This window comes from Klebsiella sp. 141198, assembly GCF_050600785.1.
Lineage (GTDB): Bacteria > Pseudomonadota > Gammaproteobacteria > Enterobacterales > Enterobacteriaceae > Klebsiella > Klebsiella aerogenes.
In genome coordinates this window covers 57,672-113,086 of record NZ_JAQIRM010000003.1, presented here as the reverse complement: position 1 = coordinate 113,086, position 55,415 = coordinate 57,672, and the positions used below count along the sequence as shown (strand labels likewise).

Annotated in this window: 60 protein-coding genes and 2 tRNA genes (1 of these 62 only partly in view); 24 read left to right on the top strand and 38 right to left on the bottom strand. The window is 54.7% G+C overall.

Features of this window, described 5'->3' with window-relative positions; all coding sequences use genetic code 11:
- Window positions 1-125: 125 nt before the first annotated feature.
- Entirely contained in the window at window positions 126-644 is a 519-nt protein-coding gene (locus PGR10_RS10460; protein ID WP_430923440.1) for a type 1 glutamine amidotransferase domain-containing protein, read from the top strand.
- Here the strand turns inward: PGR10_RS10460 and PGR10_RS10455 are convergent.
- Window positions 624-1,067, bottom strand: coding sequence for a YhbP family protein (locus PGR10_RS10455; protein ID WP_087859919.1), 444 nt, complete (start codon window positions 1,065-1,067; stop codon window positions 624-626). The genes PGR10_RS10460 and PGR10_RS10455 overlap by 21 nt on opposite strands.
- 49 nt (window positions 1,068-1,116) lie before the next feature.
- Between PGR10_RS10455 and PGR10_RS10450 the strand changes: the two genes are divergently transcribed.
- Complete coding sequence (locus tag PGR10_RS10450) at window positions 1,117-1,407, top strand: GIY-YIG nuclease family protein (RefSeq protein WP_026612209.1); 291 nt, start codon at window positions 1,117-1,119, stop codon at window positions 1,405-1,407.
- On the opposite strand, the gene PGR10_RS10445 is transcribed toward PGR10_RS10450, so the two are convergent.
- Together PGR10_RS10445 and ubiT are read right to left on the bottom strand one after the other, a co-directional pair.
- Window positions 1,394-1,897, bottom strand: a complete 504-nt coding sequence (locus PGR10_RS10445; protein WP_430923439.1) for a GNAT family N-acetyltransferase — start codon at window positions 1,895-1,897, stop codon at window positions 1,394-1,396. The genes PGR10_RS10450 and PGR10_RS10445 overlap by 14 nt on opposite strands.
- Window positions 1,891-2,415, bottom strand: a complete 525-nt coding sequence (gene ubiT / locus PGR10_RS10440; protein WP_015369536.1) for a ubiquinone anaerobic biosynthesis accessory factor UbiT — start codon at window positions 2,413-2,415, stop codon at window positions 1,891-1,893. The genes PGR10_RS10445 and ubiT overlap by 7 nt, the downstream gene beginning before the upstream one ends.
- Window positions 2,416-2,636: 221 nt before the next feature.
- Between ubiT and ubiU the strand changes: the two genes are divergently transcribed.
- The 3 genes from ubiU to PGR10_RS10425 all read left to right on the top strand — a co-directional run bounded on the left by ubiU (window position 2,637) and on the right by PGR10_RS10425 (window position 5,612).
- Complete coding sequence (gene ubiU / locus PGR10_RS10435) at window positions 2,637-3,632, top strand: ubiquinone anaerobic biosynthesis protein UbiU (protein WP_045377933.1); 996 nt, start codon at window positions 2,637-2,639, stop codon at window positions 3,630-3,632.
- 5 nt (window positions 3,633-3,637) lie between these two features.
- A complete protein-coding gene (locus tag PGR10_RS10430; RefSeq protein WP_087859949.1) occupies window positions 3,638-4,516 on the top strand; it encodes a U32 family peptidase in 879 nt (292 codons plus the stop codon).
- 88 nt (window positions 4,517-4,604) lie between these two features.
- On the top strand, window positions 4,605-5,612 hold the full coding sequence (locus PGR10_RS10425) for a luciferase-like monooxygenase (RefSeq protein WP_113373135.1): 1,008 nt from the start codon (window positions 4,605-4,607) through the stop codon (window positions 5,610-5,612).
- Between the two features lie 44 nt (window positions 5,613-5,656).
- Here the strand turns inward: PGR10_RS10425 and mtr are convergent, their stop codons facing one another.
- The 12 genes from mtr to PGR10_RS10365 all read right to left on the bottom strand — a co-directional run bounded on the left by mtr (window position 5,657) and on the right by PGR10_RS10365 (window position 19,360).
- Window positions 5,657-6,901, bottom strand: a complete 1,245-nt coding sequence (gene mtr, locus PGR10_RS10420) for a tryptophan permease (RefSeq protein WP_430923438.1) — start codon at window positions 6,899-6,901, stop codon at window positions 5,657-5,659.
- Window positions 6,902-7,045: 144 nt separating this feature from the next.
- On the bottom strand, window positions 7,046-8,980 hold the full coding sequence (locus PGR10_RS10415) for a DEAD/DEAH family ATP-dependent RNA helicase (RefSeq protein WP_087859921.1): 1,935 nt from the start codon (window positions 8,978-8,980) through the stop codon (window positions 7,046-7,048).
- Window positions 8,973-9,053 carry a protein YrbN gene (gene yrbN, locus PGR10_RS10410; protein WP_086538083.1) on the bottom strand — a complete coding sequence of 27 codons (81 nt, stop codon included), beginning with the start codon at window positions 9,051-9,053 and terminating at the stop codon, window positions 8,973-8,975. The genes PGR10_RS10415 and yrbN overlap by 8 nt, the downstream gene beginning before the upstream one ends.
- 103 nt (window positions 9,054-9,156) lie before the next feature.
- Window positions 9,157-10,041 (bottom strand): lipoprotein NlpI, encoded by an 885-nt coding sequence (gene nlpI, locus PGR10_RS10405; protein ID WP_020077841.1) that lies wholly within the window; start codon window positions 10,039-10,041, stop codon window positions 9,157-9,159.
- A 107-nt stretch (window positions 10,042-10,148) separates the two neighbouring features.
- Complete coding sequence (gene pnp, locus PGR10_RS10400) at window positions 10,149-12,284, bottom strand: polyribonucleotide nucleotidyltransferase (protein WP_430923437.1); 2,136 nt, start codon at window positions 12,282-12,284, stop codon at window positions 10,149-10,151.
- Between the two features lie 241 nt (window positions 12,285-12,525).
- On the bottom strand, window positions 12,526-12,795 hold the full coding sequence (gene rpsO / locus PGR10_RS10395) for a 30S ribosomal protein S15 (protein WP_015369527.1): 270 nt from the start codon (window positions 12,793-12,795) through the stop codon (window positions 12,526-12,528).
- A 148-nt stretch (window positions 12,796-12,943) separates the two neighbouring features.
- The gene (gene truB / locus PGR10_RS10390) at window positions 12,944-13,888 is read right to left on the bottom strand and encodes a tRNA pseudouridine(55) synthase TruB (protein ID WP_213793680.1); all 945 of its coding nucleotides are present in this window, start codon (window positions 13,886-13,888) and stop codon (window positions 12,944-12,946) included.
- Window positions 13,888-14,289 (bottom strand): 30S ribosome-binding factor RbfA, encoded by a 402-nt coding sequence (rbfA, locus tag PGR10_RS10385; protein ID WP_002918248.1) that lies wholly within the window; start codon window positions 14,287-14,289, stop codon window positions 13,888-13,890. The genes truB and rbfA overlap by 1 nt, the downstream gene beginning before the upstream one ends.
- Window positions 14,290-14,394: 105 nt before the next feature.
- Window positions 14,395-17,085 (bottom strand): translation initiation factor IF-2, encoded by a 2,691-nt coding sequence (infB, locus tag PGR10_RS10380; protein WP_087859923.1) that lies wholly within the window; start codon window positions 17,083-17,085, stop codon window positions 14,395-14,397.
- Between the two features lie 24 nt (window positions 17,086-17,109).
- Window positions 17,110-18,597 (bottom strand): transcription termination factor NusA, encoded by a 1,488-nt coding sequence (gene nusA, locus PGR10_RS10375; RefSeq protein ID WP_015369524.1) that lies wholly within the window; start codon window positions 18,595-18,597, stop codon window positions 17,110-17,112.
- A gap of 27 nt (window positions 18,598-18,624) precedes the next feature.
- Window positions 18,625-19,077, bottom strand: a complete 453-nt coding sequence (gene rimP, locus PGR10_RS10370) for a ribosome maturation factor RimP (protein ID WP_015703598.1) — start codon at window positions 19,075-19,077, stop codon at window positions 18,625-18,627.
- A gap of 206 nt (window positions 19,078-19,283) precedes the next feature.
- Window positions 19,284-19,360 (bottom strand) — tRNA-Met (locus tag PGR10_RS10365).
- A 306-nt stretch (window positions 19,361-19,666) separates the two neighbouring features.
- Here PGR10_RS10365 and argG point away from each other — a divergent pair.
- The 3 genes from argG to PGR10_RS10350 all read left to right on the top strand — a co-directional run bounded on the left by argG (window position 19,667) and on the right by PGR10_RS10350 (window position 22,535).
- Complete coding sequence (argG, locus tag PGR10_RS10360) at window positions 19,667-21,010, top strand: argininosuccinate synthase (protein ID WP_015369521.1); 1,344 nt, start codon at window positions 19,667-19,669, stop codon at window positions 21,008-21,010.
- A 170-nt stretch (window positions 21,011-21,180) separates the two neighbouring features.
- Window positions 21,181-21,810 (top strand): winged helix-turn-helix transcriptional regulator, encoded by a 630-nt coding sequence (locus PGR10_RS10355; RefSeq protein ID WP_087859924.1) that lies wholly within the window; start codon window positions 21,181-21,183, stop codon window positions 21,808-21,810.
- A 173-nt stretch (window positions 21,811-21,983) separates the two neighbouring features.
- Complete coding sequence (locus PGR10_RS10350; protein WP_087859925.1) at window positions 21,984-22,535, top strand: YfaZ family outer membrane protein; 552 nt, start codon at window positions 21,984-21,986, stop codon at window positions 22,533-22,535.
- Window positions 22,536-22,574: 39 nt separating this feature from the next.
- On the opposite strand, the gene PGR10_RS10345 is transcribed toward PGR10_RS10350, so the two are convergent.
- From PGR10_RS10345 to rlmE, 7 genes are all read right to left on the bottom strand, one after another.
- Window positions 22,575-22,970 carry a hypothetical protein gene (locus PGR10_RS10345; RefSeq protein WP_113373136.1) on the bottom strand — a complete coding sequence of 132 codons (396 nt, stop codon included), beginning with the start codon at window positions 22,968-22,970 and terminating at the stop codon, window positions 22,575-22,577.
- A gap of 149 nt (window positions 22,971-23,119) precedes the next feature.
- A tRNA-Leu gene (locus PGR10_RS10340) sits at window positions 23,120-23,206 on the bottom strand.
- Between the two features lie 9 nt (window positions 23,207-23,215).
- Window positions 23,216-23,545: a preprotein translocase subunit SecG gene (gene secG / locus PGR10_RS10335; protein WP_015369517.1), complete on the bottom strand. Its 330-nt coding sequence runs from the start codon at window positions 23,543-23,545 to the stop codon at window positions 23,216-23,218.
- A gap of 227 nt (window positions 23,546-23,772) precedes the next feature.
- On the bottom strand, window positions 23,773-25,110 hold the full coding sequence (gene glmM / locus PGR10_RS10330; RefSeq protein WP_032712585.1) for a phosphoglucosamine mutase: 1,338 nt from the start codon (window positions 25,108-25,110) through the stop codon (window positions 23,773-23,775).
- On the bottom strand, window positions 25,103-25,951 hold the full coding sequence (folP, locus tag PGR10_RS10325) for a dihydropteroate synthase (RefSeq protein WP_063414636.1): 849 nt from the start codon (window positions 25,949-25,951) through the stop codon (window positions 25,103-25,105). The genes glmM and folP overlap by 8 nt, the downstream gene beginning before the upstream one ends.
- A 351-nt stretch (window positions 25,952-26,302) precedes the next feature.
- Entirely contained in the window at window positions 26,303-28,237 is a 1,935-nt protein-coding gene (gene ftsH, locus PGR10_RS10320; protein ID WP_015369514.1) for an ATP-dependent zinc metalloprotease FtsH, read from the bottom strand.
- A gap of 99 nt (window positions 28,238-28,336) precedes the next feature.
- On the bottom strand, window positions 28,337-28,966 hold the full coding sequence (gene rlmE / locus PGR10_RS10315) for a 23S rRNA (uridine(2552)-2'-O)-methyltransferase RlmE (RefSeq protein WP_008806638.1): 630 nt from the start codon (window positions 28,964-28,966) through the stop codon (window positions 28,337-28,339).
- A gap of 123 nt (window positions 28,967-29,089) precedes the next feature.
- Here rlmE and yhbY point away from each other — a divergent pair, with 123 nt between their 5' ends.
- A complete protein-coding gene (gene yhbY, locus PGR10_RS10310) occupies window positions 29,090-29,383 on the top strand; it encodes a ribosome assembly RNA-binding protein YhbY (protein ID WP_002918374.1) in 294 nt (97 codons plus the stop codon).
- Between the two features lie 152 nt (window positions 29,384-29,535).
- Here yhbY and greA read toward each other — a convergent pair whose 3' ends face one another.
- Window positions 29,536-30,012, bottom strand: coding sequence for a transcription elongation factor GreA (greA, locus tag PGR10_RS10305; protein ID WP_045394952.1), 477 nt, complete (start codon window positions 30,010-30,012; stop codon window positions 29,536-29,538).
- A 235-nt stretch (window positions 30,013-30,247) separates the two neighbouring features.
- Here greA and dacB point away from each other — a divergent pair, with 235 nt between their 5' ends.
- A complete protein-coding gene (dacB, locus tag PGR10_RS10300) occupies window positions 30,248-31,681 on the top strand; it encodes a serine-type D-Ala-D-Ala carboxypeptidase (protein WP_430923436.1) in 1,434 nt (477 codons plus the stop codon).
- A 45-nt stretch (window positions 31,682-31,726) separates the two neighbouring features.
- Here the strand turns inward: dacB and cgtA are convergent, their stop codons facing one another.
- The 4 genes from cgtA to rplU all read right to left on the bottom strand — a co-directional run bounded on the left by cgtA (window position 31,727) and on the right by rplU (window position 34,573).
- Window positions 31,727-32,902 (bottom strand): Obg family GTPase CgtA, encoded by a 1,176-nt coding sequence (gene cgtA, locus PGR10_RS10295; protein ID WP_045377966.1) that lies wholly within the window; start codon window positions 32,900-32,902, stop codon window positions 31,727-31,729.
- A gap of 15 nt (window positions 32,903-32,917) precedes the next feature.
- Window positions 32,918-33,883 carry a DMT family transporter gene (locus PGR10_RS10290; protein WP_015369509.1) on the bottom strand — a complete coding sequence of 322 codons (966 nt, stop codon included), beginning with the start codon at window positions 33,881-33,883 and terminating at the stop codon, window positions 32,918-32,920.
- 99 nt (window positions 33,884-33,982) lie between these two features.
- Window positions 33,983-34,240 (bottom strand): 50S ribosomal protein L27, encoded by a 258-nt coding sequence (gene rpmA / locus PGR10_RS10285; RefSeq protein WP_002434222.1) that lies wholly within the window; start codon window positions 34,238-34,240, stop codon window positions 33,983-33,985.
- A 21-nt stretch (window positions 34,241-34,261) separates the two neighbouring features.
- A complete protein-coding gene (rplU, locus tag PGR10_RS10280; RefSeq protein ID WP_015703604.1) occupies window positions 34,262-34,573 on the bottom strand; it encodes a 50S ribosomal protein L21 in 312 nt (103 codons plus the stop codon).
- A gap of 260 nt (window positions 34,574-34,833) precedes the next feature.
- On the opposite strand from rplU, the gene ispB reads away from it, so the two are divergent.
- Window positions 34,834-35,805 carry an octaprenyl diphosphate synthase gene (gene ispB, locus PGR10_RS10275; RefSeq protein ID WP_045394958.1) on the top strand — a complete coding sequence of 324 codons (972 nt, stop codon included), beginning with the start codon at window positions 34,834-34,836 and terminating at the stop codon, window positions 35,803-35,805.
- Between the two features lie 197 nt (window positions 35,806-36,002).
- Complete coding sequence (gene sfsB / locus PGR10_RS10270; RefSeq protein ID WP_087859930.1) at window positions 36,003-36,275, top strand: DNA-binding transcriptional regulator SfsB; 273 nt, start codon at window positions 36,003-36,005, stop codon at window positions 36,273-36,275.
- A 62-nt stretch (window positions 36,276-36,337) separates the two neighbouring features.
- Here sfsB and murA read toward each other — a convergent pair whose 3' ends face one another.
- From murA to mlaF, 7 genes are all read right to left on the bottom strand, one after another.
- Window positions 36,338-37,597 (bottom strand): UDP-N-acetylglucosamine 1-carboxyvinyltransferase, encoded by a 1,260-nt coding sequence (murA, locus tag PGR10_RS10265; protein WP_045394960.1) that lies wholly within the window; start codon window positions 37,595-37,597, stop codon window positions 36,338-36,340.
- Between the two features lie 54 nt (window positions 37,598-37,651).
- Window positions 37,652-37,906: a BolA family iron metabolism protein IbaG gene (ibaG, locus tag PGR10_RS10260; RefSeq protein ID WP_015369504.1), complete on the bottom strand. Its 255-nt coding sequence runs from the start codon at window positions 37,904-37,906 to the stop codon at window positions 37,652-37,654.
- Window positions 37,907-38,042: 136 nt separating this feature from the next.
- Window positions 38,043-38,333, bottom strand: a complete 291-nt coding sequence (gene mlaB / locus PGR10_RS10255; RefSeq protein ID WP_015369503.1) for a lipid asymmetry maintenance protein MlaB — start codon at window positions 38,331-38,333, stop codon at window positions 38,043-38,045.
- Entirely contained in the window at window positions 38,333-38,968 is a 636-nt protein-coding gene (gene mlaC, locus PGR10_RS10250) for a phospholipid-binding protein MlaC (protein WP_015369502.1), read from the bottom strand. The genes mlaB and mlaC overlap by 1 nt, the downstream gene beginning before the upstream one ends.
- 18 nt (window positions 38,969-38,986) lie before the next feature.
- Window positions 38,987-39,538 (bottom strand): outer membrane lipid asymmetry maintenance protein MlaD, encoded by a 552-nt coding sequence (gene mlaD / locus PGR10_RS10245; protein ID WP_045378020.1) that lies wholly within the window; start codon window positions 39,536-39,538, stop codon window positions 38,987-38,989.
- 4 nt (window positions 39,539-39,542) lie between these two features.
- Window positions 39,543-40,325, bottom strand: a complete 783-nt coding sequence (gene mlaE, locus PGR10_RS10240) for a lipid asymmetry maintenance ABC transporter permease subunit MlaE (RefSeq protein ID WP_015369500.1) — start codon at window positions 40,323-40,325, stop codon at window positions 39,543-39,545.
- 7 nt (window positions 40,326-40,332) lie between these two features.
- A complete protein-coding gene (mlaF, locus tag PGR10_RS10235) occupies window positions 40,333-41,145 on the bottom strand; it encodes a phospholipid ABC transporter ATP-binding protein MlaF (protein ID WP_015369499.1) in 813 nt (270 codons plus the stop codon).
- A gap of 206 nt (window positions 41,146-41,351) precedes the next feature.
- Here mlaF and PGR10_RS10230 point away from each other — a divergent pair, with 206 nt between their 5' ends.
- Genes PGR10_RS10230 through npr form a run of 11 tightly spaced genes read left to right on the top strand, consistent with a single transcriptional unit; the run spans window position 41,352 to window position 49,236 of the window.
- A complete protein-coding gene (locus tag PGR10_RS10230) occupies window positions 41,352-42,329 on the top strand; it encodes a calcium/sodium antiporter (RefSeq protein WP_113373138.1) in 978 nt (325 codons plus the stop codon).
- Window positions 42,330-42,343: 14 nt separating this feature from the next.
- Window positions 42,344-43,330, top strand: coding sequence for an arabinose-5-phosphate isomerase KdsD (gene kdsD, locus PGR10_RS10225; RefSeq protein ID WP_015369497.1), 987 nt, complete (start codon window positions 42,344-42,346; stop codon window positions 43,328-43,330).
- A 14-nt stretch (window positions 43,331-43,344) separates the two neighbouring features.
- Window positions 43,345-43,911: a 3-deoxy-manno-octulosonate-8-phosphatase KdsC gene (kdsC, locus tag PGR10_RS10220; RefSeq protein ID WP_015369496.1), complete on the top strand. Its 567-nt coding sequence runs from the start codon at window positions 43,345-43,347 to the stop codon at window positions 43,909-43,911.
- Window positions 43,908-44,483 carry an LPS export ABC transporter periplasmic protein LptC gene (gene lptC, locus PGR10_RS10215; protein ID WP_015369495.1) on the top strand — a complete coding sequence of 192 codons (576 nt, stop codon included), beginning with the start codon at window positions 43,908-43,910 and terminating at the stop codon, window positions 44,481-44,483. Before kdsC ends, lptC begins: the two co-directional genes overlap by 4 nt.
- Window positions 44,452-44,997, top strand: a complete 546-nt coding sequence (gene lptA / locus PGR10_RS10210) for a lipopolysaccharide ABC transporter substrate-binding protein LptA (protein WP_015369494.1) — start codon at window positions 44,452-44,454, stop codon at window positions 44,995-44,997. The genes lptC and lptA overlap by 32 nt, the downstream gene beginning before the upstream one ends.
- Window positions 44,998-45,003: 6 nt before the next feature.
- Entirely contained in the window at window positions 45,004-45,729 is a 726-nt protein-coding gene (gene lptB / locus PGR10_RS10205) for an LPS export ABC transporter ATP-binding protein (RefSeq protein ID WP_004206203.1), read from the top strand.
- Between the two features lie 47 nt (window positions 45,730-45,776).
- On the top strand, window positions 45,777-47,210 hold the full coding sequence (gene rpoN / locus PGR10_RS10200) for an RNA polymerase factor sigma-54 (RefSeq protein WP_045377984.1): 1,434 nt from the start codon (window positions 45,777-45,779) through the stop codon (window positions 47,208-47,210).
- 22 nt (window positions 47,211-47,232) lie between these two features.
- On the top strand, window positions 47,233-47,520 hold the full coding sequence (gene hpf, locus PGR10_RS10195) for a ribosome hibernation promoting factor (RefSeq protein WP_004125711.1): 288 nt from the start codon (window positions 47,233-47,235) through the stop codon (window positions 47,518-47,520).
- Window positions 47,521-47,578: 58 nt separating this feature from the next.
- Window positions 47,579-48,067: a PTS IIA-like nitrogen regulatory protein PtsN gene (gene ptsN / locus PGR10_RS10190; RefSeq protein WP_015369492.1), complete on the top strand. Its 489-nt coding sequence runs from the start codon at window positions 47,579-47,581 to the stop codon at window positions 48,065-48,067.
- Window positions 48,068-48,112: 45 nt separating this feature from the next.
- Window positions 48,113-48,967: an RNase adapter RapZ gene (rapZ, locus tag PGR10_RS10185; protein WP_015369491.1), complete on the top strand. Its 855-nt coding sequence runs from the start codon at window positions 48,113-48,115 to the stop codon at window positions 48,965-48,967.
- Entirely contained in the window at window positions 48,964-49,236 is a 273-nt protein-coding gene (npr, locus tag PGR10_RS10180) for a PTS phosphocarrier protein NPr (RefSeq protein WP_002918431.1), read from the top strand. Before rapZ ends, npr begins: the two co-directional genes overlap by 4 nt.
- Window positions 49,237-49,258: 22 nt before the next feature.
- Here the strand turns inward: npr and mtgA are convergent, their stop codons facing one another.
- From mtgA to PGR10_RS10160, 4 genes are all read right to left on the bottom strand, one after another.
- On the bottom strand, window positions 49,259-49,984 hold the full coding sequence (mtgA, locus tag PGR10_RS10175) for a monofunctional biosynthetic peptidoglycan transglycosylase (protein ID WP_430923435.1): 726 nt from the start codon (window positions 49,982-49,984) through the stop codon (window positions 49,259-49,261).
- A complete protein-coding gene (gene elbB / locus PGR10_RS10170) occupies window positions 49,981-50,634 on the bottom strand; it encodes an isoprenoid biosynthesis glyoxalase ElbB (protein WP_213316676.1) in 654 nt (217 codons plus the stop codon). Before elbB ends, mtgA begins: the two co-directional genes overlap by 4 nt.
- Window positions 50,635-50,868: 234 nt before the next feature.
- On the bottom strand, window positions 50,869-53,205 hold the full coding sequence (gene arcB, locus PGR10_RS10165) for an aerobic respiration two-component sensor histidine kinase ArcB (RefSeq protein WP_087859934.1): 2,337 nt from the start codon (window positions 53,203-53,205) through the stop codon (window positions 50,869-50,871).
- A 107-nt stretch (window positions 53,206-53,312) separates the two neighbouring features.
- Window positions 53,313-54,239, bottom strand: coding sequence for a TIGR01212 family radical SAM protein (locus tag PGR10_RS10160; RefSeq protein WP_430923434.1), 927 nt, complete (start codon window positions 54,237-54,239; stop codon window positions 53,313-53,315).
- Between the two features lie 685 nt (window positions 54,240-54,924).
- On the opposite strand from PGR10_RS10160, the gene gltB reads away from it, so the two are divergent.
- A protein-coding gene (gene gltB, locus PGR10_RS10155) for a glutamate synthase large subunit (RefSeq protein ID WP_271032057.1) crosses the window boundary here: on the top strand, window positions 54,925-55,415 show its beginning. The gene runs 3,970 nt beyond the window's last position; 491 of the gene's 4,461 nt are visible here — the first part of the coding sequence; the start codon lies at window positions 54,925-54,927; the stop codon falls past the right edge of the window.

Here is a 55,415-nt window from a genome sequence, read left to right as displayed (position 1 = left end):
ATCTCCTTTGCAGAATTGTCTGCCTTGCACTTTGCCCCACATGTTCCAGGCTTAATAGCTTACGAGGTAAGTATCCACCATCATCATGGAAATGCCTCATTCACTGCCAAAAGATCGGAGGAAGAATGAGTAAAAAGATTGCCGTACTAATCACCGACGACTTCGAAGATTCTGAATTCACCTCACCTGCCGAGGCCTTTAAACTTGCCGGGCATCAGGTCGTGACGATTGAGAAACAGGCAGGAAAAACGGTAAAAGGGAAACAAGGCGAGGCTGAAGTGGCGATCGACAAAGCAATAGATGACGTGACGCCGGCACAGTTTGACGCGTTGTTGCTGCCAGGCGGCTATTCACCGGACCAGTTGCGGGGGGATGAGCGCTTCGTCACTTTTACTCGCGACTTCGTGAATAGCGGTAAGCCGGTCTTTGCCATCTGCCACGGCCCTCAGTTACTCATCAGCGCAGACGTCATTCGCGGGCGTAAACTCGCAGCGGTTAAACCTATCGTGGTCGACGTAAAAAACGCCGGCGGTGAGTTTTACGATCAGGAAGTGGTGCTTGATAACGATCAGTTAGTCACCAGCCGAACGCCAGACGACCTGCCGGCGTTCAATCGCGAGGCGCTACGCCTGCTCGGCGCTTGAGTCGCGCAGCCAGTATAGCTTTTTGCCAAAACCCAGCGTGTTGTCGGTAAATTTAAGCTCGTCGGGACGAATCTCCCACACCGGCGCCGACAACATGCGGGCAACAGGGAAGCGCTTGACGTAGCGCTTGCGCATCTCAGCCTCTTCATCACCGTGAAGGCGGCGGATCTCCCCCTTAAACTGCACGCCGCGGATCAAGGCAACGGTCTTTGGCTGGCCGTTGACCGTCCCGGCGACTTTCGCGCCTTCGCCGGTCATCTGACCGTGACGGGTTTTTTCGTCGCTTAGTAGATAAAAAGCGACGTTATCCGGGTCGTAAACATAAAACGCATTGGCGCACCAGAGCTCGTCATCACGTGCCACGCACCAGGTGATGACGTGCTGTTTGCCCAGCCAGCGGCTAATCGCGGCAAGCGTATCCATCTTTATTCTCCATTATGTTATGGTGCACACACCCTAACAGACTGACATTATTACCGTGTGCTGGTTTCTCTATCTTATTCGAACCGCTGATAACCGCCTGTATACCGGCATCACCACCGATGTCCCACGCCGCTTTCTTCAGCATCAGGAAGGCAAAGGGGCGAAAGCGCTGCGCGGCAAAGGAGAACTGGCGCTGGCGTTTAGTCAGAAAGTTGGTGACCACTCACTTGCGCTGCGACTGGAGTATCGCATCAAGCAGCTAACGAAGCGCCAGAAAGAGCGCCTCGTTGCCGGGGATGGTTCGTTCGAGACCCTACTGGAGGGGCTCAGAAGCGATTGAAATGATCGCTGTACTCAACCAGACCGTGTACGCCCTGCAGCGCGTCATCCGCCAGACGATGCACCTGGAAGGCTTCCGCGGTGTCCGGCCAACGGCAGCGTAAATCGAACGCGGCCGCGGGTTCAAAGCCCAAACGGCCATACAGCGCCGGTTCGCCCAGCGCGACCACCGCGGCGTACCCAAATTCATTTAATGAATCCAGCCCTTCGTAGACCAGCTGTCGGCCAATACCCTGGCCGCGATAGCTTTCATCTACCGCCAATGGCGCCAGCCCTACCCACTGCAGCTCTTCGCCTTCGACGGTGACTGGGCTAAAGGCTACATAGCCAACCACCTGGCCTTCATCTTCAGTGGCGACTAAGCCCAGCGTGATCAGACCATCTTCACGCAGATCGTGCACCAGCTTCGCTTCCGCGTCGCTGCCGAACGTACGGCGCAGCAGCGCGTCGATACCCGGCGCATCAATCCCAATTTCCACTCGAATCAGCATGCCTCACCTACCGATGTCTGTTCAGGTTTCTGCGGGCTCTTCAGGCCTGCTTCGACAAAATCCGCCATCTGCAGCAGCATAACGCGCAGTGCTTTCGGCATCTGCTCCAGCTCGATGGCATCCATCAGGTTCTTCACGTATAGACCCAGCTCAGTATCACCTTCAATCACCAGACGACGCTGGAAGAATAGCGTATCCGGATCCTGTTTACGCGCGGCAATCATCAGCAGATCGCTGGCATCGGCGCTAAAGCTGACATCGGCGTCAGCCTGCTGGCTGACCACCAGGCGACCGTCGACTACCGAGGTATACCACAGCAGGCCAATATCGCGCACATTAATACTTAACCAGCGACCTTCGAGAAACTCCAGTTCTCCATCCGCCAGCGCCTGGCGAAATTGCCAGCTCAATACTTGTTCCAGCACCTGGCGCTTGAGGGCAAAAGGCGCCAGCTTAACCGGCACGCTCATTAAAGACGGGCCAAAACGGACCAGCCGGGAACGCAGTTCATCCAACACAAGCTTCACTCCATGCATGCAATAGTTTCGCTATTGTGCCATATCAAATAAACGACATAGCGGCGTAAATCAACAAAATCGCGATGATGGCCGCCAGCTATTGAGCCCACCAATACGCTTTTAACTGCCTCAAATCAAAAATTGTCACCAGAAGGTTAACTAAAATCCCAGCTCGTTAACCATTTTGCGTCCCTGACCGGCCGCGTTTTTCAGGAAAAATTATGGAGCTGCTCTGCCCCGCCGGTAACCTCCCGGCTCTTAAGGCGGCCATCGAAAACGGCGCCGATGCCGTGTATATCGGGCTGAAAGATGACACCAATGCCCGCCACTTTGCCGGCCTTAATTTCACCGAAAAGAAATTGCAGGAAGCCGTCAGCTTTGTGCACCAGCATCGCCGTAAGCTACATATCGCGATTAACACCTTCGCCCATCCCGACGGTTATGCCCGTTGGCAGCGAGCGGTGGATATGGCCGCGCAATTGGGCGCCGACGCGCTCATCCTCGCCGATATCGCGATGCTGGAGTACGCCGCGGAACGCTACCCGCACATCGAACGTCACGTTTCAGTGCAGGCGTCCGCCACTAACGAAGAGGCGGTGCGTTTTTATCACCGCAACTTTGACGTTGCCCGCGTCGTACTGCCGCGGGTGTTATCCATTCACCAGGTGAAACAGTTAGCCCGCGCCACGCCGGTGCCACTGGAAGTCTTCGCCTTCGGTAGCTTATGCATCATGGCGGAAGGCCGCTGCTATCTCTCGTCGTATCTCACCGGCGAATCGCCAAATACCGTCGGCGCCTGTTCGCCCGCGCGCTTCGTCCGCTGGCAGCAAACGCCGCAGGGGCTGGAGTCACGCCTTAACGAAGTGCTGATCGATCGCTATCAGGATGGCGAAAATGCCGGTTATCCGACGCTGTGCAAAGGCCGCTACCTGGTCGACGGCGAGCGCTACCACGCGCTGGAAGAACCCACCAGCCTCAATACCCTGGAGCTGTTGCCAGAACTGATGGCCGCCAATATCGCCTCGGTAAAAATCGAAGGCCGTCAGCGCAGCCCGGCATACGTCACCCAGGTAGCGAAGGTCTGGCGTCAGGCGATCGATCGCTGTAAAGCCGATCCGCAGAACTTCGTACCGCAATCCGCATGGATGGAAACCCTTGGTTCGATGTCCGAAGGAACGCAAACCACCCTTGGCGCCTATCACCGTAAATGGCAGTGAGAAACATGAAATATTCATTAGGGCCGGTGCTGTACTACTGGCCAAAAGAGACGCTGGAAGATTTTTACCAGCAGGCGGCAAACAGTAGTGCTGACACCATTTATCTGGGCGAAGCGGTGTGCAGCAAACGCCGCGCCACTAAAGTCGGCGATTGGCTTGAGATGGCGAAAACGCTGGCCGGTAGCGGCAAGCAGGTGGTGCTTTCTACCCTCGCGCTGGTGCAGGCCTCCTCCGAACTGGGCGAGCTGAAGCGCTATGTCGAGAACGGCGAATTCCTGATTGAAGCCAGCGACCTCGGCGTGGTCAATCTCTGTGCCGAACGCAAGTTGCCCTTCGTCGCGGGTCATGCGCTGAACTGCTACAACGCCGTCACCCTGCGCCTGCTGCTGAAACAGGGCATGGTGCGCTGGTGTATGCCGGTTGAACTCTCCCGCGACTGGCTGGCTAATTTACTGACCCAGTGTGAAGAGCTGGGTATTCGCAACCAGTTTGAAGTCGAAGTGCTGAGCTACGGCCATCTGCCGCTGGCCTATTCCGCGCGCTGCTTTACCGCTCGCTCGGAAGACCGGCCAAAAGACGAATGCGAAACCTGCTGCATCAAGTACCCAACCGGGCGCAGCATGCTGTCGCAGGAGAACCAGCAGGTGTTTGTGCTTAACGGCATTCAGACGATGAGCGGCTACGTCTATAACCTTGGCAACGAGTTAACCTCGATGCACGGTCTGGTGGATATGGTGCGCCTGTCGCCGATGGGCAGCGAGACCTTCGCCATGCTCGACGCCTTCCGCGCCAATGAAAATGGCGCTGCGCCGCTGGATCTCACCGCTAACAGCGATTGCAACGGCTACTGGAAACGGCTGGCCGGGCTGGAGCTGCAGGCGTAAGGTGAAGTGTAAAAGCTCACTTTGTTAACAACGGTTATTAATTTTTAATGCACTATTAAAAGATTCACCGTCGACAAAGTGAGCTGTTATGACTGATAAAAACATTCCGTTCTCGGTGCTCGATCTGGCGCCGATCCCACAGGGTTCTTCTGCTAAAGAAGCCTTTTCCCATTCTCTCGCTCTCGCCCAACTGGCGGAATCCCGCGGCTACCACCGTTATTGGCTGGCTGAGCACCATAATATGGTGGGCATTGCCAGCGCGGCGACCTCGGTGTTGATTGGCTATCTTGCCGCCAATACCACCACCCTGCATCTGGGATCCGGTGGCGTGATGTTGCCAAACCACTCGCCGCTGGTGATCGCCGAACAGTTCGGCACCCTGAATACGCTGTATCCCGGACGTATCGATCTCGGCCTTGGCCGCGCGCCGGGCAGCGATCAGCCGACCATGCGCGCGCTGCGTCGCCACATGAGCGGCGATGTCGATAATTTCCCGCGCGATGTGGCGGAGTTGGTGGACTGGTTTGACGCTCGCGAGGCTAATCCGCAGGTGCGCCCGGTTCCCGGCTATGGCGAACGAATTCCGGTGTGGCTGCTGGGCTCAAGCCTGTACAGCGCGCAGCTGGCGGCGCAGCTTGGTCTGCCGTTTGCCTTCGCCTCTCACTTCGCGCCGGACATGCTATTCCAGGCTCTGCATCTGTACCGCAGCAACTTCAAACCTTCGGCGCGGCTCGAAAAACCGTACGCGATGGTATGCATCAATATTATCGCCGCCGATAGTAATCGCGACGCGGAGTTCCTCTTTACCTCGATGCAGCAGGCGTTCGTTAAGCTGCGCCGCGGTGAAACCGGGCAGTTGCCGCCGCCGGTGGAAAATATGCATCAGCTGTGGTCAGCGTCCGAGCAGTATGGTGTACAGCAGGCATTAAGCATGTCGCTGGTTGGCGATAAGACCAAAGTTCGCCATGGGTTAGCGTCGATTCTTCGCGAAACGGAAGCAGACGAAATCATGGTCAACGGCCAGATCTTCGACCACCAGGCACGCCTGCATTCGTTTGATTTAGCGATGCAGGTGAAAGAGGAATTGTTAGGTTAGTGACGCGGTAAGCCCGGTGCGCGTCACGCCACCGGGCAATACGGTTATTGATAAACCGGCAGCAGATTAAAGCTCGACAGGAAATGCACCACCGCGTTGCCGAGCCCGAACAGCAGGATCAGCGCAATCATCGGTTTTCCACCCCAAACGCGGAACTGTGGGCTGCCGAAGCGTTTACGCGAAGCGCGAGCCAGCAGCGCCGGCACAATCGCCGCCCATACCGTCGCCGCCAGGCCGGCATAGCCGATGGCATAAAGGAACCCATCTGGTTTCACCAGCCCGCCAATCATCGGCGGGATAAAGGTCAAGAGCGCGGTTTTAAAGCGTCCCGTCGCGCTATCGTCAAAGCCAAACAGATCCGCGAGATAATCGAACAGCCCCAGCGTCACGCCAAGGAAGGAACTGGCGACGGCAAAGTTGGAGAACACCACCAGCAGCAGATCCAGACCGCGGCTATTCAGCACGCCGCTCAGCGCCTGCACCAGCACATCAATGTTGCCGCCCTTCTGGGCGATACCGATAAACTGCGGACGAGGGATATTACCCATCGTCACCAGCAGCCAGACGACATACAGACCCAGCGCCAGCAGCGTACCGTAAATCAGACAGCGGGTAATGGTGCGTGGATCCTTACCATAATATTTCATCAGGCTCGGCACGTTACCGTGATAGCCAAACGAGGCCAGGCAGAACGGCAGCGTCATCAGCAGGTATGGCGCATAGGAGGCATTCTTCTCCACGACGTTAAACAGCGTCGTCGGCTCGACGTGCCCCAGCAGGCTGCCGAAGGTCAGGAAGAAGGTAATCACCTTAGCGCCCAGTACGATAGCCGTCATGCGGCTCACCGCTTTCGTGCTCATCCAGACGATAAAGGCCACCAGCAGCGCAAAGCCGAAGCCCGCAGCGCGCGCCGGTACGTTCAGCGACATCTCACTGAAGGTGTGGTGCAGGATCGAACCGCTCGCCGAAATATAGGCGTAGGTCAGGATATACAGCACAAAGGCGATCGACACGCCGTTCACCAGGTTCCAGCCTTTGCCGAGCAGGTCTTTGGTAATGGTGTCGAAGCTGGAGCCAATCCGGTAGTTAAGGTTGGCTTCCAGAATCATCAAACCGGAGTGCAGCATGCAGAACCAGGTAAAAACCAGCGCCGCCAACGACCAGAAGAACCACGCGCCGGACATGACCACCGGCAGCGAGAACATGCCTGCGCCAATAATCGTGCCGCCGATAATCACCACGCCGCCAAATAAAGACGGTCGGGTGGCCGTAGTCGTTAGTGTCGCCATTTGCCGAAATCTCCAGTGGAAAATACTTCGCTCACGTTGAGCATGACGCACTGTACCAGTACACGAGTACAAAAGAAATAAAAAAAGCCCCAATCATGACGATCGGGGCTGTATTATTTACTTTACGCTAGCGGATTGCGCTTATTACGCATCGCCACCGAAACGACGACGACCAGCGGAGTCATCACGGCGCGGCGCAGAAGCATCGTCACGACGCGGCGCGCGGCCGCCTTCACGACGTTCGCCGCTGAAACGACGACCTTCACCACGTCCGCCTTCGCGACGTTCGCCACCGAAGCTACGGCCACCTTCACGACGCTCGCCGCCGAAGCCACGACCGCCTTCACGACGCTCGCCGCCGCCACGACGTTCGGTGCGCGGCTGCGCATCGCCCAGCAGCTGCATGTTCATCGGCTTGTTCAGGATGCGGGTACGAGTAAAGTGCTGCAGCACTTCGCCCGGCATACCTTTCGGCAGTTCGATGGTGGAGTGAGAACCGAACAGCTTGATGTTGCCGATGTAGCGGCTGCTGATGTCGCCTTCGTTAGCGATCGCGCCAACGATATGACGAACTTCAACGCCGTCATCACGGCCCACTTCAATGCGGTACAGTTCCATTTCACCCACGTCACGACGCTCACGCTTCGGACGATCTTCACGATCGCCACGCGGACCGCGGTCATTACGGTCGCCACGGCGTTCGAAACGGTCATCACGATCGCGGAACTCACGCTTAGGACGCATCGGCGCATCCGGCGGAACGATCAGAGAACGTTCGCCCTGGGCCATTTTCAGCAGCGCAGCGGCCAGCGTTTCTACGTCCAGCTCTTCGCCTTCCGCAGTCGGCTGGATTTTAGCCAGCAGCGCACGATACTGGTCCAGATCGCTGCTTTCCAGCTGCTGCTGAACTTTAGCGGCGAATTTCTCCAGACGACGTTTGCCCAGCAGTTCCGCGTTCGGCAGTTCTACTTCAGGGATCGTCAGCTTCATCGTACGTTCGATGTTACGCAGCAGGCGACGTTCACGGTTCTCAACGAACAGCAGCGCGCGACCCGCACGACCCGCACGACCGGTACGGCCGATACGGTGAACGTAAGATTCGGAATCCATCGGGATGTCATAGTTAACAACCAGGCTGATACGCTCAACGTCAAGGCCGCGGGCCGCAACGTCGGTGGCGATCAGGATGTCCAGACGACCGTCTTTCAGGCGCTCCAGAGTCTGCTCACGCAGCGCCTGGTTCATATCGCCGTTCAGCGCGGCGCTGTTATAGCCGCTACGCTCCAGCGCTTCTGCCACTTCCAGAGTCGCGTTTTTGGTACGCACGAAGATAATCGCCGCATCAAAGTCTTCCGCTTCCAGGAAACGCACCAGCGCTTCGTTTTTACGCATGCCGTAAGCAGTCCAGTAGCTCTGGCTAATGTCCGGGCGCGTGGTGACGCTGGACTGAATGCGCACTTCCTGCGGCTCTTTCATAAAGCGGCGGGTAATGCGACGAATCGCTTCCGGCATAGTGGCGGAGAACAGAGCGGTCTGATGACCTTCCGGGATCTGCGCCATAATAGTTTCTACGTCTTCGATAAAGCCCATGCGCAGCATTTCATCTGCTTCGTCCAGTACCAGACCGCTCAGTTTAGAGAGATCCAGCGTACCGCGCTTCAGGTGGTCCAGCAGACGACCCGGGGTACCGACGACGATCTGCGGCCCCTGACGCAGGGCGCGCAGCTGCACGTCATAACGCTGGCCGCCGTACAGGGCAACCACGTTTACGCCGCGCATATGTTTAGAGAATTCCGTCATTGCTTCAGCAACCTGTACCGCCAGTTCGCGGGTCGGCGCCAGCACCAGAATCTGTGGTGCTCTAAGCTCAGGATCGATGTTGTTCAGCAGCGGTAAAGAGAACGCTGCGGTCTTACCGCTACCGGTCTGGGCCATACCCAGAACGTCGCGGCCGTCCAGCAGATGCGGAATGCACTCAGCCTGGATCGGAGATGGTTTTTCGTAACCCAGATCGTTAAGCGCTTCAAGGATAGGAGCCTTCAGGCCCAGATCTGCAAAAGTGGTTTCGAATTCAGCCATGTAGTACGTGTGCCTCAAAATTAATGGCGGCCAGTCTACATAACTCATCGTGAAAATTTAGAGTAATTTTCATTGAAAAGTGTGAACCGGCTCAAAGTAGGTGTATTAACGAACAACAACGCCCTCACCCGCGAAGGTGATGGCAATCAAAAAATGGGCTGATGTGTGTTCGTCAGCTATTGCTGGTCCGATTCTGCCAGGTCATCTTGCTCCTGGCCCAAGAGCGATAATTCCAACAATGCGTATCGGTGCTCAACGTAGTTATGAACGTTGTTAGCGACCGCCAGTTTGAACAGTGCCGTAGCGCTGTCCTTGTCCCCCAGACTTAGGTAGTACTTACCTAAATAGAAGTTGGTTTCACTGAGATGCTCAGCGAGCGAGGTGTTATCCGTTGCGTCTGCCTTCAGACGGGTCATCAGCTCTTTTTCGCTAATGTCGCCAAGGTAGAACTCGACAATGTTCCATCCCCATTGCTCTTTATCCGACTTGTTGAAGCGCTGTTTCAGTGCTTCAAGCGCCTGCTTCTCATCAAGCTTACGCTCGGCGAGGTATAACCACAGACTGCGGAAAGGATCATTGGGATCGTCTTGATAAAACGCCAGCAGATCATCTTGCGCTAACTTAGCACGGCCGCCGTAATACAGAGCGATGCCGCGGTTTAAGTGCGCGTAGTTGTAAGTTGGATCAAGCTCAAGTACAGAATCAAACGCTTCATAGGCAGCATCAAAATTGCCTGCCTGCGTTAAATAAATGCCTAAGTAATTGAATACTTCAGGCATATCGGGTCGGATTGCCAGCGCTTGTGAAAAATCATTTCGCGCTAGTGCCCTCAGACCGAGACTATCATACAACACTCCGCGCTCATATAAAAGCTGTGCGCGTTCGTCATCGGTTAAAGCCCGACTGGCAAGAATTTGTTCCATGCGCGCCAGAATCACTTCTTGCTGCAAAGTCGGTTGCAATGGTACCGCGAGGACGGCGTCCTTACGCCAGGCAGAGTTGCTGCATCCTGCCAGCGTGAGAGCTGTCGCCACGAAACACCAGCGCAGAAAAGGCTTCATTTCCCACTCCCGAAGACAACGATTGGATGAACGTCCAGTTCCCCGGCTGCAAAAAGGCATCCTGCCCGGAATAGACCCTCCGCCGAAGCGGAGGGCAATCGGCAACCTTACTCGCCCTGCTCTGCAGCCGGAGCTTCCGGCGAGTTAGCTGGCTGAGTCTGCTCAGTTGCTTCTTTAATGCTCAGACGTACGCGGCCCTGACGGTCAACTTCCAGAACCTTAACCGGTACTTCCTGACCCATCTGCAGGTAATCAGTCACTTTCTCAACACGCTTGTCAGCGATCTGAGAGATGTGGACCAGACCTTCTTTACCGCCGCCGATGGCAACGAATGCGCCAAAGTCAACGATACGGGTCACTTTACCATTGTAGATACGGCCAACTTCGATCTCAGCGGTGATCTCTTCGATACGACGGATAGCGTGCTGCGCTTTGTCGCCGTCGGTCGCTGCGATCTTCACGGTACCGTCATCTTCGATTTCGATGGTGGTGCCGGTTTCTTCGGTCAGGGCACGGATAACAGAACCGCCTTTACCGATAACGTCTTTGATCTTGTCCGGGTTGATCTTGATGGTGTGGATACGCGGTGCGAATTCGGAGATGTCGCCGCGCGGCGCGTTAATCGCCTGTTCCATCACGCCCAGGATGTGCAGACGCGCACCTTTAGCCTGGTTCAGAGCAACCTGCATGATTTCTTTGGTGATACCTTCAATTTTGATATCCATCTGCAGCGCAGAGATACCGTCGCGAGAACCCGCAACTTTGAAGTCCATATCGCCAAGGTGGTCTTCGTCACCCAGAATGTCGGACAGTACGACGAAGTTATCGCCTTCTTTCACCAGACCCATTGCGATACCCGCAACGGCGGCTTTTACCGGCACGCCAGCGTCCATCAGCGCCAGAGATGCGCCACAGACGGAAGCCATGGAAGAAGAACCGTTGGATTCGGTGATCTCAGATACCACGCGAACGGTGTACGGGAATTCGTCGATTGTCGGCATCACGGCCAGAACGCCGCGCTTAGCCAGACGACCGTGACCGATTTCACGACGCTTCGGAGAACCAACCATACCAGTTTCGCCTACGGAGTACGGAGGGAAGTTATAGTGGAACAGGAAGGAGTCCGTGCGCTCGCCCATCAGTTCGTCGATGTTCTGCGCGTCGCGTGCGGTACCCAGAGTCGCGGTAACCAGCGCCTGAGTTTCGCCACGGGTAAACAGTGCGGAACCGTGGGTACGCGGCAGTACGCCGGTACGAACGTCCAGACCACGGATCATGTCTTTTTCGCGGCCATCGATACGCGGCTCGCCTGCCAGTACGCGGCTACGAACGACGTTTTTCTCGATAGCGTGCAGGATTTCACCCAGTTCGTTGGCGTCCAGGGTTTCGTCTTCGGCAACCAGCGTCGCGATGGTTTCAGATTTGATCACGTCAACCTGAGCGTAACGCTCTTGTTTGTCGGTGATACGGTAAGCATCGCTCAGGCGGGATTCAGCCAGCGCAGCAACGCGCGCGTTCAGGGCGGCGTCAACCACTTCCGGCTGCCAGTCCCAACGCGGTTTACCGGCTTCTTTCACCAGGTCGTTGATGTTCTGAATAACAACCTGCTGCTGCTCGTGGCCAAAGACCACCGCGCCCAGCATCTGGTCTTCGCTCAGCAGTTCAGCTTCGGATTCAACCATCAGTACAGCCGCTTCGGTACCGGCAACCACCAGATCCAGTTTGCTGGACTTCAGCTCTTCCTGGGTTGGGTTCAGTACGTACTGGTCGTTGATGTAACCCACGCGAGCGGCGCCGATTGGGCCATTGAACGGAATACCGGACAGCGACAGCGCTGCGGAAGCGCCGATCATCGCGACGATATCCGGGTTAACCTGCGGGTTAACGGAAACGACGGTGGCAATAACCTGAACTTCGTTAACGAAGCCTTCCGGGAACAGCGGACGAACCGGGCGGTCAATCAGACGCGCGATCAGGGTTTCGCCTTCGCTTGGACGGCCTTCACGACGGAAGAAGCCACCCGGGATTTTACCGGCAGCGTAGGTACGCTCCTGGTAGTTAACAGTCAGCGGGAAGAAGTCCTGGCCCGGTTTCGCTTTTTTCTGACCCACAACGGTAACGAATACCGCGGTGTCATCCATGCTAACCATCACAGCGGCCGTTGCCTGGCGCGCCATCATGCCGGTCTCCAGGGTTACGGTGTGTTGGCCGTACTGGAATTTACGAACGATCGGATTAAGCAAAATTCTATCCTTTTATCTAAAAATGACGCCATATCCACGATATCGCGTCTGATGACCCGATCCTCTGCATCCTCGCGACTAATGACAACCTTTACCCGCCCCTGCGGATGAAGCCTCTCATTAGCCGCGCGAACCTCTGCATGAAGATCATTAATAGCAACAATACATGAGTTTTTAATGAATTGCTGCCGCCTGGTCGAAAAAAGGGGCCGTGAGGCCCCTTTTTCTGAAACTCGCAGAATTAGCGACGCAGACCCAGACGCTCGATCAGCGAAGAGTAACGTGCAACATCTTTACGTTTCAGGTAGTCGAGCAGTTTACGACGCTGAGAAACCATGCGCAGCAGACCACGACGGCTGTGGTGATCTTTTTTGTGCTCTGCAAAGTGACCCTGCAGGTGGTTGATCTGTGCAGTCAGCAGTGCAACCTGAACTTCAGTAGAACCGCTGTCGTTTGCGCCACGACCGAACTCAGAAACGATTTGTGCTTTAGCTTCAACGCTTAGAGACATTTTCAAACTCCAAAATTATAAGTAAAGAAAGGGTGCCGATCTCTAATTCAGCAACCCCTGATGCAACGCCCGAAAATGTTAAAACACTTTAGCGGACGTTAAGCGGCGATATTCTACTCGTAGCAGGCTTTTATCGCAACAAAAGCGCTTACTGTGGGTATTCCACCACCAGACGACGAGGCGCGACGCGGCCTTCATCGTCGATTTCGCCCATACCTAGGAACTTGCCGGACTCGCTTTCCATCACTCGCACCAGCCCGTTCAGCGGCGCGCCTGACTGACGAACCGGGTTGCCGTTCTTAAAGTAGACCGCGGAAGTTTCCGGAATATGAACCAGCGGGTAATCCGACGCCGGGCTATCCATCGGCATCAGCAGCGGGTCAAGCAGTTGAGCGGCGGGAATATCCTCTGCCGCCGCCTGTTCGACCAGCGCCTGCAGTTGCTCCAGGGTCACCATCCGCTCGACCGGGTATTTGCTCACCGCCAGGCGACGCAGGAAAATCACGTGCGCGCCGCAGCCAAGCTTCTCGCCCAAATCATCGATAATCGTACGGATGTAGGTACCTTTCGAACAGTGGATCTCAAGCTCCAGTTCATCGCCTTCATGGCGAATAAACAGCAGCTCATAGACCGTAATCGGCCGGGCTTCACGCGGAACCTCAATGCCCTGACGAGCGTATTCGTACAGCTTTTTACCCTGATATTTCAGCGCCGAGTACATCGACGGCACCTGCTGCGTTTCGCCGCGGAAGCTATCCAGCGCCGCCGCCAGCTGTTCTTCGCTAAAGGTGAGCGGGCGTTCTTCTACCACCTGGCCATCGGCGTCGGAGGTATCCGTACGCTGACCAAGTTTGGCGATCACGCGATAACGCTTATCAGAGTCCAGCAGATACTGGGAAAACTTAGTCGCTTCGCCTAGACACACCGGCAGCATACCGGTTGCCAGCGGATCCAGCGCGCCGGTATGCCCAGCGCGGTTGGCGTTATAAATGCGTTTTACTTTCTGCAGCACATCGTTGCTGGAGGCGCCCTGAGGCTTATCCAGCAGCAATACGCCGTGCACGTCGCGGCCGCGACGACGAGGACGACTCATTAGTCCTCCTTGCTGTCGTCCGGGTTCACACGACGCTCATCGTCGTGTTTCACCACGCTGGTAACCAGATTGGACATGCGCATCCCTTCTACCAGCGAGTTGTCGTAGAAGAAAGTCAGTTCCGGCACGATGCGCAGGCGCATCGCTTTGCCCAGCAGAGAGCGGATAAAACCAGACGCTTCCTGCAGCGCTTTGATGCCCGCTTTCACCGCGGCTTCATCTTTGTCGTTGAGGAAGGTGACATACACTTTGGCATAGGCCAGGTCACGGGACATTTCTACGCCGGAAACGGTAGTCATCATGCCCAGACGCGGGTCTTTGATTTCACGCTGCAGGATGATGGCAATTTCTTTTTGCATCTCCTGGGCCACGCGCTGCGGGCGACCAAATTCTTTCGCCATAATAAATTCTCCAGAATAAAGACAAAAAAGGGGCCAAAAGCCCCTTTTTAAAATTATTGCCGGGTGGCGCTTCGCTTACCCGGCTTACGCTTAGCTATCTGACGATTAATCGATGCTACGCTGGATTTCGATGATTTCGAACACTTCGATCATATCGCCAACGCGAACGTCGTTGTAGTTCTTCACGCCGATACCACATTCCATGCCGTTACGGACTTCGTTAACGTCATCTTTGAAGCGGCGCAGGGATTCCAGCTCGCCTTCATAGATAACCACGTTGTCGCGCAGGACGCGGATTGGGTTGTGACGCTTAATCGTACCTTCGGTAACCATACAGCCCGCGATGGCGCCGAATTTCGGCGATTTGAAGACATCACGCACTTCAGCCAGACCAATGATCTGCTGTTTCAGTTCCGGAGACAGCATGCCGCTCATCGCCGCTTTCACTTCGTCGATCAGGTTATAGATGACGGAGTAGTAACGCAGATCCAGGCTTTCTGACTCGATAACTTTACGTGCGGAAGCATCGGCACGAACGTTGAAGCCAACCAGAATCGCGTTGGAAGCTGCAGCCAGGGTCGCGTCGGTTTCGGTGATACCACCTACGCCGGAACCGATGATCTTCACTTTCACTTCGTCGGTAGACAGTTTCAGTAAGGAATCGGAAATCGCTTCGACAGAACCCTGCACGTCCGCTTTCAGTACGATGTTCACTTCGTGAACTTCGCCTTCGGTCATGTTAGCGAACATGTTTTCCAGTTTAGATTTCTGCTGGCGAGCCAGTTTAACTTCACGGAATTTGCCCTGACGATACAGCGCAACTTCACGCGCTTTTTTCTCGTCACGAACGACGGTAACTTCATCACCCGCCGCCGGAACGCCGGACAGACCGAGGATTTCCACCGGAATGGACGGACCCGCTTCCAGCACTTCGCGACCCAGCTCGTCACGCATCGCACGTACGCGGCCATATTCAAAGCCACACAGTACGATATCGCCCTTGTGCAGAGTACCTTCGCGAACCAGAACAGTAGCTACCGGACCACGACCTTTATCCAGGAAGGATTCGATGACCGCACCGCTCGCCATACCGTTACGTACCGCTTTCAGTTCGAGAACTTCAGCCTGCAGCAGGATAGCGTTCAGCAGGTCGTCGATACCGGTACCAACTTTCGCCGATACTGGGATGAACTGCGCTTCGCCGCCCCACTCTTCCGGCATCACGCCGTACTGGGAGAGTTCGTTCTTCACGCGATCCATATCCGCTTCCGGCTTATCGATCTTGTTCACTGCAACTACTACCGGCACCTGCGCCGCTTTGGCGTGCTGGATAGCTTCCACAGTCTGCGGCATCACGCCGTCGTCTGCCGCCACGACCAGAACCACGATATCCGTCGCCTGCGCGCCACGAGCACGCATGGAGGTAAACGCGGCGTGGCCCGGGGTGTCCAGGAAGGTGATCATGCCGTTGTCGGTTTCTACGTGGTACGCACCGATGTGCTGGGTAATACCACCCGCTTCGCCGGAGGCAACCTTAGTAGAACGAATGTAGTCCAGCAGAGAGGTTTTACCGTGGTCAACGTGACCCATGATGGTCACTACCGGTGCGCGCGGTTCAGCCGCAGCGCCGGTGTCACGGTCGCTCATTACTGCTTCTTCCAGCTCGTTTTCACGACGCAGGATAACTTTGTGGCCCATCTCTTCGGCAACCAGCTGAGCGGTTTCCTGGTCGATGACCTGGTTGATGGTCGCCATCGCGCCCAGTTTCATCATCGCTTTGATGACCTGAGAGCCTTTGACCGCCATCTTGTTGGCCAGCTCGCCAACGGTAATGGTTTCGCCGATCACAACATCACGGTTAACGGCCTGAGCCGGCTTCTGGAAGCCCTGCTGCAGAGAAGAACCTTTACGATGTTTGCCGCCTTTACCACCGCGAACGGCCGCACGGGCTTCTTCACGGTCAGCTTTAGATTCAGCGTGTTTGTTGCCTTTCTTCGCCGGACGCGCAGCTTTGCTGTTACGGCCACGGCCGCGACCGCCTTCAACTTCACGATCGTTATCATCTTCAGCCTGACGCGCATGCTGAGACGTGGTTACGTGATAGTCGGTCGTTTCTTCTGGGGTTTCCGGAGTTTCACTCCAGTTTTTTTCATTTTCTTCAGCCATACGGCGTGCTTCTTCCGCTACACGGCGCGCTTCTTCTTCAAGTTTGCGGCGTGCTTCTTCTTCCGATTTGCGCTTCAGCTCCGCTGCTTCGTTCTCACGGCGGGTCTTTTCAGCCTGGGCGGTCTTGGTCATTTCGTCGGTATGTTGATTGCTCACTTTGTCTTTTTCCGCGGCTTCACGTTTCGCTTTATCAGCGACTTCACGTTTAGCTTGTTCTGCGGCCTCACGTTCAGCTTTTAATTGCGCCTCGCGTTTAGCTGCTTCTTCAGCTTCACGACGGGCCTGCTCTTCCGCTTCACGCTGCGCCTGCTCTTCCGCGGCCAGGCGTTCAGCCTCTTGCGGATCGCGTTTCACAAAGGTGCGTTTCTTGCGGACTTCGATTTGTACCGATTTACTCTTTCCACCGGTACCTGGAATATTCAACGTGCTACGCGTTTTACGCTGCAACGTCAGCTTGTCAGGCGCCGAGCCGTGTTCACGGTTCAGGTGCGTTAACAAGGTTTGCTTCTCTTGCGCGGTCACAGAATCATCAGCCGATTTGCGAATACCTGCATCAGCAAATTGCTGTATCAGGCGATCCACAGAGGTCTGAATTTCTGAGGCCAGCGCTTTAATAGTCACATCTGTCATGCTGTTCCTTCCTGCTACAGTTTATTACGCTTCGTCGCCGAACCAACAAATGTTGCGAGCAGCCATGATGAGTTCACCAGCTTTCTCGTCGGTCATACCTTCGATATCAGCCAGGTCATCAACGCCCTGTTCGGCGAGATCTTCCAGCGTACAAACACCACGGGCAGCCAGCTTAAACGCCAGAGCACGGTCCAAACCTTCCAGATTCAGTAAATCGTCGGCAGGTTTGTTGTCTCCCAGGCTTTCTTCCTGAGCCAGCGCCAGTGTAGTCAGTGCGTTTTTCGCACGCTCACGAAGTGCTTCAACGGTCGCTTCATCAAGGCCGTCGATTTCCAGCAGTTCTTTCATCGGCACATAGGCCAGTTCTTCCAGCGAGGAGAAGCCCTCTTCAACCAGTACGGTTGCGAAATCTTCATCAATATCGAGATATTTGGTGAAGGTATCGATAGCGGCATGGGCTTCAGCCTGGTGCTTAGCCTGCAGGTCATCAACGGTCATGACGTTGAGTTCCCAGCCGCTGAGCTGCGATGCCAGGCGGACGTTCTGACCGTTACGGCCGATCGCCTGCGCCAGGTTGCCTGCTTCTACCGCGATGTCCATGGTGTGTTTATCTTCATCCACCACGATGGACGCAACGTCAGCCGGCGCCATAGCGTTAATCACGAACTGCGCCGGGTTATCATCCCACAGGACGATATCGATGCGCTCGCCGCCAAGCTCGGTAGAAACCGCCTGAACGCGCGCGCCGCGCATACCTACGCAAGCGCCAACCGGGTCGATACGCTTGTCATTGGTTTTCACGGCGATTTTCGCACGAGAACCCGGATCGCGGGCTGCGGCTTTGATTTCCAGCACTTCTTCGCCGATTTCCGGCACTTCAATGCGGAACAGTTCGACCAGCATCTCCGGTTTGGAGCGAGTCACGAACAGCTGCGCGCCGCGCGCTTCCGGACGAACGGCGTACAGTACGCCGCGAATACGGTCGCCCGGACGGAAGTTTTCACGCGGCAGCATATCTTCACGCAGGATTACGGCTTCAGCGTTGCTGCCCAGATCCAGAGTGATATTGTCGCGGTTTACTTTTTTCACCACGCCGGTGATTATCTCACCTTCGTGCTCGCGGAACTGATCGACAACCATCGCGCGCTCAGCTTCACGTACTTTCTGTACGATAACCTGTTTAGCGGTCTGCGTGGTGATACGGTCGAAGGTGACAGATTCAATCTGATCTTCAACGTAATCGCCGACATTCATGCTTTCATCTTCGTAACGCGCGGCTTCCAGCGTGATCTCGCGAGTCGGTTGAGTCACCTCTTCAACCACCAGCCAGCGACGGAAGGTATCGAAATCGCCGCTTTTACGGTCGATTTCTACGCGAACGTCGATCTCTTGTTCGTATTTTTTCTTGGTCGCCGTTGCCAGAGCGCTTTCCAACGCTTCGAAAATCTTCTCGCGCGGCAGCGCTTTTTCGTTGGAAACGGCTTCAACAACAGCCAAAATTTCTTTGTTCATCGGGGCCTTTCACCTCAATCCAGACTGTTAAAAGTGGGGAACCAGGTTCGCCTTCTGGATGTTACTCAGCGCGAACACTTCATCTTTGCCTTCGACGGTTACCGTGATCATCTCACCGTCTACCGCTTTGATAATGCCCTGCCATTTACGACGGTTCTGTACCGCCATACGCAGCACCAGCGAAACTTCTTCACCGGTGAAACGTTGATAGTGTTCAGCAGTAAACATCGGACGGTCGAGACCAGGCGAAGAGACTTCCAGGTTGTAAGCGACGGTGATTGGATCTTCGACATCCATGACAGCACTGACCTGGTGGCTCACATCAGCACAATCATCAACATTGATGCCATCTTCACTATCAATATAGATGCGCAGTGTGGATGTGCGACCGCGAATAAATTCGATGCCGACCAGCTCAAAGCCAAGCGCTTCAACTGGCGCAGTGAGCATCTCTGTTAATTTTTGCTCTAATGTGGACAAACCCACCCCCAAGACATAAAAAAAGGGCGTATAGCCCAGTTATTCTGAAGTCAGATAACAAAAAACCCCGATAAATCGGGGCTTTAGATAACTGAACCCTGAGACCGCAATTGCGATCTGGAACACCTTCCAGAAGAATTCTTTCAAATCCGGCTACGAAGGACCTAGTCCTCACAGTATATTTGAAAAAGTACTTAATGGGAAAGTGGTTGCGGGGGCCGGATTTGAACCGACGACCTTCGGGTTATGAGCCCGACGAGCTACCAGGCTGCTCCACCCCGCGCCTGAAACGTGGCATATTTTACTCTTTCTGAGTAAAAGACGCAAATACTGCTGGGATTTGGTACCGAGGACGGGACATAAAATCGTGGTGAATTGTATCGATAAATCATATATTTTGTCAACATCCATTTTACACCACCCGCTTGCCGTTTATGCTGGCATTTCAGGCTTTTTTAGCAAAATCACCATCAGGCTCTTCCTGTCGCCAGCAAAAGATGATTAAATGAAAACTCACAATTAGTGCATAAAAATGCAAATTTGTTGTTGAGTCGAACTCACCACAGTCTATCTAGCAGGGTTTTATTTTATGACGACGATTCTTAAGCATCTCCCGGTTGGTCAACGTATTGGTATTGCTTTCTCTGGTGGACTGGATACCAGCGCCGCCCTGCTGTGGATGCGTAAAAAAGGCGCGGTTCCTTATGCATATACCGCGAACCTGGGCCAGCCTGACGAAGACGACTACGAGGCCATTCCGCGTCGTGCAAAAGAGTATGGCGCTGAAGGCGCTCGTCTGATTGATTGCCGCAAACAACTGGTGGCGGAAGGCATCGCGGCGATTCAGTGCGGCGCATTCCATAACACCACCGGCGGCTTAACCTATTTCAACACCACGCCGCTGGGCCGCGCCGTAACCGGCACCATGCTGGTTGCCGCGATGAAAGAAGACGGCGTCAACATCTGGGGCGACGGTAGCACTTATAAAGGCAACGATATCGAGCGTTTTTATCGCTACGGCCTGCTGACCAATGCGGAACTGCAGATTTACAAACCGTGGCTGGATAGCGACTTCATTGATGAACTGGGCGGCCGTCATGAAATGTCCGAGTTTATGATAGCCTGCGGCTTCGACTACAAAATGTCTGTCGAAAAAGCCTACTCCACCGACTCCAACATGCTGGGCGCGACGCACGAAGCGAAAGATCTCGAATTCCTTAATTCCAGCGTGAAAATCGTCAACCCGATTATGGGCGTGAAGTTCTGGGATGAAAGCGTAAAAATCGCCGCTGAAGAAGTGACCGTGCGTTTTGAACAGGGCCACCCGGTTGCGCTGAATGGCAAAACGTTCAGCGATGACGTCGAACTGATGCTGGAAGCTAACCGCATCGGCGGTCGCCACGGTCTGGGCATGAGCGATCAGATTGAAAACCGCATCATTGAAGCGAAAAGCCGCGGCATCTATGAAGCTCCGGGGATGGCACTGCTGCATATCGCCTACGAGCGCCTGCTGACCGGTATCCATAACGAAGATACCATTGAGCAATATCATGCTCATGGCCGCCAGTTGGGTCGCCTGCTCTATCAGGGTCGCTGGTTCGATTCCCAGGCGCTGATGCTGCGCGATTCGCTGCAGCGTTGGGTTGCCAGCCAGATCACCGGCGAAGTGACGCTGGAACTGCGTCGCGGCAACGACTACTCAATCCTGAATACCGTTTCAGACAATCTGACCTATAAAGCAGAGCGTCTGACCATGGAAAAAGGCGATTCCATGTTTACCGCTGAAGATCGTATCGGCCAGTTGACCATGCGCAACCTGGACATTACCGATACCCGTGAGAAGCTCTTCGGCTATGCCCAATCCGGGCTGCTCAGCGCATCTTCCGCCACCGGTCTGCCACAAGTTGAAAACCTGGAAAATCGCGATAAATAAACCGCGAAGCCAAACTCACCAGCCGGCGCTAACCCGCCGGCTTTTTTATTTCCGCAATAAATCCTAAATGACAACCCTACTTTATCGTTATAGTTTATGGCATCACTATTTTTAATAATCACCATCTATAATTTATCGAATACCTGTACTCTTATACCGAGAGGATCGCAATGAATATTAAACCTCCCGTTCGGCCGCAAGAGGCGATCAATCGTCTGATGGCGCTGCTGGAACCGTATGCCACGCCAATAAATATGGTCGCAAGGAAAAGGCTTAGCTGGGAATATAAAGGCAAAATCCAGCTCTATCTGTTTAAGAAAGGTGAGTTATCTATTTTTCGCTCATCGGACAGATTACTCATGGTCACCGTCTATGAACCGCACCTGTTTGGCGTAGCCGAGATGCTGCAGCCCAGCCGTAGCCACGGCCTTCGTGCGGAAGTCGACACGGAGATCCTGCGGATTGACAGCGATAAAGCCATGCAACTCATCAGTGAGCATAACATGTGGGAAGAGGTCACCCGGCTGCTGGCTTACCACACCTCTTATTTGGTGTATCGCGACGATTTAGTATTACAACAGCGGACTTATTCGGTCATTCGTAATCATTTAATGGAAATGTTACTCCTTCCGGAAGAAACCCGATTGCGGGTATCCATGCTGGAATATATTCAGGACCGCACACACCTGTCGCGCAGCAGCATTCTGAATGTGTTATCAGCGTTGAAAAAGGGTGGCTATATCGAGTTTGCCCGCGGTGGTTATTTACAGAGTATCACCTCCCTGCCTGAGAAGTTTTAATCCCCTATCGACCCTGCCACTTATCGCCCCACCATTGTTTAAAATTAAACATATAAACGGTAACGGTGGGCGATAAATGCTTTTATTCTGCACATAACTATTAAACCAGAAACCCGTTAATTTTTGCCCGAACGCTCGTATCGGGCATTTTTTTACCCGAAGGAATACGAATAATGAGCATGTTCAGACTTAAATCCATCCTGCTTATCGCCGCCCTGAGCGCCAGCAGCGCCGCCTTCGCTTCCGTTAGTCTTCACGGTGAAGCCGGTTCAGAATTCACCAACTTATCAGCCAGCTTTAATCCGCAGTCTCCCGGAATGACCTTTAACGGTAACTGGGCGCATAGCGATAACGATGGCGATACGGTGGGATTAGGTATGGGTTATAACTTCGATCTGGGTCCGTTCCTGCTGACGGCCGGCGGTAAAGCGGTATACCTGAATCCGAACGATGGCGATGAAGGCTATGCGATTGCCCTCGGCGGCGGCGCTCAGCTACCGCTTGGCGATTTCTTTACCTTGTTCGGTGAGGCTTATTATTCCCCGGATTCCATGTCCAGCGGCGTTGATGAATATCTCGAAGCCAATGCCGGCTTACGCGTGAATATCATCAAATCCATGAGCATCGAAGCGGGCTATCGCTACATTGATATGGCGGGGAAACATGACCACCGCGATAACGTCCTGGCGGATGGCGCCTATGCAGGTTTCAATTTCCGTTTCTAAGTTCGACAAAAGGGATTGCCTACCGGCAATCCCTCCTTATTATGCGACTGATGGGATGGTTTTCAGCAGCTTATTAATTTCCTGCAAGCCTGCCATATTGTTCTCTTTACGGTAGACATCGTTCATCGACGCCATTTGCTCAAGTTTGGTTAACGCACCGTAGACTTGAAACGCCTCGCTATCCTTATCAAAGACATCCCGTTTATCCACATCCTGTAAATAGTTGCTTTTAAGCGACTGGCTTAACTTGCTGATGAGTAGACTGTTATCCTTAAAACAGTTAACGACCGTTGATGATTCCGGCGCGGGCGCGGAATTATTAATAACCGGCACCTGTAGGGTATTCAACGTGTCTACTGTTTCTGGCGACGAATGGCTGCTGCATCCGGCCAGGCCCAACATACCGGCAATGATAACTACTTTTAAAGTACGCATGGCGTCACTGAACCTCGTCAAAATTGATGAGGGCGACTTTAGCGATTTCACGGGGTTCAAAACCAGCGGAGTGTTGTTTATAAATAAACAGCCAACAGGAAGGACAAAAACAAAAAAAGACGCTTTTCAGCGTCTTTTTTCTGGAATATTGGTACCGAGGATGGGACTCGAACCCACAAGCCCGTTAGGGCACTACCACCTCAAGGTAGCGTGTCTACCAATTCCACCACCTCGGTACAGAATACTTAGTGCGGGATATCGCTGGCCGGCTGAGCCGGTGCAGTTGGCTGAGTCTGCTCAGATTTCGGCGCACTCAGGTTATCCCACTCGCTTCCTTTATTGGTCTTGTTGCTGTTGATATTACCCAGCGCTAGACTGATGATGAAGAACAGCGCGGCCAGAATGCCGGTCATACGGGTCATGAAGTTACCAGAACCGCTAGAACCAAACAACGTGCCAGAAGCGCCTGCTCCGAAGGAGGCTCCCATGTCAGCGCCTTTACCTTGCTGCAGCATGATCAGGCCAACAAGGGCAATCGCTACAATAAGGAAAATTACTAAAAGAGCTTCGTACATAATCAACCTGTTCCTTGCGGATTCGCCGCATACCAAGTGCTTCACCAATAAAGCGGGACGTTTTAATATTTCCCACTGAAGCGGGTGTGAATACTAACCAAAGCGAATAACCTTCGCAAGGGCAATTTTGGCGTATTGTATCAACTGCGGAAAAAAACAGCAAAAAGCGTTTTTATATGCTTAAAAAGGCAGCAAGAGCCGCCTTTTTAATCACTTAGCTGCGATAGTTATACGCTTTTGACCGCATCGGCGATACGGTGGGCAAATTCCTTCACCTGCGCTTCATGCTCGCCTTCAACCATCACGCGGATCAGCGGTTCAGTACCGGATTTACGCAGCAGCACGCGTCCACGGTTCCCCAGCGCAGCCTCTACTTCGGCAGTGACCGCTTTTACGCTTTCATGCTCCAGCGGATTGCCGCTGCCTTCGGTAAAGCGTACGTTGACCAGAATCTGCGGGAACATTTTCATTCCGCTGCACAGATCGTGCAAGCTCATATGATTGCGCACCATCGCCGCCACCACCTGCAGGCTGGCGACAATGCCATCGCCGGTGGTGGTTTTGTCCAGCAGGATCACGTGGCCGGAGTTTTCCGCACCGATACGCCAGCCTTTTTCCTGCAGTTTTTCCAGCACGTAACGGTCACCCACTTTCGCGCGGGTAAACGGAATGCCAAGCTGCTTAAGCGCCAGCTCAAGACCCATGTTGCTCATCAGCGTGCCGACTGCGCCACCGCGCAGCTGGCCCTGACGTAGGCCTTCACGGGCGATAATATAGAGGATCTGATCGCCATCGACTTTATTACCTTCATGGTCAACCATGATGACGCGATCGCCATCGCCGTCATAGGCAATACCCAGATCGGCTTTTTCCGCCAGTACGCGAGCCTGCAGCGCGCGTACATCGGTTGCGCCAACCTCTTCGTTAATGTTCAGCCCATCAGGTTCACAGCCCATCGCGATAACCTGCGCGCCCAATTCGCGGAATACATTCGGCGCAATGTGGTAAGTCGCGCCGTGGGCGCAATCCACCACCACCTTCAGCGAGCCGAGGCTCAGCTCATTCGGGAAGGTGCCTTTGCAAAACTCAATATAGCGGCCGGCGGCATCGACGATACGGCTGGCTTTCCCAAGCTCAGCGGAATCAACGCAGGTCAGCTCTTTTTCCATTTCTGCTTCAATCGCTTCTTCGACGTCATCCGGAAGCTTAGTGCCTTCGATGGAAAAGAATTTAATACCGTTGTCGTAGAAAGGGTTATGAGAGGCAGAGATGACGATTCCCGCTTCAGCGCGGAAGGCGCGGGTCAGATAGGCGATAGCCGGCGTCGGCATAGGGCCGGTAAACGAGGCGGACAAACCCGCAGCCGCCAGGCCAGCTTCCAGCGCGGATTCCAGCATATAGCCAGAAATTCGCGTGTCTTTGCCGATAATGATTTTACGTGAACCATGGCGTGCCAGCACTTTGCCTGCCGCCCAACCCAGCTTCAGCACGAACTCAGGTGTAATAGGTGCGTCGCCAACGCGGCCACGAATACCATCGGTGCCAAAATATTTGCGGTTACTCATAACGTTTATTTTCCTTAGCGGCCAGGGTGGCTTCCACCACGCGCAGCGCTTCTACCGTTTCTTTGACATCATGGACGCGAATTATCTGCGCGCCCTGCATTGCAGCAATGACTGCGCAGGACAAGCTGCCGCTCAGCCGTTCCGACGGCCCTACGTTCAACAGCTGACCCACCATCGACTTACGCGACATCCCCACCAGCAGCGGGAGCCCAAAATGATGGAACTCCCCTAGTCGGGCAAGCAGTTCATAGTTATGGGAAAGATTTTTACCGAATCCGAATCCCGGGTCGAGCAACAATTTTTCTTTTGCGATCCCCGCCTGTTCGCAGCGCACAATGTGTTCAGCAAAAAAACGGTCAACATCGGCAAAAACATCTTCGTACTTCGGCGCTTCCTGCATCGTTTTCGGCTGCCCCTGCATATGCATCAGGCACACCGGTAGCCCGGTTTGCGCGGCGGCCTGCAGGGCGCCAGGCTCGGTTAATGAACGGATATCGTTAATGATATGTGCGCCAGCGCGCGCGGATTCGCGGATGACCTCGGCTTTCGAGGTATCAACCGAGATCCAGACTTCAAAACGCTGTGCAATTGCCTCAACCACCGGGATCACCCGCGCCAGCTCTTCCTCGACGCTGACATCCGCCGCGCCAGGCCGGGTTGATTCACCGCCGATATCAATAATAGTCGCCCCGGCGTTAATCATCAGGTTGGCATGCTTAACCGCTTCAATCAGTGAATTGTGGCTGCCGCCATCGGAGAAGGAATCCGGCGTAACGTTAAGGATCCCCATCACATGCGGATGGGAGAGATCGAGCGTTGACCCCTGGGCGTGTAATTGCATGTTTTCTTTCCGCTATGGTTTATACAGTTGTAGTACGGACAGGGCTCGGCCCGCACCATCTTAGAGATTCTGGCGGTGACATCATTCAATTCCTCAAGAGGATAATGAAGCACCGGCGTTTAAATATTCAAAAAATGAATATTATCAGACAGACGGCTCATCCGCGCGTGTTGCAGCCGCCGCCATCCCGAAAACATTTTACGCGATGGACGATAGCACGCCATCGCCATAGTTATGTTCTGAAAGAGGATCCCGCGCAGCCGGTAAAGACGGGCGTATAAAAACAAAAGGGCCGCAGCGGATTAGGCTGCGGCCCTTATTAGTCAGAGTGCTTTAGCAAAGCGTGGAGACTTATTTGTCGCCCAGCTGCTCCGACATGGTATTGCCCGGGTTCGGCGTACGCGGTTCATCAACCGGACGCGGCGCCGTCGGGGTGCCATTGTTGCCAGAGTTGTTAGAAGAACCAGGTTCTTCCCAACCCGCCGGCGGACGAACATCGCGACGAGCCATCAGGTCGTCAATCTGCGGCGCATCGATGGTCTCATATTTCATGAGCGCATCTTTCATCGCGTGCAGAATATCCATGTTGTCGTTCAGCAGCTGGCGAGCACGACCGTAGTTACGCTCAATCAGCGATTTCACTTCCTGGTCGATGATGCGCGCGGTTTCATCAGACATATGCTTCGCTTTCGCGACGCTACGGCCGAGGAACACTTCGCCCTCTTCTTCGGCATACAGCAGCGGGCCGAGTTTGTCAGAGAAGCCCCACTGGGTGACCATGTTACGCGCCAGGTTAGTCGCAACTTTAATATCGTTGGACGCGCCGGTAGAAACATGTTCCGCACCGTAGATAATCTCTTCAGCCAGACGCCCGCCGTACAGAGTGGAGATCTGACTTTCCAGTTTCTGACGGCTGGCGCTGATAGCATCGCCTTCCGGCAGGAAGAAGGTCACACCCAGCGCACGGCCGCGCGGGATAATCGTCACTTTGTGTACCGGATCGTGCTCTGGTACCAGACGGCCGATAATCGCGTGGCCCGCTTCGTGGTATGCGGTCGATTCTTTCTGCGCTTCCGTCATCACCATGGAGCGACGTTCCGCACCCATCATGATTTTGTCTTTCGCTTTTTCGAACTCAACCATCGAGACGACGCGTTTGTTGCCACGGGCAGCAAACAGGGCTGCTTCGTTCACCAGGTTCGCGAGGTCAGCACCGGAGAAACCAGGAGTACCACGGGCAATAATTGCCGCGTCGATATCCGGCGCCAGCGGTACGCGACGCATGTGAACTTTAAGGATCTGCTCACGACCACGAACATCCGGCAGACCAACGACAACCTGACGGTCGAAACGGCCAGGACGCAGCAGTGCCGGGTCCAGAACGTCCGGACGGTTAGTCGCGGCGATAACGATGATACCTTCGTTACCTTCGAAGCCGTCCATCTCAACCAGCATCTGGTTCAGGGTCTGTTCACGCTCATCGTGACCACCGCCAAGACCGGCGCCACGCTGGCGACCGACGGCGTCGATTTCATCGATGAAGATGATGCAAGGCGCTGCTTTCTTAGCTTGTTCGAACATGTCGCGTACGCGAGACGCGCCGACACCCACAAACATTTCTACGAAGTCAGAACCGGAAATAGTAAAGAACGGCACTTTGGCTTCGCCGGCGATAGCTTTCGCCAGCAGCGTTTTACCGGTACCCGGAGGGCCGACCATCAGGACGCCTTTCGGGATTTTACCGCCCAGCTTCTGGAAACGGCTCGGTTCGCGCAGATATTCAACCAGCTCGCCCACTTCCTCTTTCGCTTCGTCGCAACCGGCAACGTCAGCAAAGGTGGTTTTGATCTGGTCTTCGGTCAGCATTCGGGCCTTGCTCTTGCCGAAGGACATCGCGCCCTTTCCGCCGCCGCCCTGCATCTGACGCATAAAGAATATCCAGACGCCGATCAGTAGCAGCATCGGGAACCAGGAAATGAAGATGGAAGCCAGCAGGCTCGGTTCTTCCGGCGGTTCGCCAACAACTTTGACGTTTTTAGTCAACAGGTTGTCGAGCAGCTTCGGATCGTTAACCGGAATGTAAGTCGTGTAACGGTTACTATCTTTCTTGGTAACGTTGATCTCACGTCCGTTGATACGCGCTTCGCGAACCTGGTCCTGATTGACCTCTTGCAGGAAGGTAGAATAATCCACCTTGCGGCCATTCGACTCGCTGGGCCCAAAGCTCTGGAATACTGACATCAGCACAACGGCAATGACCAGCCAGAGTATTAGGTTTTTCGCCATGTCACTCAAGGGATTAACCTCTTATTACAACTGTGTTAAAAACAGCGTCAGGATACTCTATATCCAGCGTCTTTCAAACTTTCGTTTGAAATCTACCGGTTATGGTTTACGCCCGGTCGCTACAATATACACTTCACGCGAACGAGCGCGGGAAGAGTCCGGCTTACGAACTTTGACCTTCGTAAACAGGGAGCGAATTTCTCTAAGATACTCATCGAAGCCTTCGCCCTGGAACACCTTCACAACAAAACTACCACCTGGCGCTAATACATCACGAGACATTTCAAGCGCCAGTTCTACCAGATACATAGCCCGGGGAATATCCACCGCCGGTGTTCCGCACATATTCGGCGCCATATCGGACATGACAACTTGTACTTTACTGTCGCCTACTCGCTCAAGTAACGCTTTCAGGACTAATTCATCACGAAAATCGCCCTGAAGGAAGTCCACACCGACGATTGGATCCATTGGTAAAAGATCGCAAGCGATGATGCGGCCGCTGTTTCCGATCTGCGTAACCGCGTATTGCGACCAGCCACCGGGAGCAGCGCCGAGATCGACTATCGTCATCCCCGGCTTAAAAATCTTGTCACTTTGCTGTATTTCATCAAGTTTAAACCAGGCACGGGAACGTAACCCCTTTTTCTGTGCCTGTTGAACATATTTATCGCTAAAGTGTTCCTGAAGCCAGCGGCTTGAGCTGGCAGAACGCTTTTTACCTGTCATTTAACATTCCCATTCGGGTTCATCGTACTTTACTGCGTAAAAATCGACGCGGTAGTTTGGCGATATATGGGAGATGGCGGTAGAATGACCCGTTTTCAATCCCAACGTAAGCAAAAAAATACGATGAATCTGAGTACTAAACAAAAACAGCACCTGAAAGGTCTGGCACATCCGCTCAAGCCGGTAGTTATGCTTGGCAATAATGGTTTGACCGAAGGGGTACTGGCCGAGATCGAACAAGCGTTAGGGCACCATGAGCTCATCAAGGTGAAGATCGCCTCAGAAGATCGCGAAACTAAAGCCTTGATCGTGGAAGCCATCGTGCGTGAAACCGGCGCCTGTAACGTACAGGTCATCGGTAAAACGCTGGTTCTGTACCGCCCAACGCCAGAGCGTAAAATCTCGCTGCCACGCTAAGAATATCCTGAATCCCGACACAACATTGTGTAAAACGAGGGATTTCTGTGGCCAGGCGAGCAAAATGCCATGCTCCTGACGTTGATAAAAGGCCGCTATGCGGCCTTTTTCCTTTCTTTACAATCTATAAACATCGTAGCGGGAAATACGCCTTACAGGTATTCAACCTTGGTAATTTCGTATTCCACTTCACCACCCGGGGTACGGATAGTGACGACGTCATCCTGCTCTTTGCCGATCAGGCCGCGGGCGATCGGTGAATTCACAGAGATCAGATTCTGTTTAAAATCCGCTTCGTCATCGCCCACGATGCGGTAAGTCTGCTCTTCGTCGTTATCCAGGTTCAGCACGCTGACCGTAGAGCCGAAAATCACGCGGCCATTATTCGGCATCTTAGTGATATCGATAACCTGCGCATTCGACAGTTTTGCTTCGATATCCTTGATACGACCTTCGCAGAAGCCCTGCTGTTCGCGGGCGGCGTGGTATTCCGCGTTCTCTTTCAGATCGCCGTGCTCACGCGCCTCGGCGATAGCAGCAATAATCTCTGGACGACGTACGGACTTCAGGAAATCCAGTTCTTCGCGCAGTTTTTCTGCGCCACGTAAGGTCATCGGAATAGCTTGCATTTGTTATACCTCTTTATCATTCCTTCATGGAACGGACGGAGTCGTTCCGCCATCGGTCACGTCTTAGCCATGGCCGAAGCAAAAAGAAAACCGACCCGGGAAACACTCCCCAGGTCAGCAGCAATTTTCAATTTGATACGCATTTTACCCTGAAGTTCACTATGGGTCATCGTTTACTTTACAGGGCGATGCACCGTAGTATGACGGCTTGGTTTCAGGTTGTTAGCGCGAGATTATGCGATTTCCCAGATTTATCATCGGATTGACTGCCGGTATAGCGCTTAGCGCTCAGGCCGCGAATATTGACGAGTACATCAGCCAGCTTCCTGCCGGCGCGAACCTTGCCTTCATGGCGCAAAAGGTTGGCTCCCCGACGCCGGAGATAGACTTTCACAGCCAGCAGATGGCGCTGCCTGCCAGTACCCAGAAGGTGATCACCGCGCTGGCCGCGTTGTTGCAGCTGGGGCCGGACTTCCGCTTCACTACGACGCTGGAAACCAAAGGTTCCCTTGACGGCGGCGTGCTGAAAGGCGACCTGATTGCCCGCTTCGGCGGCGATCCGACGCTAAAGCGTCAGGATATCCGCAACATGGTGGCGTCGCTGAAAAAAGCCGGCGTGCAGCGCATTGAAGGCAATGTGCTTATCGATACCTCGGTTTTCGCCAGCCACGATAAAGCCCCCGGCTGGCCATGGAATGACATGACGCAGTGCTTCAGCGCCCCGCCAGCGGCAGCGATCGTTGATCGTAACTGTTTCTCTGTCTCGCTCTATAGCGCACAGAAACCCGGCGATTTGGCCTTTATCCGCGTGGCCTCTTACTATCCGGTCACCATGTTCAGCCAGGTGCGGACGCTGGCGCGCGGCTCCGCAGAAGCGCAGTACTGCGAGCTGGACGTCGTACCAGGCGATCTCAACCGCTACACCCTCACTGGCTGCCTGCCGCAGCGCAGCGAACCGCTACCGCTGGCGTTCGCCATTCAGGACGGCGCAGGCTATGCAGGTGCGATCCTGAAAGCTGAGCTCATCGATGCGGGTATTACCTACAGCGGCACTCTCTTGCGCCAGACCCTGGCCAACGATCCGGGCACCGTGCTGGCGACGACCCAATCGGCGCCGTTGCACGATCTTCTGCGCATCATGCTGAAGAAATCCGATAACATGATTGCTGATACGGTGTTTCGTACTATCGGCCACGCGCGGATGGGCGTGCCGGGAACCTGGCGCGCAGGTTCCGACGCGGTGCGGCAAATCCTGCGCCAGCAGGCGGGTATTGACCTCGGTAACACGATTATCGCCGATGGCTCAGGCCTGTCCCGACACAACCTTATCGCACCGGCGACGATGATGCAGGTATTGCAGTACATCGCTCAGCACGATAACGAGCTCAACTTTATCTCGATGTTGCCGCTTGCCGGACACGATGGTTCACTGCAGTATCGCGCCGGTCTTCATCAGGCGGGCGTAGACGGTAAGGTTTCGGCGAAGACCGGTTCTCTGCAGGGGGTATATAACCTGGCAGGTTTCATCACCACCGCCAGCGGGCAAAAGATGGCTTTCGTGCAGTACCTCTCCGGCTACGCGGTGCCGCCGGGTGACCAGCGCAACCGCCGCATACCATTGGTGCGCTTCGAAAGTCGACTGTATAAAGATTTGTACCAGAACAACTAAAAACAAAAGGGCCGCATTGGATGATGCGGCCCTTTTTACTCAGGATTAACGTTTGTAGATGAATTCGACGCCTTCTTCGTCGTCTTCGTCCCAGTCGTCATCCCAGTCTTCGTCATCTTCTTCCAGTTCGGCTTCTTCAAGCTGCTGACGGTGATAGTCGTCCCACATGAACTCGACTTTCTCCGGCTTCTGCTCTTCTTCCGCCTGCACGATTGGGTTTTCGATGATAAAGGTCATCACGTCCCAGCACAGGTCTTTAACGCCCTGCTGGCTGGCCGCGGAGATCAGATAGAATTTATCTTCCCAACCCAGCGCTTCGGCGATGGCCTTCGCTTTGGCTTCAGCCTCCGCTTTGTCCATCAGGTCAATCTTGTTGAAGACCAACCAGCGCGGTTTAGAGGCCAGCTTCTCGCTGTATTTCTCCAGTTCGCCGATGATAATGCGCGCATTCTCAACCGGATCGGAACCGTCGATAGGCTCGATGTCGATAAGGTGCAGCAGCACGCGGCAGCGTTCGAGGTGCTTAAGGAAGCGAATACCAAGGCCAGCGCCTTCCGCCGCGCCCTCAATCAGCCCCGGAATATCGGCGACCACAAAGCTCTTCTCGTTGTCCATACGCACCACGCCCAGGCTCGGCACCAGGGTGGTAAATGGATAATCGGCTACTTTCGGCTTCGCCGCGGAGACCGCGCGAATGAAGGTGGATTTACCGGCATTCGGCATCCCCAGCATCCCCACGTCAGCCAGCAGCATCAGTTCGAGCTGCAGATCGCGCTTATCGCCCGGCGTACCCATGGTTTTCTGACGCGGGGTACGGTTAACGGATGATTTGAAGCGCGTGTTGCCCAGACCGTGCCAGCCGCCTTTTGCGACCATTAAACGCTGACCGTGCTTGGTCATATCGCCCATGGTCTCGCCGGTCCCCTGGTCGATGACGCGGGTCCCTACAGGCACTTTCACCGTAACATCTTTACCGCGTTTACCGGTGCAGTCGCGGCTCTGACCGTTCTGTCCGCGTTCTGCGCGGAAAGATTTTTCGAATCGATAGTCGATCAGGGTGTTGAGGTTCTCGTCCGCTTCCAGCCAAACGTCGCCGCCGTCACCGCCATCACCGCCGTCCGGGCCGCCTCGCGGAATATATTTTTCGCGGCGGAAGCTAACGCAACCATTGCCGCCGTCACCTGCTACGACCAGGATCGTTGCTTCATCTACAAACTTCATTTTACTCTCCGTAAATCATTCGCCTGAGCGGGGCAGCGGTACAACCGCTTCTCGCTTGCGCCAACGTCCCCAAAGACGATGGCCAATGGCGGAATACATCGCGCCCGCAACCACGACAAACGCACCGAGATAACCAATCAGGTTTAACATCGGTCTGGCGAAAACATCGGGCCAGGCCATTGATAATAAATCAGAAAACAGTAGCGTAAACAGTGGCGTTAAGGTAATTAACGCGCTGACCTGCGCCGCCTGCCAGCGCGCCATGGCTTCCGCCAGCGCCCCGTAGCCGACCAGGGTATTCAGCCCGCAAAAAATCAGGCAAGCCAGTTGCCAGTCGCTCAGTTGGGAGATAACCCCCGGTTTAGCGAGCGGCAGTAAAGCAATCGTACATAAAGTGTACAGCAAAAATAGTATCTGCTGTGATGCCAGGCGCCGCAATAACACCTTTTGCGCGACTCCGTAGCTTACCCACACCGTTGCCGCTGCGACACCAAAAATTACCCCCCACGTGTAGTCCGTGAGACGGGTAAAGATTTCAATCAGGCTGGTGTTGAAGAACATCACCAGCCCGCTGAGCAACATCAGCGCTCCCACAACCTGGGTACCACGCATGCGCTCTTTCAGAATCACAACGCTTGCCACCATCATACCGACCGGCGATAGCTGGCCGATGACCTGGGAGGCCGTTGGACTGAGATATTGCAGGGAAGAGCTGAACAGAATGAAGTTACCGAACAAACCGCCGGTAGCAATCGCTAATAAAACCAACCAGCGCGGCTTGCGAAAAATTCGCAGCGGCGGCAGCTTGCCTTTGATGGCGAGGATCGCGCCAAGACCAATACTGGCCATCAAAAAGCGATAAAAGACCACCGTTGGCGGCTCCATCACTTCGAGAACCTGCTTCATTGCAATTGGCAGTGCTCCCCAACACATCGCGGTGGTTAGCGCCAAAAGAATGCCAATGCCGGCCTGCTGCTTCATGATGCCCGTTTTCCCTGCAGAAATTTTTTCCGGGATTCTAATGTAAAAAGCCCCGCAACGTGTTGCGGGGCTTTCATCCGTCACCAGGACGCGAAAAACTTATTCAGCAACGATGCTGATGAATTTACGGTTTTTCGGGCCTTTAACTTCGAACTTGACTTTACCGTCAGTCAAAGCGAACAGAGTGTGGTCACGGCCGCAACCAACGTTGGTGCCAGCGTGGAATTTAGTACCACGTTGACGAACGATGATGCTACCTGCCAGAACTGCTTCACCGCCGAAACGTTTTACGCCCAGACGTTTAGCTTCTGAATCGCGACCGTTACGAGTCGAGCCGCCAGCCTTTTTATGTGCCATTTAAATCTACTCCCTCAAGTCTTAGGCGCTGATGCCAGTGATTTTCACATCAGTGAACCACTGACGGTGGCCTGCTTGCTTACGATAGTGTTTACGACGACGAAACTTAACGATTTTAACTTTCTCGCCACGACCGTGAGCAACAACTTCAGCTTTGATCACGCCGCCCTCAACGAAAGGAACGCCGATCTTGATTTCTTCACCGTTTGCGATCATCAGAACTTCAGCGAACTCAACAGCTTCGCCAGTTGCGATGTCCAGCTTTTCCAGGCGAACGGTCTGACCTTCGCTTACTCGGTGTTGTTTACCACCACTTTGGAAAACCGCGTACATATAAAACTCCGCTTCCGCGCACCTCTTCGTGTGATTCAGAGTGCGCTATAAATATTCACAATAGGGCGCGAATATTACGCAAAACGCGACCCTTTGACAAGAGCGATCATCGATCAACGCAGAAAAAAAACACAACTTTCACGCTAACGTTTATCTGCGCTGATTTTTCAGTACAATCATATCTTCTTTTAATTCTATCTTAATCCTTCTGTGATCCCACCTGGATTCGCGGTAACAGGACATTTGGCCCGGCTTTTGCGATGAATTTAGAAAAAATCAATGAGTTAACCGCGCAGGATATGGCGGGTGTCAATGCGGCAATCCTTGAGCAGCTCAACTCAGATGTTCAGCTTATCAATCAGTTAGGCTACTACATCGTCAGCGGAGGCGGTAAACGTATTCGTCCGATGATCGCCGTGCTTGCAGCTCGCGCGGTCGGCTATCAGGGGAATGCGCACGTCAACATTGCCGCACTGATCGAATTTATTCATACCGCGACCCTACTGCATGACGACGTCGTCGACGAGTCCGATATGCGCCGCGGCAAGGCGACGGCCAATGCCGCATTCGGCAATGCCGCCAGCGTACTGGTGGGCGACTTTATCTACACCCGCGCCTTCCAGATGATGACCCGTCTCGGTTCGCTGAAGGTGCTGGAAGTGATGTCGGAAGCCGTAAACGTCATCGCCGAAGGCGAAGTCCTGCAGTTGATGAACGTCAACGACCCGGATATCACGGAAGAGAACTATATGCGGGTCATCTACAGTAAGACCGCCCGTCTGTTCGAAGCCGCTTCGCAGTGTTCCGGCATCCTGGCTGGTTGCAGCGCGGAAGAAGAGCAGGCGCTGCAGGATTATGGCCGTTACCTCGGCACCGCGTTCCAGCTGATTGACGATCTGCTGGATTACAGTTCCGATGGCGAACGCCTTGGCAAAAACGTCGGTGATGACCTGAACGAAGGCAAACCAACGCTGCCTCTGCTGCACGCGATGCATCACGGTACCCCGGATCAGGCGGCGATGATTCGCGGCGCTATCGAGCAGGGGAACGGGCGCCATTTGCTTGACGCGGTACTTGAAACCATGGCGGCCTGCGGTTCGCTGGAGTGGACGCAGAAACGTGCGGAAGAAGAAGCCGATAAAGCTATCGCCGCGCTGCAGGTTCTGCCGGATACGCCGTGGCGCGAGGCGCTCATCGGCCTTGCCCATATCGCCGTTCAGCGCGACCACTAATCCCCCCCCCTTTCTCCCGCGCGCATTGCGCGGGAGAGTTCCAATAAAATCCAATATCCTTCAAATGACGCCAGAAACCTTAATATATTCTGAATATACAGGAACAATAAGGGAACTTGTTAAAACCATATAAGAACCAGGGTATAGTATTCCAGCCGTCCGTATTGACGCGCAGACAGTTATCACCGGGAGAATTTATGGATAAGTTCATCGACTGGCATTCAGCGGATATTATTGCCGGCCTTCGCAAAAAGGGGACGTCGCTCGCAGCTGAGTCGCGACGTCACGGTTTAAGCTCTTCTACGCTTGCCAACGCGCTAACCCGTCCGTGGCCAAAGGGCGAATTGATTATTGCTAACGCGCTGGGAACCGAGCCGTGGGTTATCTGGCCATCGCGTTATCACGATCCCATTACCCATCAGTTCATCGACAGAACGCAGATGATGCGTCAGAAGAGAAATAAGACCTAATGTGAGGGAGAGCTCGATAACAGCCCCCGGACGGACGTCAGAGGGCTGCTACCGAAGCGGGATTACTCGCCTTTGACGCGTTCGATATTCGCGCCCAGAGCCTGCAGTTTATCTTCGATGCGCTCATAGCCGCGATCGATGTGATAGATACGGTCGACGATGGTCGTCCCTTCCGCAATACAACCCGCCAGCACCAGGCTTGCAGATGCACGCAGGTCGGTCGCCATGACCTGTGCGCCAGACAGCTTCGCGACACCATGGCAAATCGCGGTATTGCTTTCAATTTCCGCGTGCGCGCCCATACGGATCAGTTCCGGAATGTGCATGAAGCGGTTTTCGAAGATGGTTTCGGTGATAACGCCAGTCCCTTCAGCCACCAGGTTCAACAAAGTGAACTGAGCCTGCATGTCGGTTGGGAAACCCGGGTGCGGCGCGGTACGCACGTTGACCGCTTTCGGACGGTTACCGTGCATATCGAGGCTAATCCAGTCTTCACCGACTTCAATATCCGCGCCAGCTTCACGCAGCTTCGCCAGTACCGCATCCAGGGTATCCGGCTGCGCATGGCGGCACATAATTTTACCGCCGGAGATCGCCGCGGCAACCAGGAAGGTACCGGTTTCGATACGGTCCGGCAGTACGCGATAAACGCCGCCACCCAGACGCGCGACGCCTTCGATGGTGATACGGTCGCTGCCCTGGCCTTTGATTTTCGCACCCAGCGCGTTAAGGAAGTTGGCGGTATCGACGATTTCCGGCTCGCGCGCGGCGTTTTCGATAACGGTGGTGCCTTCAGCCAGCGTCGCCGCGCTCATGATAGTCACGGTCGCGCCTACGCTCACCTTATCCATCACGATGTGCGCGCCTTTCAGACGCCCGTTGACTGACGCCTTCACATAACCTTCTTCCAGTTTGATTTCCGCGCCCAGCTGTTCCAGGCCGGTAATGTGCAGGTCGACCGGACGCGCGCCGATAGCGCAGCCGCCCGGCAGAGAAACCTGGCCCTGGCCGAAACGCGCCACCAGCGGCCCCAGCGCCCAAATGGAAGCACGCATGGTTTTCACTAAATCGTACGGAGCACAGAAAACATTTACCGGACCGGCATCGATCCATACGGAACCATTGCGCTCGACCTTCGCGCCCAACTGACTCAGCAGCTTCATGGTGGTATCGATATCTTTCAGCTTCGGTACGTTCTGGATTTCAATCGGCTCTTCGGCTAACAGCGCGGCAAAGAGGATTGGCAGGGCAGCGTTTTTAGCGCCGGAAATGGTGACCTCGCCCTGCAGGCGAGTCGGCCCCTGAACACGGAATTTATCCATTGATTCTGTTCTCGGTTAAAAATTCATCAATGCTGTAGGGAACATCCCTACAGCTTAAAAGCCATTAAGTTTGCGATCGCGCGCCCATTCTTGCGGGGTAAACGCTTTGATCGACAGCGCATGAATGCGATTGTCGGCAATATATTCCATCAGCGGCGCGTAGATAGCCTGCTGTTTTTTTACCCGGCTCATGCCGTCGAACATCTCACCCACAGCAATAACCTGAAAGTGGCTGCCATCGCCAGAGACGTGGACTTCCTGAAGGGAGAGTGCGTTCATCAGCACGGTCTGAATTTCATGATTTTCCATGGGATCAAATTTTTCTGAGAGTGAAAACAGCCCAACATCTTAGAGGAAAGTGGCGCTGTCTTAAACAAGCAAAAAGCCCCATCGAACAGATTGATGGGGCTTTCAGAATAGCTTCAGCATTAACTCACTGAAAAAATTACGGGATCATGTCCGCCGGAAGGTTGTAAAGACTGACCAGCGTTTGCAGGTTTTCGCTTTTCCCCACCACTTGCGCCGTTTTGCCCTGCCGACGTACCAGCGCGACAAAATGAACCAGTAACGCCACCCCGGCGCTATCGACCCGTGAAACGTCGCTGAGGTCGATAGTGGATACGCCGTCGGTCGCCTGCGCGCGTGCATTCCATAGCGGCAGTATAAATTCCTGATCCAGTTCGCCGCGCAACGCCAGGCGTTCACCGTCGCGGTTCCAGCTCAGTTGTTCACTCATTATTTTTTCTGATCCAGAGTGATCGGCTGGGCTGAAATAGCTTTCAGCTGCGCGGTCAGACCATCAACGCCTTTCGTACGCAGCAGGTCGCTCCACTCGTTTTGTTTGGTGGTGATCATGCTGACGCCTTCGGCGATCATGTCATAAGCCTGCCAGTTGCCGGTTTGGGTATTCTTACGCCACTGGAAGTCCAGACGTACCGGAGGACGGCCGTTCGGATCGAGGATAGTGACGCGAATCGGAACGATGGTTGCGCTGCCCAGCGGCTGCTCAGGCGCAATTTGGTATGTCTGGCCGTGATACATCGCCAGCGCCTGACCGTAAGCCTGTTTCAGATACTCGCGGAAGGCGGCGAAGTAGGCTTCACGCTGTGCAGGCGTAGCCTCTTTGTAGTAACGGCCCAGCACCAGCGCGCCGGCGTATTTCACCTGCACGTAAGGCAGCAGTTCCTGATCGACGATATCACGCAGATAGTTCGGGTTCGCTTTGATCTTCGGCTGTTCGTTCTTCAGACGATCGAAGGTCTTCTGCGCCGCCTCGTCCATCAGCTTATACGGGTTAGTTTGATCCGCGGCATGCGCGGCGGTCAGTGGAGCAATCACCAGCATGGCGACCATGAGTAAGCGTTTAAACATATCTTGTCTCTCCTGAAATTAATGCGTCATGCCGGCCTGCGGCGTAGCGTCAGTATGACCCTCAGCCGCCGCCTTATCATTGTCAGAATTCTGATTATCGCCGCCCTTGCTGTTATAGAGGAACTGGCCTATCAGATCTTCCAACACCATGGCGGACTTGGTGTCCTGAATCGTACCGCCGTCTTTAAGAATAGCGGTGCCCAGTTCCGGGTCTTCGAAACCGACGTTCAGCGCCAGGTACTGCTCCCCGAGCAAACCAGAAGTACGAATCGCCAGCGAACTGGTATCCGGAATGTGGTTGTAGCTTTCGTCGATATCGATGGCAACGCGCGGCAGATAGGTTTTTGGATCGAGGGTGATATCCGCGACGCGACCAACCACCACGCCGCCAATACGCACCGGTGAACGCGCTTTCAGGCCGCCGATGTTATCGAAGGTCGCATAAAGACGATAAGTCGGTTCGGTACGTAACGAGGTCACGTTTGCCGCCTTCAGACAGACAAACAGCGCCGCCAGCAGCGCTGCCAGTAAGAACACACCTACCCAGATCTCATTTTTTTTCGTTTGCATGAACTTAATTCCCAAACATCAGCGCAGTCAGCACAAAATCCAGCCCCAGAACCGCCAGCGACGAATGCACCACGGTGCGCGTCGTTGCCCGGCTAATCCCAGCGGAAGTGGGGATAGCGTCATAACCATTGAATAACGCAATCCAGGTTACCGTAACGGCAAAAACCAGACTTTTAATCAGGCAGTTAACCAGATCCATTCGCCAGTCGACGGCGTTTTGCATCGCGGTCCAGAAGAACCCCGCGTCGATGCCTTTCCAGCTGACGCCAACCAGCGAACCGCCCCAAACGCCCACGGCGACGAAAATGATCGTCAACAGCGGTAGCGAGATGACTCCGGCCCAGAAGCGCGGCGAAATCACCCGGCGCAGCGGATCTACCGCCATCATTTCCATGCTGGAGAGCTGCTCGGTCGCCCGCATCAGGCCAATCTCGGCGGTTAACGCCGAACCGGCTCGTCCGGCGAACAGCAGCGCGGCCACCACCGGCCCCAGCTCGCGCAGCAGCGACAGCGCCACCAGCATACCCAGACTGGTCTCTGCGCTATAGGTCGTTAATACCAGATAGCCCTGCAGCCCCAGTACCATACCGATGAACAGCCCCGAGACGATAATAATCAGCATCGATAGCACGCCGACGTTATACAGCTGGCGTACCAGCAGCGGCGCATGCTTGCGAAATTCCGGTTTGCCCACCACGGCATTAAATAGCATTAATCCGGCGCGCCCGAAGGTCGCGGTGGTTTTGATGCCGCGGTGTCCGAGCGCTGCCAGCGCATTAAATAGCATGAGTCGTTTAACTCCCTTTGCCTAATAAATCATGGTGGTAATCGCCCGCAGGATAGCGGAACGGCACCGGGCCGTCAGCGATGCCATCAATGAACTGGCGCACGCGCGGATCGCTATTTTCACGCAGCGATTGCGCGCTGCCGTGGGCAACGATTTTCTTATCCGCCACAATGTAGGCGTAATCCGCAATGCTCAGCACTTCCGGCACGTCGTGCGATACCACAATGCAGGTCACTCCCAGGGTACTATTTAGCTCTGAGATAAGTTTAACCAATACGCCCATGGTGATGGGATCCTGTCCGACGAAGGGTTCGTCAAACATGATCAGATCCGGCTCAAGGGCAATCGCCCGCGCCAGCGCCGCGCGCCGCGCCATCCCGCCGGAGAGCTCCGAAGGCATCAGTTTCGCCGCGCCGCGTAACCCAACCGCTTCCAGCTTCATCATGACGGTGGTATGCAGCAGCGCATCCGGCAACTGCGTATGTTCGCGCAGCGGGTAAGCTACGTTATCAAACACGTTCATATCGGTGAATAGCGCGCCGGACTGAAACAGCATGCTCATGCGTTTACGCACGGTATACAGCCGCGAGCGCGTCATTTGCGGCACGTTTTCGCCGTCAAACAGGATCTCGCCGCTGTCCGGCGGGATCTGGCCGCCTATCAAACGCAGCAGGGTCGTCTTGCCGATCCCCGATGGCCCCATAATGGCGGTAATCTTGCCGCGAGGCACCGATAGCGAGATATCATCGAAGATGACGCGGTCGCCCCGAGAGAAACGAATACCGCGAACCTCGACTAAATTCGCCAGAGTTTGGCTCATAAAATCATCCTTACTAAACCTTCGAGCTAAGCATGGCGCTTTCTTTCACCACAAACCCAACATTTTTACAGAATCTTACCTGCCCGGGTTAGCGAAAGCTGGCATTTGTTTTACTTTTGCCACACATAAAGTCAAAATTAAGAATTCGTTACGCTGTGTACGGACGGCCAGCGAGGCGACGATTATACCTGAAGAAAGGACTTTAGATGCTCTTAGCAACGGCTCTGTTAATAATTGGTTTACTGCTGGTAGTTTACAGCGCCGATCGTCTGGTATACGCCGCTTCAATACTGTGTCGCATGATGGGGATCCCGCCGCTCATCATCGGCATGACTGTCGTGAGCATCGGTACCAGCCTGCCGGAGATCATCGTCTCCACCGCAGCCTCCCTTCACGGGCAAACCGATCTGGCGATCGGTACGGCGTTGGGATCCAATATTACGAATATTCTATTAATTCTCGGTCTTGCCGCCCTGCTCCATCCATTTACCGTGCATTCTGATATCCTGCGCCGCGAATTGCCGTTAATGTTGCTGGTTAGTTTACTGGCGGGATTTGTGCTCTACGATGGCCAGCTGTCGCGTCTGGATGGTCTGTTTTTACTGGCGCTGGCCATACTATGGCTGGTGTTCACTCTAAAAATAGCGCGCCTGGCGGAACGTCAGGGCAGCGATAGCCTGACGCGGGAACAGCTGGCGGAGCTGCCGCGCGGCGGTTCGCTGCCCGTCGCCCTGCTATGGCTCGGGGTGGCGATGATCGTCATGCCGATGGCCACCCGCATGGTGGTGGATAACGCCACGGTGCTGGCGAACTATTTCGCCATTAGCGAACTGACGGTCGGCTTAACGGTTATTGCTATCGGCACCAGCCTGCCGGAACTGGCCACCGCCATCGCCGGCGCACGAAAAGGGGAAGACGATATCGCCATCGGGAATATCATTGGCGCCAATATTCTTAACCTCGTGCTGGTGCTCGGGCTGCCGGCGTTAATCGCCCCTGGCGCCTTCCCTGCCGAAGCTTTTACGCGCGACTACAGCGTGATGCTGCTGGTGAGCGCGATCTTCGCGCTGCTGTGCTGGCGGCGTAAACGGCAGCCGGGTCGCGTAGCGGGCGCCTTGCTGGTCGGCGGCTTTATGGTTTGGTTGGCGCTGCTGTTTTGTTCAGCGCCGTACTTCGTTGAATGAATTGGGATAACATCATGTCGCAAATAGATTTGCCAACGGATTTTGACTTTCAACAGGCAGGACGTCAGGTTCTGGAAATTGAACGTGAAGGTCTGGCCCAGCTCGATCAGTATATTAATGAAGATTTCACCCGCGCCTGTGAGACGATTTTCCGCTGCGGCGGTAAGGTCGTCGTGATGGGTATGGGCAAATCCGGTCATATCGGGCGCAAAATGGCGGCGACCTTCGCCAGTACCGGTACCTCGGCTTTTTTTGTCCACCCCGGTGAAGCCGCGCACGGCGATCTGGGGATGGTGACGCCGCAGGATGTGGTCATCGCGTTATCTAACTCCGGTGAATCCAATGAAATCCTGGCGTTGATTCCGGTGCTTAAACGCCAGCAGGTGCCGCTTATCTGCGTCACCAGTCGTCCGGATAGCAGCATGGCGCGCGCCGCCGATATTCATCTGTGCGTGAAAGTGCCGAAAGAAGCCTGTCCGCTAGGTCTGGCGCCGACCTCCAGCACCACCGCCGCGCTGGTGATGGGCGACGCCCTCGCCGTGGCGCTGCTCGAAGCGCGCGGTTTTACCGCCGAAGATTTCGCCCTGTCGCACCCCGGCGGCGCACTCGGTCGTAAGCTGCTGCTGCGGGTCAATGATATTATGCATACCGGCGACGAGATCCCCCACGTCGGCCTGCAGGCTACCCTGCGCGACGCGCTGCTGGAAATCACCCGCAAAAATCTGGGCATGACGGCCATCTGCGATGACGAGATGAATATCATCGGCATCTTCACCGACGGCGATCTGCGTCGCGTCTTCGATACCGGCGTCGATATGCGCAACGCCAGCATCGCTGAAGTCATGACTCCAGGCGGGATCCGCATTCGTCCGGGCATGCTGGCGGTAGATGCGCTCAACCTGATGCAGTCCCGCCATATCACCTGCGTGCTGGTTGCCGATGGCGACCGACTGCTAGGTGTGGTACATATGCACGATCTGCTGCGCGCTGGCGTAGTGTAAGTAAGGATAAAATAATGAATAATGCTGATGCCCAGGTCGACACCTGCTACGGGCCGGTAAGCCAGGAATTTATCGACCGGGCGGCGAAGATCCGTTTACTGATCCTCGACGTCGACGGCGTGCTTTCCGACGGCCTTATCTATATGGGCAACAACGGCGAAGAGCTGAAAGCGTTTAACGTCCGCGATGGCTACGGGATCCGCTGTGCGCTGACTTCCGGTATTGAAGTCGCGATTATTACCGGGCGAAAAGCTAAACTGGTAGAAGACCGCTGCCAGACGCTGGGCATTACGCATCTGTATCAAGGTCAGTCCGATAAGCTGTTGGCGTTTCGTGAATTATTAAGCAAACTGGCGGTTCGCCCGGATGAAGTGGCTTATATTGGCGACGATCTGATCGACTGGCCGGTAATGGCGGAAGTCGGTTTAAGCGTCGCCGTCGCCGATGCGCATCCGCTGCTGCTGCCACGGGCGAATTACGTCACGCGAATTAACGGCGGACGCGGCGCGGTACGCGAAGTCTGCGATTTGTTACTATTGGCGCAGGGCAAGCTTGATGAGGCCAAAGGGCAATCAATATGAGTAAAACCAGACGTTGGGTTATCATCTTACTATCGCTGGTCGCGTTGATCCTGATCGGCCTGAACCTGGCGAGTACGGACGACACCGCGACCGTCGCGGTCAATCCTAACGATCCGACGTATAAAAGCGAGCATACCGATACCGTGGTGTACAGCCCGGAAGGCGCGCTGAGCTATCGTCTGATAGCCGAGCATGTCGAATACTTTTCCGAACAAGAAGTATCGTGGTTCACCAACCCGGTGATGACCACCTTTGATACCAATAAGGTTCCGACCTGGTCAATCAGAGCGGATAAAGCCAAGTTAACCAACGACCGTATGCTGTATCTTTACGGCCACGTTGAGGTCGACGCGTTGAGTCCCGACTCTCAACTGCGCAAAATTACCACCGATAACGCGCAGGTAAACCTGGTGACCCAGGATGTAACCTCTGACGATATGGTGACGTTATACGGAACAACATTTAATTCCAGCGGCCTGAAAATGCGCGGGAACCTACGCAGCAAAAATGCCGAGCTGATTGAAAAGGTTAGAACCTCTTATGAAATTCAGAACAAACAAACTCAGCCTTAACATTGCGCTCGCAAGCGCGCTTCTGGCCGCCAGCCTGCCGGCTCTGGCAAAAACCGGCGATACCGATCAGCCGATTCACATCGAATCCGATCAGCAGTCGCTGGATATGCAGGGCAACGTCGTGACCTTCACCGGCAACGTGGTCGTCACCCAGGGGACCATTAAGATCAATGCCGACAAAGTCGTGGTTACCCGCCCTGGCGGTGAAAAAGGCAAAGAAGTGATCGACGGTTTCGGCAATCCGGCCACCTTCTATCAGATGCAGGACAACGGTAAGCCGGTGAAAGGCCGCGCGTCGAAAATGCATTATGAACTGCAGAACGATTTCGTGGTGCTGACCGGCAACGCGCATCTGGAACAGCTGGATAGCAATATTCAGGGCGACAAAATCACCTATCTGGTGAAAGAGCAGAAAATGCAGGCCTTCAGCAACAAAGGCGGTCGCGTGACTACGGTGCTGGTGCCTTCGCAGTTGCAGGACAAAAGCGGCGATCAGCAGAAGAAAGGTAAGTAATCCGTTATGGCAACATTAACTGCAAAAAACCTCGCCAAAGCCTACAAAGGCCGCCGCGTGGTGGAAGACGTCAGCCTGACCGTCAACTCCGGTGAGATAGTCGGCCTGCTGGGCCCGAACGGCGCCGGTAAGACCACCACCTTTTATATGGTAGTGGGCATCGTGCCGCGCGATGCCGGCAACATTATCATTGACGATGAAGATATCAGCCTGCTGCCGCTACATGCCCGCGCGCGCCGCGGCATCGGTTACCTGCCGCAGGAAGCCTCTATTTTCCGCCGCCTGAGCGTCTACGATAACCTGATGGCGGTGCTACAAATCCGCGACGATCTCAGCAGCGAGCAGCGTGAAGATCGCGCTAAAGAGCTGATGGAAGAGTTCCACATCGAACACCTGCGCGATAGCCTGGGTCAGGCGCTCTCCGGCGGTGAACGCCGCCGCGTCGAAATCGCCCGCGCGCTGGCGGCGAACCCGAAATTCATCCTGCTGGATGAACCGTTCGCCGGGGTTGACCCTATCTCCGTTATCGATATTAAACGCATCATCGAACACCTGCGCGACAGCGGGCTGGGCGTACTCATTACTGACCATAACGTCAGGGAGACGCTGGCGGTTTGTGAACGAGCTTATATCGTAAGCCAGGGCCACCTCATCGCCCACGGCACCCCGCAGCAAATCCTTGAAGACGAGCAGGTAAAACGCGTGTACCTTGGGGAAGACTTCAGACTCTGATAGGGTAGAGGTTATAGACGTTTTAGCCGGAGATATTGACCCTGAACATGAAGCAAGGTTTGCAATTAAGGCTAAGCCAACAGCTTGCCATGACGCCCCAACTGCAGCAGGCTATCCGCTTGTTGCAGCTGTCCACGTTAGAACTCCAGCAAGAACTCCAGCAGGCGCTGGAGAGTAACCCGTTGCTTGAGCAAACCGATCTTCACGAAGAGGTTGAGACCACAGAAGCCGAGGACCGCGAATCTCTGGATACCGTCGACGCGCTCGAACAAAAAGAGATGCCGGATGAGCTTCCGCTGGACGCCAGCTGGGATGAAATCTACACCGCCGGCACGCCGTCGGGTAATGGCGTCGACTACCAGGACGATGAACTGCCGATCTATCAGGGCGAGACCACCCAAAGCCTGCAGGATTATCTGATGTGGCAGGTCGAGCTCACGCCATTCACCGATACCGACCGCGCAATTGCCACCTCCATCGTCGATGCCGTTGACGATACCGGCTACCTCACTATTCCCATTCAGGACATTGTCGACAGTATCGAAGATGATGAAATTGGTCTTGAGGAAGTTGAAGCGGTACTCAAGCGCGTACAGCGCTTCGATCCGGTCGGCGTCGCCGCCAGGGATCTCCGTGACTGCCTGCTGATCCAGCTTTCACAATTTGCCAAAGAGACACCATGGCTGGAAGAAGCCCGGTTGATCATCAGCGAGCATCTTGATCTCCTGGCCAACCATGATTTCCGCAGCCTGATGCGCGTCACCCGCTTGAAAGAAGACGTTCTGAAAGAGGCGGTTTGCCTGATCCAGTCGCTGGATCCGCGCCCGGGGCAGTCCATTCAAACCAGCGAGCCGGAATACGTGATCCCGGATGTGCTGGTGCGTAAAGTCAGCGGCCGCTGGGTCGTCGAGCTCAATTCCGACAGCATTCCGCGGCTGAAAATCAATCAGCAATACGCGGCGATGGGCAATAATGCGCGCAACGACGCCGACAGCCAGTTTATCCGCAGCAACCTGCAGGAAGCTCGCTGGCTGATTAAAAGCCTTGAGAGCCGTAACGATACCCTGCTGCGCGTGAGCCGCTGCATCGTCGAGCAACAGCAGGCCTTCTTTGAGCAGGGCGAAGAATTTATGAAACCGATGGTGCTGGCGGACATCGCCCAGGCCGTCGAGATGCATGAATCAACAATTTCACGCGTTACCACGCAAAAATATCTGCACAGTCCACGCGGTATTTTTGAGTTGAAGTATTTCTTTTCCAGCCACGTCAATACCGAAGGCGGCGGCGAAGCCTCGTCTACCGCCATTCGCGCGCTGGTGAAGAAGTTAATCGCCGCGGAGAACCCCGCGAAGCCGTTGAGCGACAGCAAGCTCACCACCATGCTCTCCGATCAGGGTATTATGGTGGCGCGACGCACTGTTGCTAAGTACCGAGAGTCTTTATCCATTCCGCCGTCAAACCAGCGCAAACAACTGGTCTGACACAACCGATAAGGAAGACACTATGCAGCTCAACATTACAGGACACAACGTCGAGATCACTCCTGCTATGCGCGACTTCGTTACCACGAAGTTCAGCAAACTGGAGCAGTTTTTCGATAGGATCAACCAGGTCTATATTGTGTTAAAAGTAGAGAAGGTGACGCAAATCGCGGACGCCAATTTGCATGTCAACGGTGGCGAAATCCATGCCAGTGCGGAAGGGCAGGATATGTATGCCGCTATCGATGGTCTTATCGATAAGCTGGCAAGACAGTTAACAAAACATAAAGATAAACTGAAACAACACTAATTGTCCGGGCGATCGCCCTTATCCGCAGCCCGCGGATAAGGGCAGCTCAGGTGAAATTATGATGAACAACGATTCCGCTCTACAACTGAGCAATGTCCTTAACCAGGATTGTACCCGTAGCCAGGTTCACTGCCAGAGCAAGAAACGCGCGCTGGAAATCATCAGCGAACTGGCGGCGAAGCAGCTAGGTTTACCGCCGCAGGTGGTCTTTGAAGCGATCCTGACCCGTGAAAAAATGGGCAGTACCGGGATCGGCAACGGCATTGCGATCCCTCACGGCAAGCTTGAAGAGGATACCCTGCGCGCCGTTGGCGTCTTTGTGCAGCTGGAAACGCCGATCGCCTTCGATGCGATCGACAATCAGCCGGTCGATCTGCTGTTTGCGCTACTGGTGCCGGCCGATCAAACCAAAACCCATCTGCATACGCTCTCGCTGGTCGCCAAACGTCTGGCGGACAAAACCATCTGCCGTCGCCTGCGCGCTGCGGTGAGCGATGAAGAGTTGTATGAGATCATCACCGAAGCAGGAAGCAGCGATGACGCTTAACGTGAGTCGCGACTTAACCTTTATCGTACTGAGGAGAAACGGTACATGGTACTGATGATCGTCAGCGGCCGCTCTGGCTCGGGGAAATCCGTCGCCCTGCGAGCGCTGGAAGATATGGGCTTCTACTGTGTGGATAACCTGCCGGTAGTGCTGTTGCCTGAGCTGGCGCGAACGCTGGCCGACCGCGATATCTCCGCGGCCGTCAGCATTGACGTGCGTAATATGCCGGAATCACCGGAAATCTTTGAACAAGCGATGCAGAATCTGCCGGAATCCTTCTCCCCGCAGCTGCTGTTCCTTGATGCCGACCGCAACACCCTGATCCGCCGTTACAGCGATACCCGCCGCTTGCATCCGCTCTCCAGCAAGAATCTGTCGCTCGAAAGCGCGATCGACGAAGAGAGCGATCTGCTCGAGCCGCTGCGCTCCCGTGCGGATCTGATCGTCGATACTTCCGAAATGTCGGTGCATGAACTGGCCGAGATGCTGCGTACTCGCCTGTTAGGTAAACGCGAGCGTGAATTGACGATGGTGTTTGAATCATTCGGCTTCAAACACGGTATCCCTATCGATGCCGATTACGTCTTTGACGTCCGCTTCCTGCCAAACCCGCACTGGGATCCAAAGCTGCGCCCGATGACCGGCCTCGATAAACCGGTTGCCGCCTTCCTCGATCGCCATACGGAAGTGCATAACTTTATTTATCAGACGCGTAGCTATCTTGAGCTATGGTTGCCAATGCTGGAAACCAATAACCGCAGCTATTTGACGGTGGCCATTGGTTGTACCGGCGGTAAGCATCGCTCGGTCTATATTGCCGAACAGCTGGCTGACTACTTCCGCTCGCGCGGTAAGAACGTACAATCTCGTCACCGGACGCTGGAAAAACGTAAATCATGACCGTCAAGCAAACCGTTGAAATCACCAACAAGCTGGGCATGCACGCGCGCCCGGCAATGAAGCTTTTCGAGCTGATGCAGAATTTCGATGCGGAAGTATTGCTACGCAACGACGAAGGCACGGAGGCGGAAGCCAACAGCGTTATCGCCCTGCTGATGCTGGATTCCGCCAAAGGACGCCAAATTGAGGTTGAAGCCAGCGGCCCGCAGGAAGTCGAAGCGCTGGCGGCGGTGATTGCGCTGTTCAATGCCGGGTTTGATGAAGACTAATCATCTCCCGGCGGGATCGCGGTTAATGCAGCTTATTGGCCTGCATAAAGCCTTCGCCGCCTAACTGACGCATCTGGCGCAGGATCCACGCCTGTCGGCTGCGAACATAGCCTGACGGCGCATCGGCGCGAAACCGAATCGGATTCGGTAATACCGCCGCCAGCAGCGCGGCCTCTGCAGGGGTTAAACGGCTGGCCGGCTTATGAAAATAGCGCTGGGCCGCCGCTTCAACACCAAAAATACCGTCGCCAAACTCGGCAATATTCAAGTACACGGTGAGAATGCGTTTCTTGCTCCAGACCGTTTCGATACCGACGGTCAAGCCCACTTCCAGCCCCTTGCGCAACCAGCTACGGCCATCCCATAAAAACAGGTTTTTCGCCGTCTGCTGAGAGAGCGTCGACGCGCCGCGAATTCGATTTTCATTCCGTTCGTTGTGCGCCAGCGCTTTTTCGATTGCCGGCACGTCAAAACCCCAGTGGTCGGGGAATTTCTGATCTTCAGCGGCAATCACCGCCAGCCCCATCCAGGGGGAAATCTCGTCCATCCCAACCCAATCAGAATGGGCGACATAATGAAAATCACCGGAGAACCAGGCGCTAACCTGGCGCTCCAGCATCACCGCTGAGAACGGCACCGGCAGGGCGCTGAATAAGGCGATACCGCCGCCCCAGAACACCACGCAGATAAGCGCCAGGCGTAACAGCAGGCGCTTGATCATCGCCAGCGGCGCAACACGCTTACTCATTCAGCGAGAACCAGTACGCGATCGACCAGTTTCTCAATACCGCTGGCGGCCTCGGCAATATTCTGCGCCAGCATATAAGCAGGCGTAGTCACTACTTTGTTGTCTTCATCGACCACGATGTCGTCAACCGGGCACGGCACGTGCTCCGCGCCCATCTCTTCCAGCACCTCGGCAGTATCCGGATCGGTACCGATGGTTATCCGCAGCGGCGTCGGGAAAATCTTCGGCAACAGCGCCGGTGCGATACACATAAAGCCCAGCGGCTTACCCGCTTCGTGCATCGCCAGCGTTAGCGTCTGCAAATCGCGGTCAACCGCGCACTCACTCCCCTGGGCGGCAAAATTACTCAGGTTTTTCGCCGCGCCAAAGCCGCCGGGCACAATCAGCGCATCCAGCTCGTCCGCGCGGGCGCTGGCCAAAGGCTGAATAGCGCCGCGCGCCAGGCGCGCCGCTTCAATCAGCACGTTGCGGCTTTCCGCCATCGTTTCGCCGGTCAGATGGTTGATCACGTCGCTTTGCGCCTTATCCGGCGCAAAGCAAACCGCCTGCGCGCCGCGACGCGCAATGGCCAACAGGGTAATGACCGCTTCATGAATTTCTGCGCCGTCGTAAACGCCGCAGCCGCTTAGTACCACGCCAATCTTCTTCATCTTGCTAACCCCTTAGCGCAACTCTATGAAACAAGTAAATAATTTTGATTTACTCGCTATGCTTCACATATTTTACCGATTCACGTAACAAAATATTTATGGTTTGCTATCTTAATGAGCGAGCAAGCCAAATCCTCAGGTTGCGCCGTGTAAAAAAATCACTCGAACAATCCTGGCTCAACAACCAGTTCCCTGGTGTTGGCGCAGTATTCGCGCACCCCGGTTTATCCGGGGTCATTTTTTATCCGCCGCCGCAATCCAGGCCTTCAGTACCGCAACATCGTTTTGCCACTCGGATTTCATCTCTTCTACCCACTCGCCGACGTTGTCTTCCCAGGCGGGTAAATCTGGCGTTTGGATCTGCTGCCCTAATTGCTGGATATGGCGCAAGCCTATCGACCCCGCCGCGCCCTTAATTTTATGGCCTTCATCGACGATACCTTTCTGGTCGCGCGCGGTGAGATTCGATTCCAGCACGGACATGTAGCCCGGCATCATCTTCTCGAACACCGCCAGCCCGTCGGTAATCAGCTTCGGCCCCACCAGCTCGATATATTGTTCCAGCATGTCGGTATCCAGTACCGATGCCGATTTCGCCACATCCACCGCGGGCGGCTCATGGCCATCGTCTTCCGGCGCATCCCAGAATTTCTTGATGATCGCGGTTAACGCCGGTACCGACAGCGGCTTGCTCAGCACATCGTCCATGCCGGCATCAAGGTACTCTTTTTTGTCCTTCAGGACATTGGCGGTCAGCGCCACCAGCGGCGGCAGCTCATCGGCGGCATAGCGTTGTTTTAGCTGTCGCGAGATATCGAGGCCGGTCATGTCCGGTAGCTGAATGTCCAGCAGCACCAGGTCGTATTCGCCGGGTTCGAACATCTCCAGCGCGGCTTTACCGGTCATCGCCACGTCCACGCTGTTGCCCAATTTTTCCAGCACCGAACGGGCGACAATCACGTTCAGTTCGATATCTTCCACCAGCAGCACGTTCAGCGCCGGCAGCGGCATATCGTCTTCGGCCAGCGTATCTTCGACTTCATCAGCCACCGCCTGCGCGTGTACGGTCAGGGTAAACGTCGCCCCCTGCCCCGGCTGGCTGGTCACGCTGATATCGCCGCCCATATTACGCGCCAGACGGCGCGACACCGCCAGGCCAATCCCGGTACCGGTTGCCGGTTTACCGCCGTGGCTGTCTTTCACCTGATAATACATGGCGAAAATTTTGTCCTGCTCCGCCTGCGGGATACCGATACCGGAGTCCTCGACTTCGAAGTGCAGCATATCGCCTTCGTCATAGCGGACGCGCACGGTGACATTGCCCTGTTGGGTAAACTTCACCGCATTGCTGATCAGGTTCCACAGGATCTGCCGCAGGCGCGTACCATCAGTTACCACTTTATGCGGCAGCGGCTGGGTTGGCTCCATCACAAAGCGTAAACCTTTCTGCTGCGCCTGCAGGCCTGAGAGGTTTTCCAGGTCGGCAAGGAAGCTGGTGAAGTCCACTTCCTGATTATCGAGCTGCACTTTACGCCGCTCCATTTTATCCATGTCGATAATATCATTGAAGATATTCCCCAGCGTCACCGCTGAAACATGGATAGTTTTCAGATATTTTTCCTGCTCGTTGGTCAGTTCAGTATCCAGCAGGATGCGGCTGAGCCCAACGATGCCGTTGAGCGGCGTACGCAGCTCGTGGCTGATGGTTGAGATAAAGGTGGTCTTGTCCCGGCTGGCGCGCTCCAGCGCGTCCTGATAGCGCTTACGCTCGGTAATATCGCGGCCAAAGCCCATAAGGCCACGGCGCTTGCCCACGCGGTCATAGTAGGGGACCTTGCGGATCTCAAAGCAGGCTTTACGCCCATCGGGATAATCGAGCCATTGTTCGTAGGTTAGCGAGACATTGTGGCGGAAGACTTTCTCATCGGTCTCCAGCACTTTTACCGCGGCTTCTTCGCTATAGACATCCTGCGGCTTGAGGTGAATCAGCTGCTTTTCGCTTTTTCCGGTCAACAATTCCATCGCCCGGTTACAGCCGGAGAACTCCTTATCTTCGTTACGATAGAAAACCAGATCCGGTGAGGCATCAAGGAAAGAGCGCAGGAAGGAGGACTGTTGTTCTAGCTGAATCTGCGTCTCTTCACGCTCTTTCATCTCTATTTTCAGCTGTTCCAGCGTGGTTTCACGTTCCGCTTCCGCTTTCTCACGTTCGCCAATTTCCTGATTCAACTGGGCGATATTGTCCTTGAGCTGCACGTTAAGCTTAAGATCGCGCTCGCGCATCTCTTCCAGCTTTTCCACCAGCCGCGAGAGTCGCTGGCGCGACTCTTCCAGTTGTTCGACCACCACCGACAGAAAATAGACCGCCCAGGGGGTAATCAGCAGCCCGAAGAATATAGAGCGGATAACATCGATACTCTCAACCTGCCCATGCAGCACCATCGTGACGGCCATCTGCACCACGATAGCCAGCACCACCAGCGCCAGAGCCAACAGCATTGAAAAGCGCACCAGACCTAACTTCATCATCAGATCGACATAGTACTGCGCCAGCATACGAATTTGCTTCATGAGGGATTCCTTATCGCCAACTCCGCACAATAATACCCAATTCTGAACATTACGCTGTAAGTTGTGCAAAAAATGCGGCGGTAATCAGCCGTTAAGGAAGTGGAACATCAGGCGGGCAGGACCCACGGCGTCCCCAATGCCGACCCCTGAACGCCATGGGTATTAAGGTATTTGTCCAACTCGACCATACCGGTCCAGCGGTTTTCGCACCACAGCGGCGCCAGGAGCGTCGGGCGACGGGCGCTGGCCGAGATGCGATGATAAATCACCTCCGGCGGGGTATGGCGAATCATCTCACCGGCGGTGACCGTATAATCATCCAGCGCAATACCGTTCAGGCGCCCCGCCTGCCAGGCTTTCGCCATGATGCTGCCGGTCACGATGTGCAACGGGTGCAGCTTGATGCCATCGACCCCGGTTTCGACTACCCGTTGCAAGGTTTGCAGGCACTGCTGCTGGGATTCGCCCGGCAGGCCGACGATAAGATGCGCGCAGACCTTTAATCCGCGCTCGCGCGCCAGTCGGGTGGTGCGCTGGTAGCAGGCAAAGTCATGGCCGCGATTGATACGATGCAGCGTTTTATCATGCGCGGTCTGCAATCCCAGCTCCAGCCAGATTTCATAGCCCTGCTCCCGATATTCGCTGAGCAGATCCAGCACCGCATCGGGAACGCAGTCGGGACGGGTGCCGACGCACAGCCCAACGATATTCGCCTGGCTCACCGCCTGCTGATACATTGAACGCAGCAGCTGTACTTCGGCAAAGGTGCTGGTGTAGGCCTGGAAATAAGCAAGGTAGCGTTTCGCTCGGTTAACCAACTGCGCCTGGTGCGCCAGTTGATCGTGAATCGAACGGTACTGCTGGGCTTCGTCGGCGAAGGAGGCGACATTACAAAATGTGCAGCCGCCGCGGCCGATTGTGCCATCGCGATTCGGGCAGCTAAATCCACCATGCAGCGTCAGTTTATGTACCTTTTCGCCGTAGCGGCGCGTAAGATCCCCACCAAACATGTTGACTAATTTTTGTAACTGCATAATCTGATAGACCGGCCTCAAGAAAGGGGCCAAGCCTGCCATTTTTAGCCTCCGACGGCGATGACCTGGATCAATCGTCAGCGCGGCCGCTTACCTCATTGCATAATCAATCAAAATAAACGCAGTTTCATTCACGCCCGCGGTAATAACATTTACTTATACTTCAATACTGAGTTTCAATTATCTTTGACGCAGCAAAAAACAGTTTTATTTCCTGCCATTAAGAACACCAGCAGTCAAATGCTCTGCTATAAAAAAACAATTCAGCACAGAAAGGTAATCTTAGGCTGCGTATATAGTGAGACAGATCACACTAGATTACGCATCCCTGAGAGTTTATATGCCTTTAAAAAAACAACAATTCTTTTTAAAATCATAATATTAAACACCTCTTAGCACACTTTTGTATAAATAAGATTGCCATTTGACGTAAGTGTGGATTCTCGATAAGTTGGGAATCCGCTGGAAGCTTTCTGGATGAGCGCTCTGCTCATCATATTTATGCAGTAATTGAGATTCCCTCTTAATAGCAAGTCCTCAAACTTGTGTACCGATGCGAAAAGGATTTAAAGAGGGCGAATGCGAGGTAGGCAAAGATGCCCTTACCCCGTCGCCATGCTCTTGCTGTGCCTTGCGCGCAATCGATTAAGGGGGCGTCCCGTAGAGCCTGGGGAGGTTCACTGATATGTTGTACGACAAATCCCTTGAGCGGGATAACTGTGGTTTCGGCCTGATCGCCCACATAGAAGGCGAACCTAGCCACAAGGTAGTGCGCACCGCTATACACGCACTGGCCCGAATGCAGCACCGCGGCGCGATCCTTGCCGATGGTAAAACCGGCGACGGTTGCGGCCTGCTGTTACAAAAACCCGATCGTTTCTTCCGGATTGTGGCGGAAGAGCGCGGCTGGCGCTTAGCCAAAAACTACGCCGTCGGGATGCTGTTCCTGAATAAAGACCCCGAGCTGGCAAGCGCTGCGCGCCGTATCGTTGAAGAAGAGCTGCAACGCGAAACATTGTCTATCGTTGGCTGGCGCGATGTGCCAACTAACGAAGGCGTACTCGGTGAAATCGCCCTCTCCTCGCTGCCTCGTATTGAACAAATTTTTGTTAACGCCCCGGCAGGCTGGCGTCCGCGCGATATGGAACGCCGTCTGTTCATCGCCCGCCGTCGCAT

Excerpts from the sequence above, each read along its gene's own strand:
- elbB (WP_213316676.1), bottom strand. The coding sequence starts at position 50,634 with ATGAAGAAGATTGGCGTGGTACTAAGCGGCTGCGGCGTTTACGACGGC.
- rpmA (WP_002434222.1), bottom strand. The coding sequence starts at position 34,240 with ATGGCACATAAAAAGGCTGGCGGCTCGACTCGTAACGGTCGCGATTCA.
- cgtA (WP_045377966.1), bottom strand. The coding sequence starts at position 32,902 with ATGAAGTTTGTAGATGAAGCAACGATCCTGGTCGTAGCAGGTGACGGC.
- rplU (WP_015703604.1), bottom strand. The coding sequence starts at position 34,573 with ATGTACGCGGTTTTCCAAAGTGGTGGTAAACAACACCGAGTAAGCGAA.
- PGR10_RS10455 (WP_087859919.1), bottom strand. The coding sequence starts at position 1,067 with ATGGATACGCTTGCCGCGATTAGCCGCTGGCTGGGCAAACAGCACGTC.
- PGR10_RS10345 (WP_113373136.1), bottom strand. The coding sequence starts at position 22,970 with ATGCGTACTTTAAAAGTAGTTATCATTGCCGGTATGTTGGGCCTGGCC.
- mtr (WP_430923438.1), bottom strand. The coding sequence starts at position 6,901 with ATGGCGACACTAACGACTACGGCCACCCGACCGTCTTTATTTGGCGGC.
- lptA (WP_015369494.1), top strand. The coding sequence starts at position 44,452 with ATGAAATTCAGAACAAACAAACTCAGCCTTAACATTGCGCTCGCAAGC.
- PGR10_RS10350 (WP_087859925.1), top strand. The coding sequence starts at position 21,984 with ATGAGCATGTTCAGACTTAAATCCATCCTGCTTATCGCCGCCCTGAGC.
- ispB (WP_045394958.1), top strand. The coding sequence starts at position 34,834 with ATGAATTTAGAAAAAATCAATGAGTTAACCGCGCAGGATATGGCGGGT.
- mlaF (WP_015369499.1), bottom strand. The coding sequence starts at position 41,145 with ATGAGCCAAACTCTGGCGAATTTAGTCGAGGTTCGCGGTATTCGTTTC.
- PGR10_RS10430 (WP_087859949.1), top strand. The coding sequence starts at position 3,638 with ATGAAATATTCATTAGGGCCGGTGCTGTACTACTGGCCAAAAGAGACG.
- lptB (WP_004206203.1), top strand. The coding sequence starts at position 45,004 with ATGGCAACATTAACTGCAAAAAACCTCGCCAAAGCCTACAAAGGCCGC.
- mtgA (WP_430923435.1), bottom strand. The coding sequence starts at position 49,984 with ATGAGTAAGCGTGTTGCGCCGCTGGCGATGATCAAGCGCCTGCTGTTA.
- rpoN (WP_045377984.1), top strand. The coding sequence starts at position 45,777 with ATGAAGCAAGGTTTGCAATTAAGGCTAAGCCAACAGCTTGCCATGACG.
- PGR10_RS10355 (WP_087859924.1), top strand. The coding sequence starts at position 21,181 with ATGAATATTAAACCTCCCGTTCGGCCGCAAGAGGCGATCAATCGTCTG.
- truB (WP_213793680.1), bottom strand. The coding sequence starts at position 13,888 with ATGAGTCGTCCTCGTCGTCGCGGCCGCGACGTGCACGGCGTATTGCTG.
- sfsB (WP_087859930.1), top strand. The coding sequence starts at position 36,003 with ATGGATAAGTTCATCGACTGGCATTCAGCGGATATTATTGCCGGCCTT.
- rlmE (WP_008806638.1), bottom strand. The coding sequence starts at position 28,966 with ATGACAGGTAAAAAGCGTTCTGCCAGCTCAAGCCGCTGGCTTCAGGAA.
- kdsD (WP_015369497.1), top strand. The coding sequence starts at position 42,344 with ATGTCGCAAATAGATTTGCCAACGGATTTTGACTTTCAACAGGCAGGA.
- ftsH (WP_015369514.1), bottom strand. The coding sequence starts at position 28,237 with ATGGCGAAAAACCTAATACTCTGGCTGGTCATTGCCGTTGTGCTGATG.
- PGR10_RS10425 (WP_113373135.1), top strand. The coding sequence starts at position 4,605 with ATGACTGATAAAAACATTCCGTTCTCGGTGCTCGATCTGGCGCCGATC.
- glmM (WP_032712585.1), bottom strand. The coding sequence starts at position 25,110 with ATGAGTAACCGCAAATATTTTGGCACCGATGGTATTCGTGGCCGCGTT.
- rpsO (WP_015369527.1), bottom strand. The coding sequence starts at position 12,795 with ATGTCTCTAAGCGTTGAAGCTAAAGCACAAATCGTTTCTGAGTTCGGT.
- rapZ (WP_015369491.1), top strand. The coding sequence starts at position 48,113 with ATGGTACTGATGATCGTCAGCGGCCGCTCTGGCTCGGGGAAATCCGTC.
- hpf (WP_004125711.1), top strand. The coding sequence starts at position 47,233 with ATGCAGCTCAACATTACAGGACACAACGTCGAGATCACTCCTGCTATG.
- secG (WP_015369517.1), bottom strand. The coding sequence starts at position 23,545 with ATGTACGAAGCTCTTTTAGTAATTTTCCTTATTGTAGCGATTGCCCTT.
- nlpI (WP_020077841.1), bottom strand. The coding sequence starts at position 10,041 with ATGAAGCCTTTTCTGCGCTGGTGTTTCGTGGCGACAGCTCTCACGCTG.
- PGR10_RS10230 (WP_113373138.1), top strand. The coding sequence starts at position 41,352 with ATGCTCTTAGCAACGGCTCTGTTAATAATTGGTTTACTGCTGGTAGTT.
- infB (WP_087859923.1), bottom strand. The coding sequence starts at position 17,085 with ATGACAGATGTGACTATTAAAGCGCTGGCCTCAGAAATTCAGACCTCT.
- mlaC (WP_015369502.1), bottom strand. The coding sequence starts at position 38,968 with ATGTTTAAACGCTTACTCATGGTCGCCATGCTGGTGATTGCTCCACTG.
- ubiU (WP_045377933.1), top strand. The coding sequence starts at position 2,637 with ATGGAGCTGCTCTGCCCCGCCGGTAACCTCCCGGCTCTTAAGGCGGCC.
- ptsN (WP_015369492.1), top strand. The coding sequence starts at position 47,579 with ATGATGAACAACGATTCCGCTCTACAACTGAGCAATGTCCTTAACCAG.
- mlaB (WP_015369503.1), bottom strand. The coding sequence starts at position 38,333 with ATGAGTGAACAACTGAGCTGGAACCGCGACGGTGAACGCCTGGCGTTG.
- mlaD (WP_045378020.1), bottom strand. The coding sequence starts at position 39,538 with ATGCAAACGAAAAAAAATGAGATCTGGGTAGGTGTGTTCTTACTGGCA.
- greA (WP_045394952.1), bottom strand. The coding sequence starts at position 30,012 with ATGCAAGCTATTCCGATGACCTTACGTGGCGCAGAAAAACTGCGCGAA.
- rbfA (WP_002918248.1), bottom strand. The coding sequence starts at position 14,289 with ATGGCGAAAGAATTTGGTCGCCCGCAGCGCGTGGCCCAGGAGATGCAA.
- npr (WP_002918431.1), top strand. The coding sequence starts at position 48,964 with ATGACCGTCAAGCAAACCGTTGAAATCACCAACAAGCTGGGCATGCAC.
- murA (WP_045394960.1), bottom strand. The coding sequence starts at position 37,597 with ATGGATAAATTCCGTGTTCAGGGGCCGACTCGCCTGCAGGGCGAGGTC.
- PGR10_RS10445 (WP_430923439.1), bottom strand. The coding sequence starts at position 1,897 with ATGCTGATTCGAGTGGAAATTGGGATTGATGCGCCGGGTATCGACGCG.
- yrbN (WP_086538083.1), bottom strand. The coding sequence starts at position 9,053 with ATGAAAATTACTCTAAATTTTCACGATGAGTTATGTAGACTGGCCGCC.
- folP (WP_063414636.1), bottom strand. The coding sequence starts at position 25,951 with ATGCAATTACACGCCCAGGGGTCAACGCTCGATCTCTCCCATCCGCAT.
- PGR10_RS10415 (WP_087859921.1), bottom strand. The coding sequence starts at position 8,980 with ATGGCTGAATTCGAAACCACTTTTGCAGATCTGGGCCTGAAGGCTCCT.
- ibaG (WP_015369504.1), bottom strand. The coding sequence starts at position 37,906 with ATGGAAAATCATGAAATTCAGACCGTGCTGATGAACGCACTCTCCCTT.
- PGR10_RS10160 (WP_430923434.1), bottom strand. The coding sequence starts at position 54,239 with ATGCAGTTACAAAAATTAGTCAACATGTTTGGTGGGGATCTTACGCGC.
- kdsC (WP_015369496.1), top strand. The coding sequence starts at position 43,345 with ATGAATAATGCTGATGCCCAGGTCGACACCTGCTACGGGCCGGTAAGC.
- argG (WP_015369521.1), top strand. The coding sequence starts at position 19,667 with ATGACGACGATTCTTAAGCATCTCCCGGTTGGTCAACGTATTGGTATT.
- PGR10_RS10460 (WP_430923440.1), top strand. The coding sequence starts at position 126 with ATGAGTAAAAAGATTGCCGTACTAATCACCGACGACTTCGAAGATTCT.
- dacB (WP_430923436.1), top strand. The coding sequence starts at position 30,248 with ATGCGATTTCCCAGATTTATCATCGGATTGACTGCCGGTATAGCGCTT.
- nusA (WP_015369524.1), bottom strand. The coding sequence starts at position 18,597 with ATGAACAAAGAAATTTTGGCTGTTGTTGAAGCCGTTTCCAACGAAAAA.
- arcB (WP_087859934.1), bottom strand. The coding sequence starts at position 53,205 with ATGAAGCAAATTCGTATGCTGGCGCAGTACTATGTCGATCTGATGATG.
- PGR10_RS10290 (WP_015369509.1), bottom strand. The coding sequence starts at position 33,883 with ATGAAGCAGCAGGCCGGCATTGGCATTCTTTTGGCGCTAACCACCGCG.
- lptC (WP_015369495.1), top strand. The coding sequence starts at position 43,908 with ATGAGTAAAACCAGACGTTGGGTTATCATCTTACTATCGCTGGTCGCG.
- mlaE (WP_015369500.1), bottom strand. The coding sequence starts at position 40,325 with ATGCTATTTAATGCGCTGGCAGCGCTCGGACACCGCGGCATCAAAACC.
- yhbY (WP_002918374.1), top strand. The coding sequence starts at position 29,090 with ATGAATCTGAGTACTAAACAAAAACAGCACCTGAAAGGTCTGGCACAT.